The organism is Velazquezella soli, from assembly GCF_977018685.1.
Genome location: NZ_CDRNXF010000004.1, coordinates 444,403 through 500,905, shown reverse-complemented (window position 1 = coordinate 500,905; position 56,503 = coordinate 444,403). Strand labels below are relative to the sequence as shown.

The following is a 56,503-nucleotide window of genomic DNA, read 5'->3' as shown; positions in this document are numbered from 1 at the left end:
CTAAAACTGGAACATTCCGATCACTTGAAAGATAAAGCATTCAATGCCACCTTCCTTATGCGGCCGGTCATCAGACGGGATTCGCGCGAAGAGGATGTTGCTGTTACCGGACGAAAGGAACGACCCTGACAACAGTACACGCCAAGGGAAGGACGGCCTCCGTCATTCCGCAGAGCCTGGAACGTGGCGATGATGCCGCCGCCCATGCCCTCGATCAGGTCCTCACGAGCCTCGAGGACTCCAAAGCAGAAGATATCGTCACCATCAATATTGCCGGAAAATCCGCTCTCGGAGACTACATGGTCGTCGTCTCCGGACGATCGAGCCGGCATGTCATGGCGATCTGCGATCACCTCATCACCGACCTGAAAGCAGAGGGCCTCGGCGGGGCCCGTGTCGAAGGCATGGAGACGGGTGATTGGGTGCTGATTGACACTGGTGATATCATCATCCATGTGTTCCGTCCCGAAATCCGTGAGTTCTACAACATCGAAAAGATGTGGGCCGCTCCGGATGTCGAGGAAGGCACAGTGCTTCACTAACAGGCCGGGGCGTTCCTGAGCTGACAAGGGGCGACGATTGCATGCTGACGGCGGCGCGTTGACGACGTGGCGGCGCAGTGGCAGCCGAGAGCTCTGAAAACAACGGATCAGGACATGCGCATCAGCCTTTTTGCCGTGGGACGGCTCAAAGCCGGACCGGAGAAGGATCTTGCGTCCCGTTACCTCGACCGTTTCTCCAAGGCCGGGCCCGCGATCGGGCTCGAACTTGCCAGGATGATCGAAGTGCCGGAAAGCCGCGCCTCCAATGCTGAAACGCGCAAGCGCGAGGAAGCGGCCGCTCTCGAAAAGGCCCTTCCCGATGGCGCCATCCTCGTTCTGCTTGATGAACGCGGCAAGGCGCTGGACAGCGAGGCATTTGCCGGCCTGATCGACAAATACAAGGACGGCGGCAAGCGCGACATGATGCTTGCTATCGGCGGCGCCGATGGGCTCGACCCCGATCTTCGCGCACGCGCCGATGTCGTCCTCAATCTCGGCTCGATGACCTGGCCGCACCAGCTGGTCCGCATTCTCATAGCCGAACAGCTTTATCGCGCCGTGACCATCCTTTCAGGCCATCCCTACCACCGCGTTTAGACTTCGTTTACCTTCCGGGCCGATGTTGCGAAACACGATGTTGTTTATGGCTGGCCCCGGCGAATCAGCCTAGCCTTCGCAGGTCCGCTGCAGATTCGAGAACGCAATGACGATCAGGAGAGCCATAGCCCTGGGCCTTGCGCTGCCAGCGATGGCATCGGCGCTTGCCTTCGCGCCTCTCCGTCTGCCGCCCTTTCACTGGATTGCCTTAGCACAGGAAGCGGCACCGCCTGCGGCCCAGCCCTCCCCGCCCGCGACCGAAGCCTTGGCGGATCCGACCGCCGATCTCCAGAAGAGACGGAATGAGACCCGCGGCGAGCTGGAAGTGCTGGCTAAAAGCATGAGCCTTTCGTCGGAAAAGGTCGCTCAGATCGAGCACAGCATTTCCGGCATCAAGAAGACGTCTGCAGATATGCGCCAGGCCCTGATCGATTCAGCCGCGCGGCGCAAGGATCTGCAGTCGAAGATCCAGGTGAGCGAAGACAAGCTCGCTTCGCTGAAAGTGCAGGAAGACAAGATCCGCGTGGCCTTGAGGGGGCGTCGCTCCATTCTCGCCGAAGTGCTGGGTGCTCTGGAGCGCATGGGCCGCAGCCCGCCGCCGGCGCTGCTCGTCTCCCCCGATGACGCGCTCGGCTCCGTCAGAAGCGCGATCCTGCTCGGCGCCGTCGTGCCCGGCATGCGGGCGGAGGCCGAAAGGCTGGTCACAGATCTTCAAAATCTCGCGAGCCTTCAGGCAGAGGCGGCCAAGGAAAAGGAAGCCGTCTCGCAAACCATCACGGCAGGCGTCGAGGAAGAGCGGCGCATGAACCTGCTGCTCGCCGAGAACGCCAAGCTGAATGCCGAGAACGAAAGACAGCTGGCCGCAGAACGCGCGCGTTCTCAGGAACTTGTTGGCCGCGCCACCTCGCTTCAGGATCTCATTCAGGGGCTTGAGGGACAGATCGCATCCGTGCGCGAAGGCATGGATCTGGCCCGTGCCGAGGAAGAGCGTCGGCGGCAGATGTCCGAAGAGGAACGCGAGAAAGCCCGGCAATTGGCCGAAAGCGGTGTGCCCGACAAAAACCGCATTGCGCCCGCATACGCGTTTTCAAGCCTCAGGCAAAAACTGGAGCTTCCAGTTGCCGGCGAAATATTGCGTGCGTTCGGCGATGCAGACGGGACGGGACACCCGGCACGCGGTATGACCGTGGCCTCCAACCCCGGCGCAGTGGTGACGGCACCGGCCGATGGGCTGGTCGTGTTTGCCGGTGCATTCCGGAGCTATGGCCAGATGATCATCCTGAACGCCGGCGACGGCTATCATGTTGTTCTGGCAGGAATGGACATGGTCAACGCGCGGCAGGGCAAGTTTGTCTTTGCTGGCGAACCGATCGCTGCCATGGGTGAGAAAAGAGTAGCAAGTGCGACTGCGTTGGCGCTGGAAACGGATCGCCCGACGCTTTACATTGAATTCCGAAAAGACGGCACTCCGGTTGATTCTAAACCGTGGTGGGCCAGCAAAGAAACTGGAAGGGCGCGAAATGATTCGTAGGGCTTCTCTTGTCATCGTCGGAGCACTGTTGGGTGCGACCGCGATGAGCGTCATTTATTCGGCCGGTGTCCCGGCTCAGGCCGCCGGGGCTTCCACCTATAAGGAACTGTCGATCTTCGGCGACGTGTTCGAGCGGGTTCGCGCCCAGTATGTGACGCCACCGGATGAAAACAAGCTGGTCGAAAATGCCATCAATGGCATGCTGAGCTCGCTGGATCCGCATTCGAGCTTCATGAATTCCAAAGATGCCGAAGACATGCGCACCCAGACGCGCGGTGAATTCGGCGGTCTTGGCATCGAAGTGACGATGGAGAACGAGCTCGTCAAGGTCATCACTCCGATCGACGACACGCCGGCATCCAAGGCTGGCATTCTTGCCGGCGACTTCATTACTGAAATCGATGGCCAGGCTGTTCGCGGCCTGAAACTTGAGGACGCCGTCGAAAAGATGCGCGGCGCCGTCAACACACCCATCAAGCTGACCGTCATCCGTCAGGGTGCCGACAAGCCACTCGACATCACCGTCATGCGCGACATCATCGCCGTGCGCGCCGTCAAATCGCGCGTCGAAGCTGGCGACATCGGCTATGTGCGCGTCATCTCGTTTACCGAGAAGACCTATGACGATCTCGAAAAGGCGATCAAGAAGATCAAGGCTGACGTGCCTGCCGACAAGCTGAAGGGCTTCGTGCTTGACCTGCGGCTCAACCCGGGCGGTCTGCTGGACCAGGCGATCAACGTCTCCGATGCGTTCCTGGAACGCGGCGAAGTGGTTTCCACCCGTGGCCGCAACGCAGATGAGACACGCCGCTTCAATGCCGGCCCTGGCGACCTGACCGATGGCAAGCCGGTGGTCGTGCTGGTAAACGGCGGCTCGGCTTCCGCATCTGAAATCGTCGCCGGTGCCCTTCAGGACCTGAAGCGCGCGACCGTTGTCGGGACCCGCTCGTTCGGTAAGGGCTCCGTCCAGACGATCATTCCGCTTGGTGAATCCGGTGCGCTGCGTCTGACGACGGCGCTCTACTATACGCCATCGGGCAAGTCGATCCAGGGAACGGGCATCACGCCTGACATCAAGGTCGAACAGCCGCTGCCGCCGGAACTGCAGGGCAAGGTCCGCGCCGAAGGCGAATCCAGCCTCAAGGGCCATATCCAGGGCGCGGCCGAAACAGACGAAGGTTCCGGTTCGGCTGCCTATGTGCCGCCGGAAACCAAGGACGACCTGCAGCTGAACTATGCCATGGACCTGCTGCATGGGACAAAGACAGACCCGTCCTTCCCGGCAAGCCCCGACAAGGCTGCGGCCGCCGTCAAGAACTAATCAGGCAAACCGGTCAGGCGGCTGTTTCATCACAGCCGCCTGACCGCATTCATTTCGGCAGCGCAGACGCGGGCATATCCCTTGGGCAGCGATCTCCATGCACCGCTCGGTCAAAACCGGCCGCCGAAGCGACGAACGGCGCGTCGCCTGTCGGCCGTTGCCGTTTTAGGAAGCATCGGCGTGATTGCCGTCGTCGGCTTGTCGATCTATGCGATGCGAAACGACCCTCAGCTTGAGCGCATCGCCTCGAGCGAGCCCCCCTCCTCCACGGCGATCGCCCCCAAGACACCTGCCGATGATGCAGTTTCTCCCGAAAATGCCAACCCCAACGGCATGCCCCGGTCCAATCCGAATTCCGGCGCGACCATTGAGCAGAACCGGATGGCGGACGGCTCGGTCGTGACAAAATACACGCCGCGCGCAAGGGATGGAAACGGTCCCGTCCTTATCAATGCCCAGAGAATTGGCCAGGACCCGCGATTTGCGGCAGAGCCGAATACGTCTCTTCTGGAAGACACGGAATACGGCAAACTGCCGATCCTCGGCGAGGATGGCATGCGACCCATGGACCAGTATGCACGACCCTGGTCCGGCGCCCGCGGCACAAGGATCGCGATCGTGGTCGGTGGCCTCGGCCTCAGCCAGACGGGCACCCAGCGCGCAATCCAGCAACTGCCGCCAAGCGTAACGCTGGGCCTTGCTGCAAGCGGCAACAGCCTGCAGCGCTGGATGCAGGAAGCGCGCCGCGCGGGCCACGAAATCCTCATCCAGGTCCCGTTCGAGCCTTACGACTATCCGGCCAACGACCCCGGACCAGGCACGCTTCTCGTCAAGGATCCTGCCGCAAAGAACCTTGAGCGACTGCATGTGGCGATGGGCGAGATCACCAACTATACGGGGATCATGAACTACCAGGGCGGCCGCTATCTCTCCGACGTCAAGGCGCTTGAGCCTGTCCTGCGCGACATGGCCTCCCGCGGCCTGCTGTTCCTCGATGACGGCACCTCGGCCCAGTCGAAGACGGAGGTGCTGGCAAAGGCGATGCAACTGCCGCACGCCTTCGGTGACCTGACCCTGGACGGTCAGCTTCAATCCGACGCGATCCTCAAGAAACTTGACGAACTGGAGCGGATAGCCCAACGCAAGGGAACGGCAATCGGCATCGCCTCCGCCTTCGACGAGAGCATCGCGGCGATCCGCAAATGGGCCGACGAAGCCTCGCAACGCGGTGTAGAAATCGTCGGTGTATCGACGCTTGCCCGCGAGAGCGTGGCACCTTGAAGCAAGGGGAATGATATGGCCAAGGATCACAAGAAACCGGTGAAAGCGGACGATCTTCCCTATCGTCCCTGCGTCGGGGTCATGGTGCTCAACAGCGAGGGCCTCGTTTGGGCCGGACGCCGCATTGCTGCCGGCAACAGCGAATTCGACGGGTCTCCGCAACTGTGGCAGATGCCGCAGGGCGGGATCGACAAGGGCGAAGATCCCCTGCCCGCCGCCTATCGTGAACTCTACGAAGAAACGGGCATGCGTTCCGTCACGCTGCTTGCCGAAGCCGGCGAGTGGATCAATTACGATCTTCCGGAACACCTGATCGGTATCGGACTGAAGGGAAAGTATCGCGGCCAGACGCAGCGCTGGTTTGCCTTCCGCTTTGACGGCGATGAAAGCGAGATCGCCATCAACCCGCCGCCGGGCGGCCATACGGCTGAATTCGATGCCTGGGAATGGAAGCCGATGCAGGATCTGCCCGGCCTGATCGTGCCGTTCAAGCGCTCGGTCTATGACCGGGTCGTCGCGGAATTTGCCCACCTCTCGCCGGCGGGCTGATTGCACGTCCGATTAGCGCTGGTCGGATAAAGCAAAGCCCGGTGAAAGCAACTTCCACCGGGCTCGAGCGATAGAATGTCGATGATTTGAGCTTTACTCAGCGGAGTCGGCTGATTCCGCGTTGAGCTGGCCGTATCTCTCTTCGCCGATCTTCGAGAGAAGTTCGAGCTGCGTTTCCAGGAAGTCGATATGACCCTCTTCATCCATCAGCAGCTGTTCGAAAAGCTTCATGGAGACATAGTCTCCGGCGGCGTGACAGATATCACGCGACGCCTTGTAGGCGGTGCGGGCATCGTATTCACCAGCCAGATCGGCCTCTAGAACTTCCTTGACGTTCTGACCGATGCGAAGCGGTGCCAGCGTCTGAAGGTTCGGATGACCCTCGAGAAAGATGATGCGGTCGATCAGACGATCGGCATGCTGCATCTCTTCGATGGATTCGGCCCGCTCCTTCTTGGCAAGCTTGGTAAAACCCCAATCATGCAGGAGACGATAGTGCAGCCAGTATTGGTTCACAGCGCCAAGTTCGAGGAAAAGTGCCTCGTTAAGCCGCTCGATGACCTGTAAGTCGCCTTTCAATGTCCGCTCTCCTGTTTTCTTCGTGGAGTTGTTTCAAGCGCGACATATAGACGATCACGTCAGCTTCCGTCGAGTGCCGCTGGGCGTGATATTCCTCAGTGGTCTTGATGATCAGATCAACGACATTGGGAAAGCAACCGCAGCAGCGGCCGCGTTTTTCCATCGCATGGTAGACCTTGACGGGAACGATCAGCTGCCAACAGTCCTCAGTGAGGAGTTGGATGATCGTATCCTTGATCTCCCTTTCGGTGATGTAATTGCAACTGCAAACCAGCATTTTGGATCGACCTGGAGAACATTGACCTCGATACAGACTTTTTGCAAAAGAGGACAAGCGATGTCAAGAAAGAATCCAGCCCGGTAATTGACATATCATAACCCCCTTATCAACGATCCGTGATCGGAGGCAGTGATGCCTAACCGGCTGCTGTGTCGCTGCGATATCTCTGAAAACGCTCGGACGTCACTCGATCGAAACAACGCGCCGCCACAGGTTCCGTCCGCGGCAGAAGCAGAATCGCTCCACACGCCCGGAAAAGATGCGAGTGTCCCTTTGACGTCGAAACCCATCTGACGGAGTCTGTGGGAGGCATTGCCGAGCAAGCCCTGCTCTCCGCCACCGTAATCCGCACAGCCCGTGATATCCAGAGAGAGCCCGTTGCGCCCTTCTAGCGTCACCAGTGGCGTATATCGGTCGCACCAGTCGGAGAGCGCCATCAGAAGCGCCGCGTCGGCATCATCGTCTTCGTCCATCACGTCGAGCTCCGGAAAGATCGCTCGCGCTTCTGAAACGCCCTGCCCCAGCTCCAGGTTAAGGCGTTCGGCGGCCGCGTCGAGCACTGTCAGGCACATCCTGTCGGCGTGGCGCCCGGCAAAGACGATCGGTGGATGGTCGTGATGGCGGGAAGACCGCCAGTCCATACCCCAGCGGCGGCGCGCGATTCTGTCGGTTGACAGACGCGGGAACACGAGTGTCAGAATACGCCTCTGTCCATGCGCCAGAGGGGATCGAAAACAGGCGGTCATGCGGGTTCCAATCCAGACCAGACGCGAGCATCAGGAGCAAGCTCGCCAACCGCTTTCCGTCTCCGAGATCGGCTTGCGCAGGGCAAAAGTCTCTCCCGCGCCCAGGCACCTTTGGCCATGGCGTCAACTCCATCGATAATGTTCTCTTTATGTTCTTATGGATTCCAGACACGTGGCAAAGAGTCAACAGCTCCCGATCAGGAATCTTTTCCTCTAAAAGCTATCGCAATGATTCTTTTCTCGAAATAGCTGCTTCAGGTATTATATGTGCCTGAGTTGGAAGGAGATCCCATGGCCCGCATTGACCAGACCGATGATTGGCAGGATCGCCATGCGCCGACGATCAGCACGTTCGAGTCGCTGGCATTAGAAGCCTACAGCCACCTTCCGGACGAATTCCGCAAACTCACGACGAACCTCACCATTGAGGTCGAAGAATTTCCGGACGACGACGTTTTCGAAGACATGGCGCTGGAAACGCCGTTCGACCTTCTGGGCCTGTTCGAAGGACGTGGCATTTCGGAACGGTTTACGGTCGAAACCGGCGAACTGCCCAATCGCATCCGGCTCTATCGCCGGCCTATCCTCGATTACTGGGCGGAGAATGAGGAAACGCTGGGCGATATCATCACCCACGTCCTTATCCACGAGATCGGCCATCACTTCGGCCTGAGTGACGACGACATGGAGCGCATCGAGGCGAGCGCCGAGGAAGCAAGCCAGCGCTGATCCAGCGCTGGCAGACACACCTCGGCCTAGCTTTTTACTGCTCGCCGAGCTTCATGTCGGGGCTGTATTCCTTGCCTTCTACAGTCTTCATCACGGCCTGGCCGCAATGCATCTCGCCCGTCTTGCCGTTGAAGGCGTAGCTTGGCGAACCGGAGAGTTCCCAGCCCTTGTTCAGCGCCGCCGTCACCCGGTGACAAAAGGCGGCATCGTCAGGACCGGTAATGAAACGATATACTTTCATGGCTTTCTCTTTCTGTTGGCGATGACCGACGCGCTGGCGACGAGCTTTTCCGCATCTTCGAGATGCAGACGCTCGACCATGCGGCCGTCGAGGTTGATGACGTTGAGCGTTTCGGCTCCCGGCTGGCGGAAGGCCTCGATGATGGCGCGTGCCTCTTCAAGCGCATCATCATCAGGACCGAAATGACGGTTGGCCGCGTCGATCTGCGCCGGATGGATCAGCATCTTGCCCGAAAATCCCATGGCGCGGCCCTGGGCGCACTCGGCTTCGAGCGCGGCTTCGTCCTTGAAATCGTTAAACACGCTGTCGATCACATCGACACCATAGGCCCTGCCCGCCAGCACGACCTGCATCAACCAGGGTATGAGATTGGCCCGCCCCGGTTGCGGCAAAACACCCGTTGCCTTGCGAAGATCGTTGAGCCCCACGACGAGGCATTTGATCCGTCCGCCCACGCTCGAGATTTCGGCGGCGTTGAGGACGCCGAGCGGCGTTTCGATCATCGCCCAGATAGAGACCCTCTCCGGCACGCCCGCCTGAGAAAGGCGCTCGGCGATCACCCGGACGTCGTCCGCATGCTCAACCTTGGGAATGACCACCGCATCCGGCAGAAGTTCGACGATGAGCTCGAGATCCGCAGGACCGAATTCGCTTGTGAGCGGATTGATCCGGATAGCCGTCTCGAGACCATCGGAATTCAGCTCGGCAAAGCTTCTGCGGAGGTTATCCCGCGCTTCCGCCTTCTGCCCGGAGGCCACGGAATCCTCCAGATCGAAAATCACGCCGTCGCAGTCGAGCTGCGGGATTTTCGAAAGCGCACGGGTGTTGCTCGCGGGAACGCTCAGGAGCGAGCGCCGGATCAAAGCGGCCATCGCTTCGGGACCATGTAATCATTGGGAAAAGTCATAACGTGGTTGTGACAAGCTTTTTGGCCCTCGGCAAGACAGGAGGTCGTGAAACCACTTGTAAGCGGGGCCCGCCGGTCCCACATTTCAGACGTTGAAAGGTATGATCCATGCAAAACATTCGTGCATTTTTCGTCGTCGCCTCAGCTATTGCGGTGCTTGCCATGGCGGCGCTGTTTACAGCGTCTCTGACCGTCGCATTTGCCGGCATCCTCGTCCTTCTTTCGATTGGTAGGGCGATCTCGACCAGGTTGAACCCTGTACCCGTGCGAGCGAAATCGTTCGGACCAAAGCCGGCCAGCCGCGATATCCGTGTGTGGAACGACGGCCGCGGTACCATCATCGACCTCTAGCGTCATCATGTTCGCTCCGCCTGCGCGCTCTGGCGCAGCGGAGTACCGGTTGAAGGCATAATGCCCTTCAAATCGGCGGCAAATTGCTTTATTTGGCCTTCACGACAACTCCCTTGGAGGCAGATCATGGACAAGTTCACGCAACTCACAGGCGTCGCAGCGCCGCTTCCGGTCGTCAACATCGACACCGACATGATCATTCCCAAGGACTACCTGAAGACGATCAAGCGAACCGGTCTCGGCAAGGGACTGTTTGCAGAATCCCGCTACAATCAGGATGGGTCAGAAAACCCAGATTTCATCTTGAACAAGCCGGCCTATCGCAATTCCAAGATCCTGGTGGCTGGCGACAATTTCGGCTGCGGCTCGTCGCGTGAGCACGCGCCTTGGGCACTTCTCGATTTCGGCATCCGTTGCGTGATCTCGACCAGCTTTGCCGATATTTTCTACAATAACTGTTTCAAGAACGGCATCCTGCCGATCATCGTGTCTCCAGAAGATCTCGAAAAGCTGCTCGACGATGCGGATCGCGGCTCCAATGCCGTCATTTCGATCGATCTCGAAGCGCAGAAGATCACAGGTCCGGATGGCGGCTCGCTGCATTTTGACATCGATCCCGGCCGACGCCAGATCCTCTTGGAAGGTCTCGACGATATTGCTTCGACATTAAAGAGCGACGCCGTGATCTCGAGTTTCGAGGACAAGAACAGCACGGAACGCCCCTGGCTCTGAGGGTCATCAGATGGTCACGCATATCTCCTCGGGATCACCCTTCGAAGCGCGGATCGGCTATTCCCGAGCAGTTGTTGACCGTGACATGGTCTATGTCTCGGGCACGACGGGCTATGACTATGCCCTGATGGTGATGCCTGACGATGTCGCTGACCAGACCCGCAACGCGCTCGCCACTATTGCAAAAGCGCTTGGCGAAGCCGGCAGCAGCCTGAAGGACGTTGTCCGCGTGCGCTATTATCTCGTCGACATGGCCGATTACGATTCTGTGGTCGAGGTCGTCGGATCGGTATTTGCCCAGATTCGGCCGGCAGCGACCATGATCGTCTGCGGCCTCACCACCCCTGAAATGAAAATCGAGATCGAAGTGACCGCACGCATCGGTGCCGGCGCTTCCTGAAACAGCTGCCCAACCGCCGCCTGAACAATCAAGGACATCTGCACAATGGCAAAACACCTTTTCCTGCTTCCCGGTGATGGCATCGGTCCAGAGGCCATGGGCGAAGTGCGCAAGATCATCGCCCATATGAACGACGCCATGAGTGCCGATTTCGTCACCGACGAAGGTCTGGTCGGCGGCTGCGCCTATGATGCGCATGGCGCCGCCATTTCCGACGCGGATATGGAAAAAGCGATGGCGGCCGATGCCGTCCTGTTCGGCGCCGTCGGCGGTCCGAAATGGGATAGTGTGCCCTATGAGGTGCGCCCGGAAGCCGGCCTGCTGCGTCTGCGCAAGGATATGGAGCTTTTCGCAAATCTGCGCCCGGCCATCTGCTATCCGGCGCTTGCCGCCGCCTCTTCGCTGAAACCCGAACTGGTGGACGGGCTCGACATCCTGATCATCCGCGAACTGACCGGCGGCGTCTATTTCGGTGAGCCGAAGGAAATCATCGATCTCGGCAACGGCCAGAAGCGCGGCATCGACACCCAGATCTACGACACCTACGAGATCGAACGCATCGCAGGCGTTGCCTTCGAACTGGCGCGCACCCGCAAGAATGCCGTTTGCTCCATGGAAAAGCGCAACGTCATGAAGTCGGGCGTGCTGTGGAACCAGGTCGTCACCGAAATCCACAAGGCAAAATATTCCGATGTGAAGCTGGACCACATGCTGGCCGATGCCGGCGGCATGCAACTGGTTCGCGCGCCGAAACAGTTCGACGTCATCGTCACCGACAACCTGTTCGGCGACATGCTGTCCGACGTTGCAGCCATGCTGACGGGTTCGCTTGGCATGCTGCCGTCCGCGTCCCTCGGCGCCCCCGATGGCAAGACCGGCAAGCGCAAGGCGCTTTATGAGCCGGTCCATGGTTCGGCACCGGATATTGCCGGCAAGGGCATTGCCAACCCGATCGCCATGATCGCGTCGTTTGCCATGTGCCTGCGTTATTCGTTCAACATGATCACCGAAGCAGACAACCTGGAAAAGGCGATCGCCGCGGTACTCGACCAGGGCATCCGCACCGGCGACATCATGGCTGACGGCTGCCGCCAGGTCGGCACCGGCGACATGGGCGACGCCATCCTCAAGGAATTTGCCGGCCTCTCGGCCTGAGGCATCCCGCGAGGGGACCACGGCCTTAAACGAAAAAGGGCCCGGCGTTTCCGCCGGGCCCTTCTTTTTGCTGACTGATCAGTCGTTGAGATCGATATTGCGCCGGTCCTTCACGAAGACCGCGCCGATGATGATCGTGAGAACGGCAAAGCCGACCGGGTACCAGAGGCCGGCATAGAGATCCCCGGTCGAGGCAACGATCGCGAAGGAGGTGGCCGGCAGCAGCCCGCCGAACCAGCCGTTGCCGATGTGATACGGCAGCGACATGGCGGTATAGCGGATGCGTGTCGGGAAAAACTCCACCAGCGCCGCGGCGATCGGGCCGTAGACGATCGTCACATAGACGACCATGACCCAGAGAATGGCGATGACAGTCAAAGCCTGGGCATTGCCGAACACCGCGAAGAAGCCATCCACACGCACCTTGGCAGCATCGTTGGCGGCAGGGTAGCCGGCTGCCACGCTGGCCGGGCCGAGACGCTGGGCGAAGGTTTCGGTCTTGCCGTCCGGCAACGTCACATTGGCAACGGGAACGTCCGTGCCCGCTACGCTGACCGTGGTTGGCGCACCGGCGGCTGCTGGCACCAGCGTGTAGGTAAACGCCTGCTGCGACAGCGTGCGTCGCGCGACGTCGCATGGCTGCGTGAAGGTTCTGATACCAACAGGGTCGAACAGGGATCCGCATGTCGCCGGATCCGCCGAAACCTGGATCTGGACGTTTTTGATCGCTGCCGCGTAGGTCGGATTGGCGGTATTGGTCAATGCGTGGAACAGCGGGAAGTACGTGACCGCTGCGAGCGCGCAGCCTGCCAGAATGACCCATTTGCGGCCCACGCGGTCAGACAGCGCACCGAAGACGAGGAAAAATGGTGTGCCGAGAAGAAGCGACCAGGCAATCAGTACGTTCGCCGTCAGAAGGTCGACTTTCAGGATGCTCTGCAGGAAGAACAGCGCGTAGAACTGGCCGGTATACCAGACGACGGCCTGGCCGACGACAAGACCGAACAGTGCGATCAGGACGATCTTGCCGTTCTTCCAGGTGCCGAAGGCTTCCGTCAGCGGTGCCTTCGAACGGGTGCCTTCTTCCTTCATCTTCTGGAAGACGGGGGACTCGTTCATCTGCAAGCGGATGTAGATGGAGACCGCAAGCAGCAGTGCCGATCCGAGGAACGGAATGCGCCAGCCGCCCAGCAGACCGAATATGACCGGATAGCTTGTGGCAAAGGCTTCTTCACCCATGTTGACGCGCAGCGTCACGATGACGGCGAGCGACAGCAACAGGCCAAGCGTCGCCGTCGTCTGAATCCAGGCCGTGTAAAATCCGCGGCGACCGGGCGGCGCGTGCTCCGCCACATAGACAGCAGCACCACCGTATTCGCCACCAAGCGCCAGGCCCTGCAACATGCGCAGCGCGATGAGAAGGATGGGCGCCGTTGCACCAATCTGCTCGTAGCTCGGCAGAAGACCGACAAAGAATGTCGATAGGCCCATGATCACGATCGTGACGAGGAAGGTATATTTGCGTCCGACAAGATCGCCGAGCCGTCCGAAGACCAGTGCGCCGAAGGGGCGGACGAGAAAGCCTGCAGCAAAGGCCAGCAGTGCAAAGATGGCCTGCGTGGCGGGCGGAAACGCCGAAAAGAACTGCCGGCCGATGATGACGGCAAGCGTTCCGTAGAGATAGAAATCATACCATTCGAAAATGGTACCCAGCGACGAGGCGAAGATGACCTTCTTTTCCTCGCGCGTCATGGGGCTAGCCTTCGTCCGGGCTGCCGTTGCGACGTGTGCCATTGTCGTCCTCCCAACAAGATGAACTCCGTGCCTTCCTGTCCGGCCATTCTCCTCCTCGGCCAGACAGGTTAGCGCAATCGTTGCAGAGTGACAGAATTTGGCACGCCGGATGAGACATGCTTTCGGCTTATGACTTTCGTCTAATGACGTAGCTCGGAATGGTCAGGAGCGAAGCGCCTGGGCGGGCGACTGCCGATAGGCAAGAAGTGCCGGCACGGCCGAAAGGACCGCTGCAAAGCCCAGCAGAAAAAGTGCCAGACGTACGTCGTCTCTCGTGAACCCGACCGGCAGGATGACCCCGCTTTTCGCGGTAAACAGATGGGCGCCGAACTGCGCCGCCAGTAGCCCGCAGACGAAGCCGAGCCCGATGCCAAGCGCAACCAGGAGAAGAAGCTCCAGCCACACGATGAGGAACACGACGACGCGCGGTGCCCCGAACGCGCGCAGCGCGCCGATCTGCCGGCGCCTCTGCCCCACATGGATCACCGTCACCAGCACCAGTGCTGCCGCGACAAGAGCCTGAGATCCCGCAGCGACCGCACTCAACACCATTTTCGCATCGCCAAGCGTCGCATAAAGGCCGGTCAGCACCTCGCCGGGAAATACCGCCACCGTGCCATTGCCGCGATAGGCCTGACGCAGGCGATAGGCATCGGCAATCGACTTCGGTTTGACCAGAATCGCTGGAAGGCCGGGGGTATCAGCCCCGAAATCCTCAACGATCGGCGCATCCGGATCGATGCCGCCGTGATGATGGTCTTCGTCATGGGTGGTAGAGGCGACAGATGCCGCAGGCTCCGTGCTTGCGTCCTCGTGCTCATGCTCAGCGCCTAAACCATGAACGTGCCATACGGCCTGGATCGGCACGAGAATGGCGCGGTCCCATGGCGTGCCGGTCGGTTTCAGCTTGCCCACGACCTTGTATGCGATGTCCGTATGGGTTGGACCACCAGTTTCGGCTGTTCCATGCATCGGCTTGACGACGGCGCCGACCGGAAGAGTGACGGAAGCGCCGAGAACCGCTTCGCCTTCCGCGGCAAACAAGCGCCCCTCGCCAAAGCCCGGCGTCGTGCTGGTCACAAGCGTCGTCGTCGTTCCCACGATCGGATAGCCGGCAAAGGAATCGCCGAAACCGACGGGAGCTGCCCAGGCGACACGCGGATCGGCGGCAAGTTTCGAAAGTAGCTCTCCATCGACCAGCGGCAGCGGCGCGGGCTGGAGAAAGATCGAGGAGAGGATCAGCTGCGTTTCGCTGCCGGAGGCGCCGATCACCAGATCGAACTTGTCGGCGGCACGCGCACTGCCGAGCCGCAGCGACCGTTCCTGCAGGGTCACGGCAACGCCGAGCGCCGTCGCAAGGGCAACCAGAAGCACCACGACGGCGCAGCCCAGCCAGAGACGCCGCAGGTCGGCGACAATAAAACGGATCATGCCGGCACCTCCCCGACAACCTCATCGCCGACGATGCACCCGCCCCTGAGCACGATGCGCCGGTCGAGGCGTTCGATCATGCGTTGGTCGTGCGTCGCCACAACAAGCGTGCTGCCGGCACCGGCCGCGACGGACAGAAGCAGATCCCCAACCGCCTCGCCGTTTTCGAGATCGAGGCTTGCCGTCGGCTCATCGGCAATGATGATACCGGGCTCGCGCAGCAGCGCCCGGGCAATCGCCACCCGCTGCATCTCGCCGCGCGACATAGTCTCGACGGACTGACCGGTTCGCTTCAACCCCACGGTCTCGATCAGCTCATGCGCTCTTTTCACCAGATCCGGGGTCGAGACCCGCGAAAGCCGTGCCGGCAGCAGCACGTTATCCAGCGCGGAGAGGCCCGCAAACAGATGGAAATCCTGCATCACGAGGCCCACATTTTCGGCCCGCCAGCGGTCTCGCCGGCCTTCCGACAGTCTGGCGATATCCTGCCCGCCCCAGACCACATGGCCGCTACCGACACGCTCCAGCCCCGCAATGATATTGAGAAGCGTGCTCTTGCCCGATCCCGACCCGCCCGTCAGCGCAACGCGGCTGCCGGCGGCGATCTCAAGAGCATCGATGGAAAGAACCGGTGTCGCCAGACCGGGAAACGAGACGGCGAGAGATTGCACCTTCAGAGGCATCATGTCGTCAGACCGTACCGTATTCCGCCTGTCGGATCCGCAGCAGGCTGACGAAGCCGGTGTCCGGATCGGTCCACGAGCCCATCTCGAGCGTGCCGCGCACCTCGATCGTCTGGCTTGGCTGGGTGAATGTCTGCTTCTCATCGAGATAGACAACGACGATATTGTCCGGCCAGTCCGCATCGGTGGAGCAGAACGGGCAGATCGACATCGGCACTTCGGTCAGAACAAAGAACGAGGCTTCCGCCTTCAACGGTGGCGCCATGAAACCGCGCATGGCGATCTCCTGGCCGTTCAGCCGCTTAACCTTGTCGGAAAATTCCAGACCGAGAACGCTGACCTTGCCATAGAGCTCGTCGAAGGAAAGCCCGTTTTCTGCGCGGGCGGTTGCGCCTGATATCAGCAGCGGCAGGCCGGCAATGATGCCGAGCGAGGTCTTGAGCATCTGGCGACGGCCGACCATTTCGAGCGCTCCCATGATCACTTTCCCGCGTTGATCACGGTCATCATCCAGCAGGTGAGGCATATCTTCAAGTCCCGCGATATCTAAAGTAGATAGGGGCACGCCTCAGGACATGCCCCCTCTTTAACCATGGTCTTTCAGACCCAGTCGGTCTGATCAGTTGGTCTGCTTGGCGCCCAGCGCGAAAGTCTCCGCGAGAACCTTGTAGACGTCGCTCTGCTCCATGTAACCGCGGAACCCTTCCGAACCCGGGCCGGCAGCCTGGAGAACGACGTCGTCAACCGAATGGACGCCGCTGTCGGCGCTCTTCGGAATGATGCCGGTCACGAGAACGGCGCCCGGGACATCCTTGTAGGCTTCGTTGGCGACATATTCCTTCTTTTCGTTCTGGATGGCCGGAACGAAGGGATTGTCGAGCTTCGGACGGAATGTCTCGTAATGATCAGGGCCGTTATTGGCGTTCAGGAACAGGCGCTTGGTAACATCGACCTTGTCAGGATAACCGTCCTTGTTCTCGTCCATATAGTTCGGGAAGCCTGCCTCGGCATAGGTCCCGACCTTTTCGCGCATGTCGTCGCCCGGCTTTTCATCGTTGACCGTACCGATGATCGAAACACCGTGGGTATGATCGCCGGTGACGACGATCAGCGTGTCGGGGTTCTTGCCGGCAAATTCGCGGGCGGCGACGATTGCCTTGTCGAATTCGATCGTATCGACGACGGCGCGGTCCCAGTCCAGCGGATGGGACATCTTGTCGATGTTGGCAGCTTCGACCATCAGGAAGAAGCCGTCCGGGTTCTTCGACAGCGTGTCGAGCGCGACCTTGGTCATATCGACGAGGCCCGGCTGATCCGGGAACTTCGCCGTCGTGCCCTTTTTCAGGAATTCGCGGTCAAGCGTCGTGTCCATGTTGCCGGTGTGGAACAGGCCGAGGATCTTGCCGGTATTGGTGCCGGATGCCGTTGCCAGTTCAGCCTTGCTGGTCGCAAGCATGTAGCCGGCATCCTTGAACAGGGCGATATAGTCCTTGTCGTCCTTGCGCTTGGATCCAGGCGTCGCCTGGGGCAGGAAGTAGGCGGAACCGCCGCCGAGCAGGACGTCCGGCTTGACGTCGAACAGCATGCCGTTGATTTCCGCCTTGTCGCCGCGCTTGCGGGTATGGGCGACGACGGCTGCGGGTGTTGCGTCCTGAACTTCTGCGGTCGTGACGATGCCGATCGACTTCTTCGTCTGGCGGCGGACCGCTTCCGCGTATGTTTCAACCTTCGGATCGTCCATCGAGTCAGGCGTGCGGTCGGCATAGACGCCGATTGCGTTCACGGCTGTCTTGTGGCCGGTCATATAGGCCGACATCGTGTTGGCGCTGTCGGTGGCGACAGCGTCCGTCGCAGACGTCCCGATAAAGGCTGCCGGCGGGATGTCGTCCATCGCGAGACGACCGTTCGCCTTGCCTTCGGTCATGCCCTTGGCCATGATGCGGGCAGCGGTGCGATGCGCCACGGAAAGACCGTCACCGATCAGGAAGATCACGTTCTTGGCCTTTGGCTGCGCCGCGGTGCCGTAGACGTTCCAGGTCACGCTTTTGGTTTCCGAACCAGCAGACACCTCAACCTTGTAGTCGCCGGCATTCGCGATCGTCAGTGCGCGCAGCACGACGGCGGAACCGAGGACCTTGTCCTTGTTCTTCTCTTCTGCAACGAACTCGACATCCTTGCCGAACACAGACTTGTAGTCCTGGCCGTTGACGGTGATCTTGACGTCTTCAGGCTTCACGACCGAGCTGAACTCGACCTTGAAATCGAATGGAGAGCCGGTCAGGATCGTCGCCCGATCAAGCGGAAAGACGTTCGCGGCGTGGGCGGCTTGCATGCCGCCGGAAAGAATTGTTGTGGCTGCAAAGGCAGCAAGAAGCATACGCATGGAAAACCCCCGTCGTTGCGTCGCATAGAGGTTCGGGGATAGCCCCATGCGATGACAGTGCAATGACAGAAACGTGATAACGCGCCGATGTCCAATCGCATCAACCTTGACTCTGCGGCAAAATCTTTTATGAGCAGCTTTGGAAAAGGAGTGTCCATGCTTCGCCGCGACTTTCGCTTTGCTGCGTGCTATGACCTGGCAGTATCTGCCGGGCGGCTGGATGTTGCCCTTTCGGTTTCCGACAAAACCACGGCCAAAACGACGACGAAAATTATCGTCTGACGTCTCTGGCCACCGCTCTCTCCCCGGTACGGCCGGGGACAAGGAACACCGCGTCGCGCACGACACGGGCTTCCCCCTCAGAAAACCGAGGAGAGACAGAAAGAGAGCAAAGAAATGGGTTTCAAGATCGCAGTCGCCGGAGCAACCGGCAATGTCGGCAGGGAAATGCTGAACATTCTCGCGGAACGTGGTTTTCCGGCTGATGAAGTCGTCGCACTCGCCTCCGCCCGCAGCCAGGGCACGGAAGTCTCCTTCGGTGACAAGACGCTCAAGGTGTCCAACCTCGAGAACTACGATTTCTCCGATACCGACATCTGCCTGATGTCCGCCGGCGGCGATGCCTCCAAGAAGTGGTCGCCGAAGATCGGTGCGCAGGGCTGCGTCGTCATCGACAACTCGTCCGCCTGGCGCTACGATTCGGAAGTGCCGCTGATCGTTCCGGAAGTGAACCCCGACGCCATCGTCGGTTTCTCCAAGAAGAACATCATTGCCAATCCGAACTGCTCGACGGCCCAGCTCGTCGTCGCGCTGAAGCCGCTTCACGACTTTGCCAAGATCAAGCGCGTCGTCGTTTCCACCTACCAGTCGGTGTCCGGTGCCGGCAAGGAAGGCATGGACGAACTCTTCACCCAGACCCGCGCCGTGTTCGTCGCCGATCCGGTCGAATCGAAGAAGTTCACCAAGCGTATTGCCTTCAACGTCATCCCGCATATCGATAGCTTCATGGAAGACGGCTACACGAAGGAAGAGTGGAAGGTTCTGGCCGAGACCAAGAAGATGCTCGACCCGAAGATCCGTGTCACCTGCACGGCCGTTCGCGTTCCGGTCTTTATCGGCCACTCCGAATCCGTCAACATCGAGTTCGAAAACGAGATCACCGCCGATCAGGCCCGCGATATCCTGCGCGAAGCGCCGGGTTGCCTCGTCATCGACAAGCACGAAGACGGCGGTTACATCACGCCTCTCGAATGCGCCGGTGAAGATGCGACCTACATTTCGCGTATCCGCGAGGACGCAACCGTCGAAAACGGACTCAACATCTGGGTCGTCTCCGACAACCTGCGCAAGGGTGCCGCGCTGAACGCGATCCAGATCGCCGAACTTCTGGTCAATCGCGGTCTGATCAAGCCACGCAAGGTTGCTGCTTAATAAGTAACGTACTTTATTAAGCAAATCCGCTTAGAAAGCCCCGTCAGAAATGACGGGGTTTTTTCGATTCGTCTCTCTTCACGAACTATTCATGGGAAGATGAATTGCGATTATCCGCCACTGGGGTCATAAGGCCGAATATAGCGCAATTCTTCCGGAAGCTTTCGGCCAAGCAATCCGGACTTTCGACGGGTTTGACCGCATGATGAAGACTATTCTGGCAGGATTGATCGCAGCAGCAACGCTTGCAACCGCAGCCCCGGCCTTTGCCGCCGCCTGCGGCAATGATGGAGCCGGTTTCGACCGCTGGGTCGCCGATTTCAAGCAGCAGGCACCGTCCAAGGGTATCAGCCCTGCAGTTCTCGACCGCGCCTTTGCTAACGTCGTCTACAACCGCCCGACCATTCGCGCCGACCGCGGCCAGAAAAGCTTCAAGCTTTCCTTCGACGAGTTCATGAAGAAGCGCGGTGGCGCAACGATCATCTCGCGCGGCAAGTCCATGAAGAAATCCAACGCAGCGCTGTTTGCGTCGATTGAGCGCCGCTACGGCGTTCCGGCCGGCCCGATCCTGGCAATCTGGGGCATGGAAACCGGTTTCGGCAATTACATGGGCGACCAGCATACGCTGTCGGCCGTCGCGACGCTTTCCTATGACTGCCGCCGCTCGGCCTACTTTACCGAACAGCTTTACGCTGCCCTGCAGCTCGTTGCCCGCGGTGATCTCAGCACCACTGCAAAGGGTGCAGCGCATGGCGAAATCGGCCAGACGCAGTTCCTGCCGCTCAACGTCATCCGCTACGGCGCCGATGGCGACGGTGACGGCCATATCGACATGGTTCGTTCGCGCGCCGATGCGCTGGCATCGACCGCCAACTTCCTCAAGGGTCATGGCTGGCGTACAGGCGCCGGTTACCAGCAGGGCGAGCCGAATTTCGTCGCCATCCAAGGCTGGAACGCGGCAACCGTCTACCAGCAGGCGATCGCATACATGGGCGCCCAGATCGACGGCGGCTGAGCCGTTACACCGTTGAAATGATCAGGCCGGGCTCTGCTCGGCCTCGATCGCCGGTACACTGATGTCTGGCCGGGTGAAATCGCCCTTCTCGTTCATCACCCACAACTCGCCGGTCGAGATATCGAACCAGGCGCCGTGAATGTCGAGTTCTCCCTTTTCCGTGAGATTGCGGACGAAGGGGAAGGTCTGCAGATTGGCGATCGAATTGCGGATCGACACCCGTTCGAGCGCTGTCTGACGCTCGCTCTGGGTCATCAGGTCGTTGCTCTGGATCTGCGTGGCCGCAGGCCTGACCAAACCCATCCACTTGCCGATGAAATCCCCCTCCGACAGCGGCTTCATGGAAGCGTCGAGCGCTGCCTGGATACCGCCGCAGCGGCCGTGGCCCATGACTACGATATTGCGGATCTCGAGCACCTGCACCGCGTATTCAACCGCAGCCGATGTCCCGTGAAACTGGCTGTCGGGCTCGTAGCGCGGTACCATGTTGGCGACGTTGCGGACCACGAAGAGTTCTCCCGGACCGCAGTCGAAGATCGTCTCGGGCGCCGCGCGGCTGTCGCAACAGGCAACCAGGAGCGTATGCGGCTTCTGGCCGGTATCGGCGAGCGCGCGGTAGCGCTCCCGCTCGTCGCTGTAGCGACCACTCATGAAGTTACGGTAGCCCGAAAGCAGTTTTTCTGGAAATTCGCTCATGGCTCACGATTATCGTGCAGCCAGACGAGAATCAACGGCCATTGTGTGGATGGGCATGCTCTTTGAGCTTACGGCTTGCGCCTCTTAAGTGGATGCACGAGCCGGCGCATCTGGACCATCGCCATCGGCGTCGAGAGGCTGGCGGCATCCATTTCCAGCGTCAGCTCGTTGGCCCCGCGCTTTACCGAACGCGCCAGCACTTCGAACACGCTGGCAGTCGTTGTCTGCAGGGCTTTCTCTTCATCCATGCCGGACATGACGCGGGCGAGAAAAACCGCTGAGAGTAGGTCTCCGAGCCCGTTCGGGGCGTGGTCGATCAGCCGGTGTTCAGCCAGCAGCGCATGATTGCCGGTGAGATAGAGATTGCCTGTACTGCCTGTCATCATCGGCACCGCCGAGGTCACCAGCATCCGCGGCGGCCCGAGCGCGACTGCTGCCTCCATGATCGCATTGTTATCATCGAGCGGTGCACCCGAGAGCCAGGCAAGCTCGTATCGGTTCGGCGTGGCGATGGTGGCAAGCGGCAGAAGCTCGTCGCGGATTGCTTCGGCTGTCGGCTGCGGGATATAGAGCCCGCCGAGATCGCCCATCACGGGATCGCAGACATAGATAAGGTCCGGGTTGTTTCTCCGCAGCGCCTCGATCAGTCGTGCCACGGCGCGCGGCTGCGCGGCATTTCCGAAATACCCGGTCAGCACCGCCTTCACTTCGCCGAGCCATGGCGCCCGGATGAGATCGTCTATAGCCTTGTCGAAATCCGATTCGGGAAACGTCAGGCGCGTCGAAGGACCGTGCCCGGGATGCCAGGGCAGCACGACGGTCGGCATGGCCCAGACGGGATATCCCAGGGTCTCGAGCGCGAAGACGGCGGCCCGGTTACCGACCGAGCCACGGATCACATGGCTGGAAATGACGATGACCGCGCCTGAATTACCCTGCATGATGCTTGCTTTCGACGTTATCGAACCGTTGATCGGATCTCTGTGTCGGCATGTCAACAAGACGTGACACGCCTATGACAAATTCCAGCCGCAAGCACCGGTGAGACACCGCGGCAAAGCATAATGACATTGGCTGCGTTTTATCGCACGTTGAGAAAAAATTTAGGGAGAGACAGATGGCAGGCCGGCAAAACCCGAAGCGGGACAAGCAGATCGAGAAGGCGGGCAAGATTGCGGCCGCTTCCGGCATGGAGGACAATCTCGATCCCTTCCTGATCTTCAGCCGCGCCAGCAGTGACGATCTCGAAAACTACACCCCAGAAATGCTCGCCCTGTGCGCGGGACATGCCGCAAGACGGCTGAAAGCCTGGACGCGAATCAAGGCCGACATCACAATCGAAACCCTTGATGGTGTCGAGCCCGATGGAATGCCGGTTTCGATCATTACGGTGATTGATCGCAACATGCCGTTTCTGTTCGATTCGGTCATGGGTGAAGTTACGACGGCCTATCGCGACCTCACGATGGCCGTCCATCCGATCCTGGTCATCGAACCGGGCAAGCAGCCGACGCTTCACTCGAGCGAGCGACCCGGCGACCCGGCCCATCACGTCAGCCTGATCCAGATCCATGTGCCTCAGCTCAACGACGAGCAAGCCGACGGGCTGGTCGAGCGAATCCGCTTTGTTCTTAACCAGGTGCACCAGGCCATTACCGGCTGGTCCGCGATGCTCGGCGTTCTCAAAGACGCCCAGGCCCAACTCGTCAACGCTAAAAAAGGCAAGAAGGCCGATGCCGACGAGGCGTATGCTTTTCTCGACTGGCTCAGGAACGACAATTTCACCTTCCTCGGCATGCGCGAATACACCTATTCGGGCAAGGGCGCCGATGCCAAGGTGGAGCGCGGCAAGGGCAGGGGCCTCGGCATTCTGTCCGATCCGGATGTGCTCGTCCTGCGTCAGGGCAAGGATCAGGTCACGACGACGCCAGAAATCCTCGAATTTCTCGACGGCCCGGATTTCCTCATCGTCGCCAAGGCCAACGTCAAATCCGTCGTGCACCGTCGCGCCTATATGGATTACGTCGGGGTGAAGCGCTTCGACGAAAAGGGCAATGTGGTCGGCGAACTGCGCATCGTCGGCCTGTTCACGTCCACGGCCTATACCCAGTCCGTCCGCGACGTGCCGCTCTTGCGCGCAAAGATTGCCCGCATCGAGAAGAATTTCGGGTTCGACCCGGAAAGCCATTCGGGCCGCATGCTCGAAAACACGCTGGAATCCTACCCGCGCGACGATCTCTTCCAGATCGATCTCGACGTGCTCTCGAGCTTCTGCGAACAGATCATGGAGCTGAGCGAGAGGCCGCGCGTGCGCGTGCTGCCGCGTATCGACCATTTCGACCGTTTCGTTTCGGTCATCGTCTACGTGCCGCGCGAGGATTATAATTCGATCGTCCGCGAAAAGGTCGGCGCGTATCTCTGCGAAATCTTCGACGGCCACGTCTCGGCCTATTACCCGGCGTTTCCGGAAGCCCGCGTGGCCCGCGTCCACATGATCATCGGCCGCAGCGGCGGCAAGACGCCGCGTGTCGCGCAGGCAAAGCTTGAGGAGGCCGTGCGCCTCATCGCCACGCCTTGGGAGGACAGGTTCGCGTTGCTTGCGGAAGACGGACCCCGCCTGTCCGTCACCCACGCTTTCCAGGAAGCGTTCTCTCCGGAAGAAACCTTTGCCGACCTGCCCGATATTGCCGCCTGCGCAGCGGGTGAAACAATCCGCATCGACTTCTACCGGCGCCCCGGTGACGATGCGAACACCGTTTCGCTAAAGATCTTCCACCGCGACCAGCATCTTTCCCTGTCGCGCCGCGTGCCGCTTCTCGAAAATCTCGGCTTTCACGTGGTCAGCGAGCAGACATTCGAAATCCACGCCGGCCCGCAGGCGGACCTCATCGTCCTGCACGACATGGAACTGCAGCTCGACGGTGCCCGCGAGATCGATCTTGCGCGTGAGGGACAGCGGCTCGAAGACGCGTTCCTCAAAGCCTTCGAGGGATTGACCGACAATGACGGCTTCAACCGCCTCGTTCTGCTCGCCGGACTTTCCGCCCGCGAAGTGGCCGTGCTGCGCGCCTATGCCCGCTATCTGCGCCAGGCCGGCATCGTCTACTCGCAGACCTACATCGCCGATACGCTCAACAAGTATCCGGAAATTTCCGCCTCCGTCTTCCGCCTGTTCCGCGACGGGTTCGATCCGAAGATTGCCGAAAAAGCCCGCATCAGGAAGCTGACCGAGCTGCACGAGACGATCGAGCAAGCACTCGGCAACGTGCCGAACCTCGACGAGGACCGCACACTTCGCCGCTTCGTCAACGCGATCGACGCAACGCTTCGCACCAATTACTTCCAGGTTGACGAGAACGGCGGCGCAAAGCCGATGCTGGCGTTCAAGCTTGATCCTGATTTGCTCGATGGCCTGCCGGAACCGCGCCCGTACCGCGAGATCTTCGTCTACGGCACCGAAGTCGAAGGTGTTCACCTGCGCTTCGGCAAGGTCGCTAGAGGCGGCATCCGCTGGTCGGATCGCGGCGAGGATTATCGCACCGAAGTGCTGGGCCTTGTGAAGGCACAGCAGGTCAAGAACGCCGTCATCGTTCCCGTCGGCGCCAAGGGCGGCTTCTTCCCGAAGATGCTTCCCGCCGCCGCCTCGCGCGACGCCTTCTTCAACGCCGGCAAGGAAGCCTACAAGACCTATATCCGCACGCTTCTGTCCGTCACCGACAACATCATCGACGGAGAGGTGGTCCCGCCGGAAAACACGCTGCGCATCGATGAGGACGATCCTTACTTTGTCGTCGCTGCCGATAAGGGAACGGCAACCTTCTCCGACACCGCCAACGGACTGGCGCAGGAAGCCGGCTTCTGGCTGGATGATGCCTTCGCATCGGGCGGCTCTGCCGGCTACGACCACAAGAAGATGGGCATCACCGCCCGCGGCGCCTGGGAAGCGGTCAAGCGGCATTTCCGCGAAAAGGACATCGACATCCAGACGACGCCGTTCTCCGTCGCCGGTGTCGGCGACATGTCGGGCGACGTCTTCGGCAACGGCATGCTTCTGTCGGAAAAGATCCGCCTGATCGCCGCCTTCGACCACCGCGACATCTTTATCGATCCGGATCCGGATATCGAGAAATCCTTTGCCGAGCGCAGTCGCATGTTCGCGCTTGCCCGCTCCAGCTGGCAGGATTACGACCGCTCGACGCTGTCTGAAGGCGCGATGATCATTTCGCGCACGGAAAAATCCGTGAAGCTGACCAAGCAGGCGGCAGCGGCGATCGGCCTGGACAAGATGACGGCCTCGCCCTTCGAGATCCTGACGGCGATCCTGAAAAGCAAGGTCGACCTTCTCTGGTTCGGCGGCATCGGCACCTATATCAAGGCCGCATCCGAAACCGACACCGAAGTGGGCGACCGCGCCAATGATCCGATCCGCATCACGGCCGGCGAAGTCGGTGCCAGCGTCATCGGCGAGGGCGCCAATCTCGGCGTTACCCAGAAGGGCCGCATCGCCTATTCGCTGGCCGGCGGGCGCTGCAATTCCGACGCGATCGACAATTCCGCAGGCGTCAATTCGTCCGACGTCGAGGTCAATATCAAGATCGCGCTCAATCCGGCCATGCAGGACGGCAGGCTGACCCGCGCCAAGCGCAATACGCTGCTCGCCTCTATGACGGAAGACGTGGGGCATCTCGTCTTGCGCAACAACTACCTTCAGCCACTGGCGATTTCACTCGTCGAGCGCAAGGGTGCCGCCAATCGCGAGCAGCTCGCCCGCCTGATGTCGGTCCTCGAAAGCGAAGGGCGGCTGAACCGCAAGGTCGAGACTCTGCCCGACGATGTCGAACTTGCCGAGCGCTACGCCAGCGGCCGACCGCTGACACGACCCGAGATCGGCGTGCTCGTCTCCTACTCGAAGATCGTTCTGTTCGACGCCCTGATCGACAGCACCATCCCAGACGACCCGTATTTCGCATCCGTGCTGAAAGCCTATTTCCCGCCGAAGATGCAGAAGGCCTACGCCGCCGATATTGCCGGCCATCGCCTGCACCGTGAAATCGTTGCGACGGCGCTTGCAAACGAAGCCATCAACCGCGGCGGCCCGGGCTTTATCCACATGATGAGCGACATGACGGGCGCCACCGCGGCAAATGTCGTCAAGGCAATCTTCCTTGTTCGCGACGGCTTCGACCTGGAGAATATCTGGGCCGAAATCGACCAGCTGGATGGCAAGATCTCGGGCAGGGTTCAGAATGATCTCTATGCCCAGGTTACCCGCATCATCGGCATCGGTACCTATCTCGCGCTCCAGACGCAGATCGGCACGACGGAACTGACTGATGCCATCGCCAGGCTCAGGGCCGCCATCAAGGGGCTGCGCGCCACCGTGACCGACGATATCATCGCCGAAACGGGCCCGCTTGCCGCAGAACTTGAGGCCGAAGGTGCGCCGTCCGGTCTCGTGAAAGAAATACGCCTGCTATCGGCCCTCGTCATCGTGCCGGAGATCATGCGGATTGCCGACCGGACCGGCGAAAGCATGGCGCGCGCCATCGAGAGCTATTTCGCCGTCACCGAAACGTTCCGCGTCAACCGGCTGATCGTGGCCGGCGAGCGGATTGGCACAAGCGATCATTACGAAAGCCTGGCGCTTTCGCGCAGCCTTCAACAGCTCGCCTCGGCCCGCCGGGACATCGTCATTGCCGTCTTGACCGAGCACCGCAAGGACAAGAAGCCGGTGGAGGCCTGGATCGCTGGCGATCGACTGCGCGTCAATCGCATCGGCGCTGAACTGATGAGCCTGAGCGAAAGCGGCGATCTGACCCTCTCGAAGATTTCCGTCGCCGCCGGCCTGCTAGGAGATCTGGCACACGCACGGTCGACTTGAGGGCAAGGGCTCCGGGGGGAAGAAGATGGCCGAGACAGGAATTGACGAGGCGCCGGCCAAACCAGGCCGGCGCGGCATCTGGGGCTGGATGCTGTTCGACTGGGCGGCACAGCCGTTCTTCACGGTTGTCATCACCTTCATTTTCGGCCCGTATTTCGTCGCGCGCCTGACCGACGACCCGATCTCCGCTCAGACCACCTGGAGCAACATGGCGACGGCATCCTCCGTCGTCATCGCCATCCTGTCTCCGATCCTGGGATCGATCGCCGATCAGTCGGGTGCCCGAAAGCCATGGATCGCAAGCTTTGCACTGATCAAGATCGCAAGCCTCGCCCTGCTCTGGCAGGCCGCTCCCGGCTCGCCGCTCACCCTGCCGGTTACCTGCATCATCCTTGCCTCGATCGCGGCGGAGTTTTCCATCGTCTTCAACGATTCCATGATGCCGCGCCTCGTATCCAAGGCCGATATCGGCCGGGTTTCGAATATCGCCTGGGGTCTGGGTTATCTCGGCGGCATGACCGTGCTGATCGCGGTCGTAGCCCTGCTCGCCGCCAATCCGGAAACGGGTCTGACGCTGATCGGCATTCCGCCGCTGTTCGGTCTTGATCCGGCGCTCGGCGAGGACGCCCGCATCACCGGCCCGATCGCGGCGATCTGGTATCTTCTATTCATCTTGCCGATGTTCCTCTTCACGCCGGACGCCCCGAAAGGCCTGCCTCTCGCAAAGGCCGTCGGCTCCGGCTTCCGTGAACTTGCAGGCACCTTGCGTGAGCTCAAGCAACGCCCGGGCATCATCCGTTTCCTGATTGCACGCATGCTTTACCAGGATGGCGTCAACGGCCTGATCATTCTGGGCGGCACGTTTGCGGCGGCCATGTTCGGCTGGGCGACGATCGAGATCGGCATCTACGGCATCATCCTGAATGTCGTGGCGATCTTCGGCTGTATCGCCGCCGGGGTCCTCGATCGGGTGCTCGGATCAAAGACGGTGGTGGTTACAAGTCTCGTCCTGCTGCTGATCGCAACGCTCGGCATTGTTTCCACAAGCCCGGGCGAAGTCTTCTTCGGCCTGATGCCCCTGTCCATCGAGGACACAGGCGGAATGTTCGGCACCTCGGCGGAAAAGGCCTATATTCTATTCGGGCTATTGATCGGCGCCGCCTTCGGCCCGGTCCAGGCCTCGTCGCGGTCATACCTTGCCCGCAGCATCGATGTGTCGGAGGCCGGCCGCTATTTCGGCATCTACGCGCTGTCTGGACGCGCCACGAGCTTTCTCGCAACGCTGTCATTTTCCATCGTCACCTATGCAACGGGCTCGGCCCATCTTGGTATGGCGACGCTGACAGTCTTTCTCGGCACCGGCCTTATCCTGCTTCTGACCGTGCCCTATCCGGCCGACAGATCGGCCGGATAGAAAGTTTTCGGCTCGGATTAGTGCCGGAAGTGCCGCATGCCGGTAAACACCATCGCCACACCATGCTCATCGGCGGCCGCAATCACTTCCGCATCGCGCATCGACCCGCCGGGCTGGATGACAGCGGTTGCGCCGGCAGCAATCGCCGAAAGCAGACCATCGGCAAACGGGAAGAAGGCTTCCGAAGCGACCGCTGACCCCTTGGTCATCGGCTCGGCCCAGCCCATCGCCTTCGCCGCATCTTCGGCCTTGAGGCCGGCAATACGGGCGGAATCGATGCGGCTCATCTGGCCAGCGCCGATGCCTGCCGTCTGGCCGTCCTTCGCATAGACGATGGCGTTGGACTTGACGTGCTTTGCCACCTTGTAGGCAAACTTCATGTCTTCAAGCTCGGTCGGCGTCGGTGCGCGCTTGGTCACGACCTTCAGATCGACATCCTCGATGACACCGCTGTCGCGGCTTTGCACCAGAAGGCCGCCGGCGACGGTCTTTGCCGTAATGCCGCGCGAACGGGGATCAGGCAGGCCACCGGTCACCAGAAGACGAAGGTTCTTCTTGGAAGCGATGATCGCCTTCGCCTCGTCGGACACCTCAGGTGCGATGATCACTTCGGTAAACAGCTTGACGATCTCTTCCGCTGTCTCGGCGTCGAGCAGCTGGTTGAGCGCGATGATGCCGCCGAAGGCAGACGTGCTGTCGCAGGCCAGCGCCCGCAGATAGGCGTCCTTCAGCGTCGAGCCGGTGGCGACGCCGCAGGGGTTGGCATGCTTGATGATGGCACAAGCCGGTCCCTGATTGGCCGCAAATTCGCCGATCAACTCGAAGGCGCCATCGGTATCGTTGATGTTATTGTAGGACAGTTGCTTGCCCTGCAGCAGCACCGCCGTGGCAACGCCGGGGCGGTTCTCGCCGGTCACGTAGAAGCCGGCGCTCTGGTGCGGGTTCTCGCCGTAGCGCATGGCTTCCTTCAGCACGCCGCCGATCGTCCGATAGCTCGGCGTCTCGATTTCGAGCGCTTCGGCGAACCAGTTGGAGATCGCCGTGTCATAGGCTGCGGTGCGGGCATAGGCCTTGGCGGCAAGCTTCTGGCGAAACGCATAGTCCGTCTCGCCGCCGTTTGCCTGCAGTGCTTCTATCAAGGCAGGGTAGTCGGAGGGATCGGTGACGATCGTGACATAGGCATGGTTCTTGGCGGACGCACGGATCATCGCCGGGCCGCCGATATCGATATTCTCGACCGTCGTCGGATAGTCGCCGCCTGCTGCGCGCACTTCCTCGAACGGATAGAGATTGATGACCGAAAGATCGATGCTCTCGATGCCGTGTTTCTGCATCGCCGCGACATGCTCCTCGTCGTCGCGGATGGCGAGAAGGCCGCCATGCACCGTCGGATGCAGCGTCTTGACGCGACCGTCCATGATCTCAGGAAAGCCCGTGACTTCTGAGACGTCGGTGACGGCAAGACCCGCGGCGGCGATCGCCTTGTGCGTGCCACCGGTGGACAAGAGCTTCACACCCTGCTCGGTCAGCGCTTTGGCGAGCTCGATGATGCCGGCCTTGTCGGACACGGAAAGAAGCGCTGTGCGGATCTTGACGCGGTCGGGCGCTGGGATTTTCTTGGATGCGACGGCCATCGGTCTCTCCTGAAAGAGGGTGCCACGAAAGGGCTAAAAGGGATTGGCCGCCGGTTAGCACAGCTACCCCTTCAGGGAAACCCTATTCCAAGAATGGCTAGTCGGCGCGCCGCAGCATCCAGCGGATTTCGGTGACCTCGGGCAGGGTGAATTCGATCGCCAGCTGCTGGCTCGGGCGAGGGCCGGAAACATCCGCAAAGAAGATGTCCTCGTCGATCATGACCTCGAGACCCGGCGCCGAAAAAAGCCATTTCTCGCCGTCACTCGCCTGCATCACGACGCTTTCGGGGTCGCGCCGCACCAGCCGGATGGCCGGATGGATGTGGAAGCGAACCACGGCCACCAGTCTTTCGTCGCCCGGCGCCTCGCCATCAGGCACGAACAGCCGGTCATGGCCCTTGATCTTGTTGCCGGTCGTGTTGAGGCCGATCTCGCGGTGGTAGAGATAGCCGAACTCCTTGAGATACCCGTCATGGGTCGCCCGCAGCCAGTCGTTGCCATGCGCATCGTCGCGTCGGTCGATCGTGACATCTGAGACGCCGGGAAGCAGGATGGGGCCAGCAAGCTTCGACTTGGCGATCCGGCTCGATGACGTCTCCGATAGGGTGAGCGTCGAATGCGCCGCCGTCGAGCGCGCCATCTTGCGGTGGCCGCGCCCGGAAAATTTCGGTGAGCCTGAGTTGACGATGAACCTGTTGCGGCCCGACGAGAGCTCGAAGGCAAGGCAACCGGCATGCGCCGTACGCGAGAATTCCGGCTCCGACCAGCCGGTATCGACGATCAGCGTCGTGTCCTCGGCCGTCAGCCGGTGATAGTTCATATGCGGCAGCGCCTTGAACGGCTTGCCACCGCTTTCGTCATACCGCAGGACCGACATCAGTTCGCTTGCCGGTGTAGCCGTCGCACCGTTGAACAGCGCCAGATCACCATCCTGGTGCCGGAAGAAGCGCAGCGCCGGATAGATCCGGTCGATCGTCGGGATCAGCTTTTGCGGCAGATCGTGGCCGAGATTGATATAGGTCTGCCGCAGCGGCAGAAGGTCGAGCAGCGCATCGAGCATCGAGCGCGGATTGCGCGAGAGATGGCCGCCATCGGCCAGGATCTGGAATTCCAGTTCACGGTCGAGCCGCGCACCTTCGCGGCGGATGAAGGCCGCGCGTGTAGGCATGGAAACCGATGCCATGGCGAGTGCGATACGAATGCGAAGCCGGGTCTCGTCGGCGGGAATGCAGCCGGCGATCTTGCGCAGGTAGCGAACCTGAAACGCCAGGCTCTTCATGAAGCGACGATAGAAGCCGGCCTCCGCGCCCTGCAAGAGGACGGTCGAGTGGGACAGCCACGCGACCACCCGCTCGGCCACCACGCTCGGTTCCCAGCCGATGCCCCTCTGGCGACGGCCATGCAGCGTGATCCAGTCCGCCACCACGTCACGGGCGTGGTCGCAGGCTTCTTCCGTCTTGTTGGCGCGAACATGCCGCAACCAGGCAAACGAATGCAGCCGCTCGGCTAACGCCTTGGACGGAAGCTCGACCTGGAACGGCGAATGACCGAAGGTTTCGAGAACGCGGCCGGCCAGCGGATAGCGTCCTTCGAGAATTTCCTCGGCAATGAAGGGATCGATCGATCGCAGGTCGGTTGGCGCAACGATCAGCCTGTCCGGCACCGGCAGCGGTGTCAGAGCAAGGCGCATGCCGGCGGACCGGCGACACATGCGTCGCCAGATCTCCCGCATGCCGAAGGCAAGAATCCTTCGGCGATCGGCAAGCCGCATCGTCACTTGAGATATTCTCCGCAGGGCCGGGTGCTCTCCCCGAGCGCCCGGAATCGATTATGGATCAACCGAAACTATGTAAGGTTATAGTGAATAAAGACTTACCTGACGCGAAGCACGCTCGCGAAGAAGCCATCCATGCCACCGGCAAAGGTCTCATCGCCCGGCAGCATGGCGGGCGTGGTGCGGAATTCACCGAGATCTGAAACCGCAGATTCCAGACCCGGCCAATCGCTCGGGCTGACCGGCTGGCGTTCCAGTGTCGGCGTATCCGCCAGAACCTTGGCCACCAGCTTTTCGCCCTCCAGCGGATCGAGCGAGCAGTTCGAAAACACGATGAGCCCGCCCGGTTTTACCAGCGTCACCGCATGCCGCAGCATGCGTTCCTGCAGCACGGCAAGCTTGCCGATATCCTCGGGTCCCTTGGTCCAGAGCACATCGGGATGGCGGCGGGTGGTGCCGGTGGACGAGCAGGGTGCATCGAGCAGCACGCCATCGAGCAACTCGTCCGGCTTGAATTCGAACAGATCGCCGCTCGAAAGCTCCGCTTCGAGACCGAGCCGTGCCAGGTTTTCCTTCAGCCGCGCCAGCCGGTTGGCGGATTGCTCGACGGCAATCACGTGCGCGCCGGCCACAACCAGCTGCGCCGTCTTGCCGCCGGGCGCCGCACAGAGATCCGCGATACGCTTGCCCGTGAGGTCACCGAACAACTGTGCCGGAATGGATGCGGCAACGTCCTGCACCCACCATTCACCGTCCTCGAAACCCTCGAGACCGGTCACGGATCCCTGGAAAGCCTGCAGGCGGATGCTGCCTGTTGGCAACAGCTTGCCGCCGAGCTTTTCGGCCCAGCCCTTGGCATCGCTCTTTACTGTCAGATCGATGGCGGCCGGCGTCAGCTGCGCTTCGGCAATCTTGTCGGCCTCGGTCTCGCCGTAGGCGGCAACCAGACGCTTGCGGAACCAATCCGGTACCGGCGACACCGAAGCGGTGGCCGCGAGGATCTCTTCCTTTTCGCGCACCATGCGGCGCAGAACGGCATTCACCAGCTTGGCAAAGCGACGGTTGCGCGGATCGCGATTGGCCTGCTCGACGGCCAAGTCGACCGCCGCATGCGAGGGGACGTCGAGATGGAGGATCTGCGCGGCCGCAACCACCAGAACATGATGCAGGGATTTTGCCCCGTGCGGCAGCGGCGTATCGATCATGGACGAAATCGCCGCTTCGAGCCGGGTCAGATGGCGAAGGGCGGTGGTCAGGATGGCGCGCGTCAGGGCCCGGTCAGCATCGCCCAATGCCTTGTAGGCCGGGTTGCCGTGGGACAGGTCGAGCATGCCATCGAGCGAAATCTTCTTGTCGATGGCCGCCGACAAAAGCTTGGCCGCTGTCACGCGGACTTCGAGCCCCGGCTTTGCCGGTCCGGCGTCTGGGCGAGAGCCTGGCGCATGGGATGTCGGGTTTTCCCGCGCGCCAGTTGATCTGGAAGGCTTATTGTTTTTCTTGTCGTTCAAGACCATGGACCCTTGGGCGGTTCGTTCGAACTGCGGCCCCACCGGCTGTCGGAGCCGGAATTCGGAACGGAGCGCGCGCTTCGCTGCGGTCTAGCAGCCGAAGACTGCCCCGTCGAGCCACCGCCGCCGATGTCCCCCCGGAACTCACCGGCCATCTGCTGAAGTGCTGCGATCCGGTTGTCCGTATTCGGATGGGTCGAGAACAGGTTATCCATCCGCTCGCCCGAAAGCGGGTTGATGATGAACATATGCGCCGTCGCCGGGTTGCGCTCTGCTTCGTAATTCGGAACCTGACGCGCTGTGCCGGCTATCTTGGAGAGTGCGGAAGCCAGCGCCAGCGGCTTGCCGCAGATCTCGGCGCCGCGACGGTCGGCCGAATATTCGCGTGTCCGGCTGATCGCCATCTGCACCAGCATCGCCGCAAACGGCGCAACAACCATGGCGACGATCACACCGATAAAACCGAACGGATTGCTGTTGTTTCCGCGATTGCCGCCGAACAGAAACGCAAAATTGCCCAGCATGGAAATCGCGCCGGCGAGCGTCGCTGTGATCGTCATGATCAGCGTGTCGCGGTTTTGCACATGCGCGAGCTCATGCGCCATGACGCCGGCGACTTCGTCATGCGTCAGGCTTTGCAACAGACCCGTCGAGGCGGCCACGGCAGCATTTTCCGGATTCCGGCCGGTCGCAAACGCATTCGGCTGCGGGTTATCGTAGATATAGACCTTCGGCATCGGCAGGCCCGCGTTGGCCGCGAGAGACTGCACCATCAGGTAAAACTCCGGCGCCGAACGGGCATCGACCTCCTGCGCATGATAGGCAGACAGCACCATCTTGTCGGAGTTCCAGTAGGAAAACAGGTTCATGCCGGCGGCAATCACCAGCGCGATCATCATCCCGCCCTTGCCGCCGATCAGGAAACCGATGCCCATGAACAAGGCCGTCATGAAGGCCAGAAGCATGGCGGTGCGCATCACATTCATCGTCATATCTCCCGTTGCCAATTCGACCGTCTAGGCTTTTCGAAATCCTGAGAACGCCCTATAATGTGGTGAATTCGCTCAGACTTTCAATAAACCATCCGGTGAATGAAATGCAGACGCCCGACAACGACAATAGCGAAACTCAGATTGAGACCGCAGCCCCGAGCAAACCGCTCTCGCCGGCCGCCCAGCGCGCGCTGAAGGAAGCCGAGGAGCGCCGGCAGGCAGCCTCGCAGACGGCCACGCCGGAAGAATTCGGCGGCCGCGGCGGCGCCGATCCCGCCCGCTTCGGCGACTGGGAAATCAACGGCCGCGCCATCGATTTCTGAGCGGTAAAGCGGTAAGCAAATATTCCTATTGACTTCGCTCAATGATCGGAATTTATTCCTTTCATGGTCAGATATCTCGTGCTCATTGCTGTTCTCCTCGGAGCCCCTGCGGCTGAGGCGACAGCGCGCGAAGAAATCTCGGGACCTGTTGCTGCCAAGATCCTACGCGTCATCGATGGCGATACGATCCTGGTCGAGGCACGGCCTTGGCCGCAGCAGAGGGTGGAAGTCTATGTCCGCATCCGCGGCATCGATGCACCTGAGCTCAAGTCGAAGTGCGGATCTGTCCGTCAAGCCGGTGGCAATGCACGCCAGGCCCTGGAGGCACTGACGCAGGCGTCCGCCACGATCCAGCTCGTCAACATTACCGGAGACAAATATTTCGGCCGCATCGTCGCCGACGTCGTGCTGCCGGATGGCCGCAGCGCCGGCTCGGACCTGCTTCTGGCAGGACTGGTTCAACCCTATGACGGCGGCCGCAAAATGGCGCAGGTCTGTGGTGACTGAGCCTGTATTGGCCGCTTGGACTAATACGCAGAAATTCGTTTGATGGCGGAGAAATGCGTGGGATGCCATCGCTGACACCCCACGCAAGTTGTCGGATCACTCCGCCCTGTTCTGCCGGTTGGCGATCAAATCGTCCACAACGCCTGGATCCGCGAGTGTCGACGTATCCCCAAGCGCGCCAAAGTCGTCCTCGGCAATCTTGCGCAGAATACGCCGCATGATCTTGCCGGATCGGGTCTTGGGCAGGCCGGGCGAGAACTGGATCTTGTCCGGTGCCGCGATCGGGCCGATCTCCTGGCGCACATGCTTGACCAGTTGCTGGCGAAGCTCTTCCGTGCCCTCGTTGCCGGCCATCAGCGTCACGTAGCAGTAGATGCCCTGGCCCTTGATGTTGTGCGGATAGCCGACCACGGCCGCCTCCGACACGAGATTGTGCGACACCAGCGCCGATTCCACTTCCGCCGTGCCGAGACGATGGCCGGAGACGTTGAGCACGTCGTCGACGCGGCCCGTGATCCAGTAATAGCCGTCCTCGTCACGCCGGCAGCCGTCGCCGGTAAAGTACTTGCCCTTGTAGGTGGTGAAGTAGGCCTCGACGAAGCGGTCGTGATCGCCGTAGAGCGTGCGCATCTGGCCCGGCCAGCTGTCGATGATGCAGAGATTGCCGTCGGCAGCCCCTTCGAGAACATTGCCTTCATTGTCCACCAGCTGCGGCTGCACGCCGAAGAAGGGTTTCGTCGCCGAACCCGGCTTGAGCGCTGTGGCACCCGGCAGCGGCGTGATCATGTGGCCGCCGGTTTCCGTCTGCCACCAGGTATCGACGATCGGGCAGCGCTTGTTGCCGACCACTTCGTGATACCAGTTCCAGGCCTCCGGATTGATCGGCTCGCCGACCGTTCCGAGTAACCGCAGGCTGGCCCGCGACGACCGCGTCACGAACTCGTCGCCGGCGCCCATCAGCGAACGGATCGCTGTCGGCGCCGTGTAAAAGATGTTGACCTTGTGCTTGTCGACGATTTCCCAGAACCGGCCCTGATCGGGGAAGTTCGGCACGCCTTCGAACATCAGCGTTGTCGCGCAGTTCGCCAGCGGCCCGTAGACGAGATACGAATGCCCGGTCACCCAGCCCACATCGGCCGTGCACCAGTAGATATCCCCGTCATGGTAATCGAACGTGTATTCATGCGTCATCGCCGCATAGACCAGATAGCCGCCGGTCGTGTGCAGAACGCCCTTCGGCTTTCCGGTGGAACCGGACGTGTAGAGGATGAACAGCGGGTCTTCCGCCTTCATCTTCACCGGTTCGCAATGCTCCTTCACGGTGGCGATTTCCTGGTGATACCAAAGGTCACGGCCGGGCGCCCAGTTCGTCTTGCCGCCGGTGCGACGCACCACTAGAACCTTGTTGACCGTGACATACTGCTTGGCCGCGATGCGGATAGCGGTATCGGTATTTTCCTTGAGCGGCACCGGTTTGCCGCCGCGCACGCCCTCGTCACAGGTGATCACGAATGTCGACTGGCAGTCGATGATGCGGCCGGCCAGCGCTTCCGGCGAAAATCCGCCGAACACGACGGAATGCACCGCACCGATACGGGCGCAGGCCAGCATCGCATAGGCTGCCTCCGGGATCATCGGCATGTAGATCGTGACACGGTCGCCCTTCTTGACGCCGTGCTTCTTCAGCACGTTCGCCATGCGGCAGACCTGATCGTAGAGCTGGTTGTAGGTGATCTTCTTGTCGATATACGGGTTGTCACCTTCCCAGATGATCGCAGTTCGCTCGCCATGCGTCTTCAGGTGCCGATCGATGCAATTATAGGAAACGTTGGTCTGGCCATCCTCGAACCATTTGATCGAGACCTTTCCCTTGAACGACGTGTTTTTCACCTTGGCGAAAGGCTTGAACCAGTCGATCCGCTTGCCATGCTTGCCCCAGAACTTGTCCGGGTTTTCAATGCTTTCCTCATACCACTTGTCATACTTGTCCTTGTCGATGAGCGCCTTTGCCTTGGTGGCTTTTTCGACCGGATAGATTTTTTCGGACATGTGCTCCTCCCTGCTTTGACCCATATCTAACACTTGGAACATGGGCCGCAATTAGACAAAGGGTAAGGTGCTGGACGATTTGCAATTCCGACGCAAATCGAATATAGGGCAATAAATTCCCGGAAATTGTGGTTGATACCCACGCCCGCGACACCGGCGCGGACGGACAGAGGAACTATATCTATGGCTCAAACACTGCTCATGCCGAAAGCGACAGCCGTCTGGCTCGTCGACAACACCGCGCTTTCGTTCGACCAGATCGCCCAGTTCTGCAAACTTCACCCGCTTGAGGTGAAGGCGATTGCAGACGGCGAAGCAGCGCAGGGTATCAAGGGCCTCGACCCGATCGCCACCGGCCAGCTGTCGCGGGACGAGATCGAGCGCGCTGAAAAAGACATCAACTACAAGCTCAAGCTTTCCGAGCCGAAGGTTCGCGTTCCCGAATCCAAGCGCCGCGGCCCGCGTTACACGCCGGTCTCCAAACGCCAGGATCGCCCCAACGCCATTCTCTGGCTGGTGCGCAATCACGCAGAACTGAAGGACGCGCAGATTTCGCGCCTCGTCGGCACCACCAAGTCGACCATCGAACAGATCCGCGAGCGCACCCACTGGAACGCCGCAAACCTGGCGCCGATGGACCCGGTCACGCTCGGCCTTTGCAGCCAGATCGATCTCGACCTTGAAGTCGAGAAGGCCTCGAAGGGTCGCCCGCTGCCCACCGCTGCCGAACTCGGTGCATCCCTGCAGCCGGCTGCAGAAGCCGAAAACATCGGCTTCGGCGGTTTCCGCAGCGAACGCGAAGAAGAGAAGGAAAAGGAAATCGATGCGAACGCCGTGTTCGCCAAGCTTTCCTCCCTCAAGTCGACCCGCAAGGACGACGACGAAGAAGACGACGGCCGCTTCTAAGCCGCGATCTTCGAGATACGATTTTACGAAAGCCCTGGGCCACAGCCCGGGGCTTTTTATTTGGGCGCTCAGTCGCCAGCCTAGGTGTCGCCTGTGCGCGATACAGCCCACATGCCCCCTCCATAGCCTTTCGCGGTGAGCGCGGCTGTCACCGCATCCAGTGCGCCCGGATCCTCGATCGTTGCCGGCATGGTCCAGGGCATCCCGTCCGCGATTTTCTGCATCGTGCCCCGCAGGATTTTGCCCGAGCGTGTTTTGGGCAGTTTCGGCACAATCATGACCGTCTTGAACGCCGCAACCGGGCCGATCTCCGAGCGCACCATTTCTGCGACTTCCGACGAGATCTTATCCGTTTCCCGTGAAACATTGTGCTTTAGGACAAGGAAGCCGCAGGGGATCTGCCCCTTCACCGTATCGCTGATGCCGATCACGGCGCATTCCGCCACATCAGGATGTTTCGCACAGACCTCTTCCATCGAGCCGGTCGAAAGGCGATGCCCGGCGCAGTTGATGATGTCATCCGTGCGCGCCATCACGAAGACGTAGCCGTCCTCGTCGATCACGCCTGCATCTGCGGTCGTATAGTACCCAGGGAAGGTGCTGAGACAGGTCTCGCGGAAACGCTCATCTGCGCTCCAGAAGGTCGGCAGGCATCCGGGCGGCAGCGGCAGCCGGATGGCGAGGTTACCGAGCGTCCCCGCCGGCACCGGCAGTCCGGAATCATCAAGAACATCGATGGCGTAGCCGGGCATCGGTCGTGTGGGAGATCCGTGCTTGAACGGCATCAGCCCCAGGCCCAGCGGATTGGCGGCGATCGGCCAGCCGGTCTCCGTCTGCCACCAGTGGTCGATCACCGGCACTTTCAGTTTCTGCTCCGCCCATTTCAGCGTTTCCGGATCCGCCCTTTCGCCCGCCAGAAAAAGAGCACGCAGACCCTTGAGATCGTAATGCGCCATGAGTTCGCCGTCCGGGTCTTCGCGGCGGATAGCGCGGAACGCCGTTGGCGCCGTAAAGAACACCTTGACGTCATGGTCGGCGATGACGCGCCAGAAGGTCCCTGCATCCGGCGTTCCCACCGGCTTTCCCTCGAAGATGACGCTGGTATTGCCGGCAAGCAGCGGCGCGTAAACGATATAGGAGTGACCGACCACCCAGCCGATATCGGACGCGGTCCAGAACACCTCGCCCGGCTTGATCCCGAAAATATTCGGCATACTCCAGGCGAGCGCCACCATGTAACCGCCGTTGTCGCGCACCACGCCCTTTGGCTTTCCCGTCGTACCGGATGTGTAGAGAATGTAGAGCGGATCGGTTGATTTGACCGCCACGCATTCGATATCCCGCCCAAGCGCCTTGCCGACCAGATCGGCAAAGTCTAGCTCGCCCTTTTCCGGCCTGAGCTGGGCTTGCAATTCCGGCCTCTGCACGATGAGGCAGTGCTCCGGCTTCACGGTTGCGAGCTCGATTGCCTTGTCGAGCAGCGGCTTGTAGGCGACGACCCGACCGGGCTCCAGTCCGCAGCTCGCGGAGATAACGAGTTTCGCCTGTGAATCGTTGAGACGTGCTGCCAGTTCCTGTGCCGCGAAACCGCCGAACACCACGGAATGCACAGCACCGATCCGCGCGCAGGCGAGCATCGAGAAGATCGCTTCCGGCACCATCGGCATGTAGATGACGACCCGGTCGCCGTAACCGACGCCGAGATCGCGCATGACAGTTGCAATCGCCTTCACCTCCGCCAGAACCTCGGCATAGGTGAAGGACCGTTGCGCACCGGTCATCGCGCTGTCGTGGATAAAGGCGAGCCGATCGCCGTTGCCTGCCGCGACGTGGCGGTCGAGGCAATTGTAGCAGGTGTTGGTTTCACCCCCGACGAACCACCGACCATAGACACCGGCATTGGCATCAAAGACCGCGTCCGGTTCTTTGAACCAGTCGATCGCCTCTGACGCGGACTTCCAGAAGGCCTCTGGGTTGTTTTCCCAGCTGCTGTAAACGTCGAAATATTGGCTTTGCATCTGTACCTCCCAACACAACCGCATAGCCTGATCGGGCGAGTGTAGGGGAGGGACGATCGGGCGGGAAGCCCGACCAACGGGTTAGACTTCAGCGCGCGCCGAAGATTGCCGAACCGACTCGCACGCTGGTGGCGCCAAATTCCACCGCCGTCTCGAAATCGCCGGACATGCCCATGGAAAGCTTGTCCACGCCGCATTCTTTGGCAAGCTTGGCCAGAAGCGCGAAATGCGGTCCCGGATTTTCATCCGCCGGCGGAATGCACATCAGCCCTTCGACGGCGAGCCCCAGTTCGTTTCGGCAAAGCGCGACGAACGCCACCGTCTCTTTCGGCTCGATGCCTGCCTTTTGCGGTTCGAGTCCGGTATTCACCTGCACATAGAGCTTCGGCGACTTGCCCTGCTTAGCCATTTCGTCTGCCAGGGCTCGTGCAATCTTCTCGCGGTCCACCGTCTCGATCACGTCGAACAGAGCCACCGCATCGGCCGCCTTGTTGGATTGCAGCGGACCGATCAGATGCAGCGTGATGCCCGGCGTCTCCGCCTTGAGCTCCGGCCACTTGCCCTGACTCTCCTGCACCCGGTTTTCGCCGAACACACGCTGGCCCGACGCGATGACCGGCCTAATGTCACCGGCATCGAATGTCTTGGAGACAGCGACGAGCGAGACAGAGCCCGCGGAGCGATTGGCCGTCTCTTCCGCCTTGCCGATCCTTGTCCTGACTTCCTGGAGCCGTTCTTCGACGCTCATTGTCCGTCACCTTTCGCTATTCTTGTGATGCAAGCGATTAAAGCCCATATGAGGCTCTGCCAAGGGCATGTCCCATCAAAGTTTGGCACGTGTCAGGCCTCAAAAACTTGACGCTTGCGGCCATTCATGGTGAAGGTCTGCCCGACTCCTATATCCTGATTTCCCGGAATATCATCCAGATGGCGACTGAACGTTACAACCCGCGCGATGCCGAGCCCCGTTGGCAGCAGACCTGGAACGAGGCGAAGGTTTTCGAAACCGACAATGCCGATCCGCGGGAAAAGTATTACGTCCTCGAGATGTTCCCCTATCCGTCCGGCCGCATTCACATGGGTCACGTGCGCAATTATGCGATGGGTGACGTGGTTGCCCGCTACAAGCGCGCCCGCGGCTTCAACGTTCTGCATCCCATGGGCTGGGACGCGTTCGGCATGCCGGCCGAAAACGCCGCGCGTGACAACAAGACCCATCCCAAGGCCTGGACCTACCAGAACATCGAATCCATGAAGAAGCAGCTGAAGGCGATGGGCCTTTCGCTGGACTGGTCGCGCGAGTTCGCCACCTGCGACGTGGAATATTACCAGCAACAGCAGCACCTCTTCCTCGACATGATGGAAAAGGGCCTGGTCTATCGCAAGCAATCCAAGGTCAACTGGGATCCGGTCGACCAGACGGTTCTGGCCAACGAGCAGGTGATCGACGGTCGCGGCTGGCGTTCGGGCGCGCTGGTCGAGCAGCGCGAGCTCGTGCAGTGGTTCTTCAAGATCACCGATTTCAGCCAGGATCTGCTCGACGAGCTGGATAACCTGGACCAGTGGCCTGAAAAGGTCCGCCTGATGCAGAAGAACTGGATCGGCCGCTCGGAAGGCATGAGCCTGCGCTGGGAAATCGTGGCGGACACCGCACCCGCCGGCGTCGACAAGGACGTGACGGTCTATACGACCCGTCCCGACACGCTGTTCGGCGCATCGTTCCTGGCCATCGCTGCCGACCATCCGCTGGCGAAGGCCGCGGCTGCGAACAACCCTGAGATCGAATCCTTCGCCGAGGAATGCCGGCGGCAGGGCACGTCTCTCGCTGCGCTGGAAACGGCCGAGAAAAAGGGCATCGACACAGGCGTCCGCGTCAAGCATCCGCTCGATCCCTCGTGGGAACTGCCGGTCTATGTCGCGAACTTCGTCCTGATGGAATACGGCACAGGCGCCATCTTCGGCTGCCCGGCCGGCGACCAGCGCGACCTGGATTTCGCGCGCAAATACAATCTGCCGGTCGTTGCCGTCGTGATGCCTGAAGGTGGTGATGCCGCAACGTTCGAGATCGGCGACACCGCCTTTGTCGACGACGGCGTGATGATCAATTCCCGCTTCCTGGACGGCAAGAGCACCGACGAAGCGTTTCAGATCATTGCCGATAGGCTGTCCGAACAGACGCTCGGCAATGCACCGCAGGGCGAGCGCAAGGTGAACTTCCGCCTGCGCGATTGGGGCATTTCCCGCCAGCGCTACTGGGGTTGCCCGATCCCTGTCATCCATTGCGAAGTCTGCGGCGTCGTGCCGGTGCCGAAGAAGGACCTGCCGGTGCAGTTGCCCGACGACGTCACCTTCGACCTGCCGGGCAACCCGCTCGACCGCCACCCGACCTGGCGCCATGTCAGCTGCCCGAAATGCGGCCACGATGCCCGTCGCGAGACGGACACGATGGATACGTTTGTCGATTCCAGCTGGTATTTCACGCGCTTCACAGCCCCTTGGCTGAACGAGCCGACCAACCCGGCCGTTGCCGATCACTGGCTGCCGGTCGATCAGTATATCGGCGGCATCGAGCACGCCATCCTGCATCTGCTCTATTCGCGCTTCTTCACCCGCGCCATGCGCGAGACCGGCCACGTGGCGGTGAAGGAACCGTTCAAGGGCCTGTTCACGCAGGGCATGGTCGTGCACGAAACCTACCGTCTCGGCGAGTCCGGCCAAAACGGTGAATGGGTTGCTCCTGCCGATATCCGTATCGAGGAAGTCGACGGCAAGCGTACCGCGACGCTGCTGACAAGCGGCGCCGACGTCACCATCGGCTCGATCGAAAAAATGTCGAAGTCGAAAAAGAATGTCGTCGATCCCGATGACATCATCGCATCCTACGGCGCCGATACGGCCCGCTTCTTCGTTCTGTCCGACAGCCCGCCGGATCGCGACGTGATCTGGTCGGAAGCCGGTGTCGAAGGCGCCTACCGCTTCACCCAGCGCCTGTGGCGCCTGATTTCTGAAGCTGCCGAAAACCTCAAAACGGTCGATCCGACTCCGGCTAAGGATGGCGATGGACTGGCAATCTCGCAGCTTGCCCATAAGACGCTGCAGGCCGTGCAGGGCGATCTCGACAAGCTGTCCTTCAACAAGGCCGTGGCCCGGATCTACGAACTGGTCAACGCGCTTGCAGCGCCGCTGACCGATGTTGCAGCCGGCAATGGCGACGCCGCCTACCGTGCCGCTGTTCGCAACGCCTCGGAAATCCTGATCCAGATCGTCGCGCCAATGACGCCGCATCTGGCCGAGGAATGCTGGGCCGTGCTCGGCAATGGCGAGATGGTATCGAGAACCGCATGGCCACAGTTCGACCAGGCACTCGTCGTCGAAAACGACGTCACGATGCCGGTCCAGATCAACGGCAAGAAGCGCGCCGAATTGACAATCGCGCGCGACGCGGATCAAACTGCCGTCGAGGCTGCAGCCCTCGCACTCGACGTGGTAAAAGCCGCTCTCGGTGGCAAGCCACCGAAGAAGATCATCGTCGTCCCACAGAGGATCGTGAACATTGTTGCCTGATCGTTCATTCCGCCGCTTTGGCATCGCACTTGGCATCGCCGGCCTTGCCCTTCTGGCGGGATGCCAGGCACGGCCTCTCTATTCCGAACAGGAAGGCACCGGTCAGAAGCTCGCATCCGTGGAGTTTGCGGATCCGAAGACCCGTATCGAGCAGGTGATCCGCAACAATCTCGTCTTCCTCACCGGTCATGGTGCAGGCGAGACGGCGCATCCGCTCTACGAAGTGAAAATGACGGCCACGAGCTCCGCCTCGAGCATTCTCGACCTTACCAGCGACGATGACACCGTGTCTGTCAGCAACATCCCTGTTGCCGGCCGCGTTCAGGTGGATGTCACCTATACGCTGACCCGTATCAGCGACAGCAAGATCCTGAAATCGGCCAAGCGCGAAGTCGTCGCCTTGATCGATGTCCCGGGACAGAGCTTTGCAAAACTGCGGGCAATCCGCGACGCTGAAAACCGTGCTGCCCGCGAGACGGCCGAGTTCCTGCGTGGTGAGATCGCCATTGCCCTTGCCCGCGAGCCCCAGTCGCCTCCCGTATGGCAGAAATAAAATCCCACGAGTTCGACCGGTTTCTTGACAAGTCGGTCGGCCTCTACAAGATCTTCGTCATCTATGGACCCGATCGCGGGCTCGTTTCCGAGCGGGCTGCGCAGATCGCAGCCAAGACCGGTGTCGCGCAGGACGACCCATTCGCGATGCTCAAACTTGATGTGTCCGATCTGCAGGGAGATCCCGGCCGTCTTCTCGATGAGGTCAACTCACTTGGCCTTTTCGGCGGCGCCAAGCTGGTTTGGCTCCGTGGCGCAATGAACGAGAAGCCGCTGCTGGATGCCATGCAGGCGCTCGCCAAGGATGAGCCTCCCGCCAATATCTTAATCATCGAGGCTGGTGACCTGAAGAAGGGCAGCGGCCTTCGCAAGGTGGTGGAGCCGGTCCGCTCCATCGCCGTCATTCCCTGCTATGCGGACGATGCACGCGCGCTTGCTGGCCTGATCGATACGGAACTGTCGGCCGAAGGCCTCACCATCAGCGGCGCTGCCCGCCAGCGCCTGATGGAGCTTCTCGGCGGCGATCGAATCGCATCCCGCAATGAGGTGAAGAAGCTGGCGCTCTATTGTCGCGGTGCGGGGACTGTTACCGAAGATCACGTCGATGAAATCATCGGCGATGCGAGCAGCGTCTCCGCGGACGAGGCCGTCGACGCCATTCTCTCCGGAGACGTGGCGTCTCTTCAGCGCGCTTTCCAGAAGGTGCTTGTATCCAAGACGCCGATCTTCCTGATCCTGCAATCCTGCCTCAGACAGTTCCAGTTGCTGGATGTGATGCGGGCGGAAATGGACGACAAGAAGCTGCAGGCCGCACAGGTCATGATGACGCTCGGTCGGCATATCCATTTCAAGCGCAAGCCGATTATCGAAAAGGCGCTGCGATCCTGGACCGCGCCGGCACTTGCCCGGGAAACCGAGCGCCTGCAGGCGGCCGTCCTCCAGTCCCGGCAAAGACAAAGTCTCGAGCCCAGCATCGCCTTCCACAGCCTGATGGCAATCGCGATACAGTCGTCGCGATATCGCTGATGACGATCTGGGAAGGCGCTAACCGCGGCGCTCCAGCAACCGGCAAACCTCTTCAAGCTGCTCGAGATTGCGGTAGTTGATCCGAACCTGGCCGCTGCCCCCGCGGTGATTGATCTTCACATCCAATCCGAGAGCATCGGTCAACGTGCGCTCCAAGGCCAGCGTATCGGAATCTTTTTCGACCGACTTGGTTTCAAGCTGGGGCATCCCCTGGGACTTGATATCGTTTTGCGCAAGCCGCTCTGCATCGCGCACCGACATGCCTTTGGACACGATCGTGCGCGCGAGGGACGAGGGATCAGACGTGGTGATCAAGGCACGCGCGTGACCAGCCGAAAGGCTTCCGGCAGACAGCATGTCGCGAACCGGGTCCGGCAATTTCAGAAGGCGAAGGCTGTTTGCGACGTGACTGCGGCTCTTGCCGATGATTTCACCCAGATCGTTTTGGGTATAGCCATGTTCGGCAATCAACTGCTCGTAACCGAGCGCCTCTTCGAGCGGATTGAGGTCGGACCGCTGAACGTTTTCAACGATTGCGATTTCAAGTGCGGTCCGATCGTCTACGTCGCGGACGATGACTGGGATCTCAGTCAGTCCCGCCAGTTGCGCTGCACGCCACCGCCGCTCACCGGCAATGATCTCAAGGCGACCGTCGACTGTCCGAACAACGACCGGCTGGACAATGCCATGCTGCCTGATCGAGCTGGCGAGATCCTGCAGCTCCGCCTCATCGAAATGGCGCCTGGGGTTTTTCGGACTGCGCGAAACATGCTCGATCGGCACCATACGGTCTGGATTGACGTTTTTCGCAGGTGCATTGACCTGCACAGGCTGATCCATCTCACCGATAAGCGCAGCAAGCCCGCGGCCCAGCCGCCTTTTCGAGGGATCTTCGTTCATCCTGTCACCTGTTATTTCGTGTAATCAAAGAAGGGTTTCAAGCCGCCTTGCGCCGACGTTCCCGCTGGATCACCTCGGAGGCGAGCTGAAGGTAGGCCTGGCTCCCGGCGCATTTCAGATCGTAAAGAATAGCCGGCTTACCATATGAAGGCGCTTCGGATACCCGAACGTTGCGCGGAATCAGCGTGTGGTACACCTTATCACCGAGATATGTCCTGACGTCGCTGACGACCTGTTGGGCCAGATTGTTACGCGCATCGAACATCGTCAGAACGATGCCCTGGATATCAAGCAGCGGATTGACCGTCCGGCGAACCTGGTCAACCGTTTCGAGGAGCTGGCTCAAACCCTCGAGCGCAAAGAACTCGCACTGCAGAGGTACGAGCACCGAATGCGCTGCGGCCATCGCATTCATCGTCAGCAGATTGAAAGAGGGTGGGCAGTCGACGAGGATATAAGAGTATGCACGCGCTACATCAGTATCCAGCGCCCGCTTTAACCGGAAAGCGCGGTCCGTGGCCTGCGAAATCTCCATCTCGAAACCAAGAAGATCCATGGTGGAGGGAACGATGGACAGGTTCGGAACAGCAGTCGGAACGGCAGTTTCGCTAATATCGCTTTCGCCCATCAGCACGTCATAAGACGAATGAACGCGATCCTTGCGGTTAATACCGAGGCCAGTGCTGGCGTTTCCCTGCGGATCAAGGTCGATGATGAGGACATTTTCGCCGATTGCGGCGAGCGCCGTTGCCAGGTTGATTGCTGTCGTCGTCTTACCGACGCCGCCTTTTTGATTAGCGATGGTAATAATACGGTTCTTCTCGAACATATCGCACCTGACTTTACGGGTCCTTGCGTCGGAGGTTGCTGATCTCAAGAATAACCGAGTCCTGCTCGACAACGCTTTGGTGTTCTAGCAGATCGAAATCCCAGCGACTACGGGCTTCGCTGACTTCACGGCGATAATCCCGGCCTTTGTGGAAGAAGCCTCTGGCTTCCGTCTCGACCATCCAATCGGAGGAATAGGATAGAAGTTGGTCAAGATCAGCCAGAGCGCGAGCGGAAACGCGCTGGCATTCAGGCAACTCATGTGCCGCCTGCTCGATCCGGAGAGGGTGAACCGAACCCCGAGCTCCGGTTTCGTTTAGAGCGACACGGAGGAAAGCAGCCTTTTTATGGTTGCTTTCGACCAAGTGAACCCAACCATCTTCAAGCTCGGCAAGGAAAATCGAGGTCACGATTCCTGGAAAGCCACCGCCCGAGCCAAGATCGATCCATTTTGATGGCCCCGGGGATAGTTGAAAGATTTGCGCACTATCAGCGATATGGCGCTGCCAAATCTCGTTCAGGGTCGAGGGAGCGACAAGGTTGATTGTTTTCGCCCACTTGGAGAAGAGCGTAGCAAAATGCTCAAGCCTCTCCTGCGTTTCACGTGAAACACTTCTGCCGTTTAACATCATGCCGAGACTCGTTTTACGCGATCCGCGACCGCGGCTTCTTTTTTTACAAGCGCAAGAATAAGTGCCAACGCTGCCGGCGTCATACCGTCAACTTTTGCGGCCTGCGCCATATTGCTGGGCTGATGCTTCGCGAGCTTTATTCGTAGCTCGTTTGAGAGACCGGGCACTGTAGAATAATCGAAGGACAGGGGGATGGTTTTTGACTCATCGCGGATCGTTGAGCCAATATCTGCAGCCTGTCTGTTCATGTAGACAGAGTAGGTGGATTCGATCTCGAGAGCTTCCGCTACCTTTGGATTGACCCCGTGGAGTTCCTCCCAGACATCGGCCAGACCAGCCATCGATTGGTTGGGGTAGGCGAGCAGTTCGTACGCCGTACGCCGCTGGCCGTCCTGATTGAGGGACAATCCGTGCGCTGCACCCTGTTTAGGCGTCAGCGAGAGCGATTTCAGCATTGCACGGGTTTCGTCGACTGCTTTGGAGTAGGCCGCGAACTTCGCTGCACGATCAGTGCCCACGCAGCCCAGTTCAATGCCCTTTTGAGTCAGCCTGATATCGGCATTGTCGGCTCGTAGCGAAAGGCGGTATTCTGCACGTGATGTAAACATCCGATAAGGTTCCGTCACGCCCTTCGACGTGAGGTCATCGACCATGACACCGATATAGGATTCGGCACGACTGATCGGCTCCGGCTGGCCGCCCGAAGCCGTGATCGCTGCTGAAAGGCCGGCGACCATCCCTTGCGCCGCAGCTTCCTCGTAACCCGTCGTGCCGTTGATCTGGCCAGCCAGGAACAGCCCTGGCAATTTCTTGACTTCCAGCGTGGGTGTCAATTCCCGCGGGTCAACATAGTCGTATTCGATTGCATAGCCGGGCTGAATTATCTCGACCTGCTCAAGGCCCGGGATAGTGCGAATGAAAGCTTCCTGGACTGATGCGGGCAGGGACGTGGATATTCCGTTTGGATAAACAGTTTTATCATCAAGCCCTTCGGGCTCTAGGAAGATCTGGTGCCCGTCACGCTCACCGAACCGCACGATCTTGTCTTCGATCGACGGACAATAACGCGGGCCCACGCCCTCGATCTGGCCGGAATACATTGCGGACAGGTGGATGTTGTCGGAGATGATCCGATGGGTCGCCTCGTTCGTGCGGGTCACTCCACAGCTGATTTGCGGCGTTACGATTTTATCGGTCATGAACGAGAATGGAACTGGCTGCTCATCGGCTTCCTGCTTGTCAAGCTGGTCCCAGGCGATGGTCCGCCCATCAAGCCGTGCCGGTGTGCCGGTTTTCAGGCGCCCCAGGGCAACGCCAAGTCCAAGAAGCGTCGCTGATAGCCCGAGCGATGGTTCCTCACCCACCCGACCGGCCGGTATCTTTTCCTGCCCGATATGAATAAGCCCGCGAAGGAACGTACCGGTCGTGAGTACAGCCGTTCCGCATCCGAATCGACGGCCATCCTTCAGGATGACAGCTGACACTCGACCAGTGTCCGTGATGAGGTCGAATGCGTCACCCTCAATAACAGTGAGGTTCAGGTGATTGAACATTTCCTTCTGCATCGCTTCACGGTAAAGGCGCCGGTCGGCCTGCGTACGGGGACCACGAACGGCGGGACCCTTTTTCCGGTTGAGCAAACGGAACTGGATTCCAGAAACGTCTGCGACGCGGCCCATCAGACCATCAAGCGCATCGACCTCGCGCACGAGGTGACCTTTGCCCAGCCCGCCAATCGCGGGATTGCAGGACATGACACCAATCGTTTCGCGTTTGTGGGTGATCAGGGCTGTCCTCGCGCCCATCCGCGCTGCAGCACTCGCGGCCTCGCAACCCGCATGACCGCCACCAATGACGATGACATCGAAATTTTTGTCCATATTCATTGTCCCACGTCAGCCGAGTGTTTCACGTGAATCATTTTCCGATACAGAACTGCGAGAAGATAACATCCAGCAACTGCTCGACATCGACGCGGCCCGTAATGCGCCCTAAGGCGGATGCGGCTGCTCGAAGGCTTTCGGCTCTCAAGTCAAGTTCCGTGCCGTTTAACGCCTCTGCAATAAAATTGGAAGCATCTTTCAGTGCGTCGACTTGCCGAGCTCTGTTCGGAACCAGCGAACCGGTCCACAGCGCCGTGATCTTTCGGAGGATGGTCTCCCTTAGGAGCTCGAGCCCGTCGCCAGTTTTTGTTGAGATGCAAAGGTCGAAGTCGTCCGAAGGTGCGTGCGCATCCAGCTTCGTTCCGACAGTCAAGACGTTAGTCTGACTGAACTCATGGTTTTGTAACGCCGGCGAATCGATCTCATTGAGAGCGAGAATCATGTCGGCTTGCTCGATCGCAACACGGGCCCGACGGATCCCTTCGACTTCAACAATGTCGTCGCTTTCCCGCAGGCCAGCCGTATCGAAGAACCGGACGAGATAACCCGACATGTCGAGATCGACATGCAGGATATCCCGGGTCGTGCCTGCACGTTCCGTCACAATCGCCACATCCCGGTTCGCAAGCGCGTTCAAAAGGCTGCTTTTGCCCGCGTTCGGAGGCCCGGCGATGACGATCTTGTAGCCATCCCGGATGATCTCGCCAGACTTTGCGGTTTCCAGATGCTGGAGAAGTTCCAGATAAATCTGGCCCACCTCGCTCCAGACCCGCTCAGATACGGAACCCGGCACGTCGTCCTCATCAGCGAAATCCAGCTCGGCCTCGATCAGAGCACGCGACCGCGTCAGGCGCTCAGCCCAGTCGATATAGAGCGCTGACTGGCCGCCAAAGCTTTGCTCCACCGCAAGACGGCGTTGCATTTCCGTTTCGGCAGAGATGAGATCTGCAAGACCTTCAATCTCGACCAGATCCAGCTTGCCGTTCTCAAACGCTCGCCTTGAAAACTCTCCCGCCTCAGCCAACCTCAGTCCGTCAATTTGCTCGAGCTCTAGGATGAGAGCTGAAACAACGGCGCGGCTGCCATGCACATGCAGTTCAACGCAGTCTTCTCCCGTAAACGAGTTTGGCCCCGGGAAGCCGACCACCAGTCCCTGATCTATGATCGCGCCGTTTCGGTCGCGAATCGTTCTAAGCGATGCTTTACGGTCTGTCGCTAAACGACCAGCAAGAGTCTCAGCCGCGGTGAAGGCTTGGTTGCCGCTTAGCCTGATAACGGCGAGACCTGCGGGCAGTGCTCCACTCGAAAGGGCAAAGATCGTATCAGGGTTCATGGTGCGGCTTTCGGACTGTGTCCCAGAAACTCGAAAGCGCCCGTCTTTACGACGGGCGCCTCTCGGTAGCAGTGAATCCGGCTAAGGATCAGGTGTTCATCGAGTCGAAGAAGTCGCTGTTGCTCTTGGTCTGCTTCAGCTTGTCGATCAGGAACTCGATTGCATCCGTCGTTCCCATCGGCGCGAGAATTCGACGGAGAACAAAGATCTTCTGCAGGTCTTGGCGCTGGACGAGAAGGTCTTCCTTGCGCGTGCCGGATTTCAGAATATCCATGGCTGGGAAGATGCGCTTGTCGGCAACCTTTCGGTCGAGCACGATTTCCGAGTTGCCGGTCCCCTTGAACTCTTCGAAGATGACTTCGTCCATACGGCTGCCCGTATCGATCAGCGCCGTAGCGATGATGGTCAGCGAGCCGCCTTCTTCGATGTTACGAGCGGCACCGAAGAACCGCTTCGGGCGCTGCAGGGCGTTGGCGTCCACACCACCGGTCAGAACCTTGCCGGATGACGGAACGACCGTGTTGTAGGCGCGGCCAAGACGGGTGATGGAGTCGAGCAGAATGACGACATCGCGCCCGTGTTCGACCAGACGTTTCGCCTTTTCGATGACCATTTCAGCCACCTGAACGTGGCGGATGGCGGGTTCGTCGAAGGTCGAGGAAACAACTTCGCCCTTCACCGAGCGCTGCATGTCCGTCACTTCTTCCGGCCGCTCGTCGATCAGGAGAACGATGAGATAGCACTCGGGGTGATTTGCCGTGATCGAATGCGCGATGTTCTGCAAGAGAACGGTCTTACCCGTGCGCGGCGGTGCGACGATCAGGCCGCGCTGGCCCTTGCCGAGCGGTGCGACGAGATCGATCACGCGCGCCGAATTGTCCTTCGACGTCGGGACGTCGAGTTCCATCTTGAAGCGCTCATTCGGGTAGAGCGGCGTCAGATTGTCGAAATGCACCTTGTGGCGAATTTTTTCCGGGTCGTCGAAGTTGATCGTGTTGACCTTCAGCAGCGCGAAATAGCGCTCGCCTTCCTTCGGCCCGCGGATCGGTCCCTCGACGGTGTCGCCGGTCTTCAGCGAGAAGCGGCGGATCTGCGAGGGAGAGATGTAGATATCATCGGGGCCAGGCAGGTAATTGGCGTTGGCCGAACGGAGAAATCCGAAGCCATCCTGCAGAACTTCAACGACACCTTCGCCGATGATCTCGACATCCTGGCTGGCCAGGATCTTGAGAATCGCAAACATCAATTCCTGCTTGCGCATGGTGCTGGCGTTTTCCACCTCCAGCGATTCGGCGAATGTCAGCAAATCGGTCGGCGATTTGCTCTTGAGTTCTTGAAGCTTCATTTCAGCCATGAAGAGGGGACCATATTCAGAATTTTTTGGGGAAACAGGCGTGTCGGTGAAATTCGCTACCGCGGAAGAAACCGGGTAGGACAGACGATTACACACATGCCACGAGATGAGATGGCTGGGAAAATAGCTGTTCACGAGCACGCCTGCAAGGGGGAGGGGCAGGCGGAGTTAAGAAAAAGCTCAAGACACCATCAAAATGGCTTAACGATGACCATGATTACGATGGCGATCATCAAAACCGTCGGGATCTCGTTCATCAACCGCCAGTAACGAGCGGTTTTTCGCGGCCCATCTATGGCAAAAGCCCGAACTGCAGCACTGAACCGCATATGCGCCATGGTGAGCAGCAGGACAAACAGGATCTTGGCATGAAGCCAGCCACCCTGGAAACCGTAGACCGCCCAGGCGAGATAAAGCCCAAGCGCCCAGCTGATCATCATCGCCGGGTTCATGATGATTTTGAGGAGCCGCCCCTCCATCACTTTGAAGGTTTCCGACTGGGCAGAACCCGGCTCGGCTTCCGTGTGATAGATGAAAAGCCTGGGCAGGTAGAGCAGCCCGGCCATCCAGGAAATCACGGCGATGACGTGAAACGCCTTGATGTAGAGCAGGAAATCATCCGGCCGCAGCCAGTAGATAAAAAACAGCACGACGACGAAAACCGAAAGCGCCGTCGCCGCCCGGAACGCGACACGCCGCCCATTTCCGGCACCGGTGCGGTCGTCCGGCGTCATACGCCCGATCCTCTGACCCGTTTCACAAGATGCGCAACGGTCTGCGGATCCGCTTGTGGCGTGATGCCGTGGCCGAGGTTGAAGATAAGCGGACCTTGTCCAAGCCCCTGCAGGATCGCGTCGATCCCGTCGTCGAGGGACTTTCCGCCCGCCACCACGCGCATTGGATCGAGATTGCCCTGAACAGGTCCGTCCTTCTGCAGCTCCTGCGCAAACGACATCGGTACCGACCAATCGAGCCCGATTGCATCTGCGCCCGTCCGGGCCCGGTAGTGTTTGAGGTTCATGCCTGCACCCTTGGCGAAAGCAATCACCTTCGCGTTAGGTCGCGCTGCCTTGATGATATCGATGATCCGCCGCACGGGCTTGATCGAGAATTCCTCGAATTCCTTCTCCCCGAGCACGCCGGCCCAGGAATCGAAGATCTGCACGACATCTGCGCCCGCATCGATCTGACCGATCAGATATTCGGCAGACATTTCCGCCAGCAGAGCCAGCAGTTTTTCGAAGGCCTCGGGGTAGCGGTAGGCGAACAGACGTGCCGGCGCTTGGTCCGGTGTTCCCTGACCCGCGATCATATAGGTCGCAACGGTCCAGGGAGCCCCGCAGAAGCCGATCAGGGCAGTTTCAGGGGGTAGCTCCAGCCGAAGCCTCCGAACCGTCTCCAGCACCGGTGCAAGGTGGGAAAGCATCGTGCTGCCATCGAGCGCTGCAATCCCTGCTTCGTCGATCGGATCCATCCTTGGACCCTCTCCCTGCACGAAGCGAACATTGCGCTTCAAGGCATCGGGAATGACGAGGATATCGGAAAACAGGATGGCTGCGTCGAACTGGTAGCGCCGGATAGGCTGAAGCGTCACTTCGACAGCCAGATCCGGTGTATAACAGAGATCGAGAAACGAACCGGCTGCCGCACGGACTTCGCGGTACTCGGGCAGATATCGACCTGCCTGCCTCATAAGCCATATCGGCGGTGGGGTGATCGTCTTGCCGTTCAGCACCTCAACGATCTTCCTGGTCGGACCGGCCAATGGGTTCTCCAAATAAAGAAAATAAGATTCTTAAGATCTTCTATTTCTTAGAGTCGGTGAGTAGCAAGGATTAAAACTCCTGCACAGAAAACGCGACGATCTGCCGCTCCGTATCGTTGAAAAGGAAAACTTCCGGGCATTCTTGGCAGAGCTTCTGGATAACCATATTTCGATCAGGGATATCAATTGCTTGTGCCGGGCGTTTGGTGAAGCTCTCTTGTGGATATCTTGTGAATCAAGCGATAGGTTCATCCGGTTATCCCCGCTTTGAACAGGTGCCCTGAAACGGCTTCCTCGAAATACGCGATTGTGGACAACTCGGAGGTTATCCCAGGGGTCTGGCTCGGCCCTCGAAAGGCGGTCAGTCTCTCCCCGGTTATCAACAGAGGACGAAGAACAACGTGGAGAACAGAAAAAACTTCTTCCATCTCCACCTCATATCTGACTCCACGGGCGAGACCCTGATCTCGACAGGACGCGCGGCGGCAGCCCAGTTTCAGACTTCGCTTGCCGTCGAGCACGTCTATCCGCTGGTGCGAAACCGCAAGCAGGTTCTCGCCGTGCTGGAGGCGATCGATCGTGAACCGGGGATCGTCCTTTATACGATCGTTGATCGCGAGCTTGCGAAACTGCTGGACGAGCGCTGCCGTCAGATAGGAACACCCTGCGTCAACGTGCTGGAACCGGTTATGGCGACATTCCAGACCTATCTCGGAGCACCGTCTAAATACCGCGTCGGCGCGCAGCATGCGCTCAACGCGGAATATTTCGCCCGCATCGAAGCGCTGAACTTCACCATGGATCATGACGATGGCCAGATGCCCGAAGGGTACGATGAGGCCGATGTCGTACTGGTCGGGATCAGCCGCACCTCGAAGACGCCGACCAGCATCTATCTCGCCAACCGCGGAATCAAGACGGCCAATATCCCGATCGTGCCGGGCGTCGACCTTCCGCACGCACTTCTGTCTGCAACCCGCCCCCTGATCGTCGGGCTGGTCGCGACGACGGACCGCATTTCACAGGTGCGCGAACACCGCGAACTCGGAACCACGCAAAATTTCGATCGCGGTCATTATACGGATCGGGCAACGATCAACGAGGAACTGAAATATGCACGAGCGCTCTGCTCGCGCCACGGCTGGCCGGTCATCGACGTCACCCGACGGTCGATCGAGGAGACGGCGGCGGCCATCGTTGCGCTCCGCCCGAAGCTACGGTAATTCGGCACTAATTCCATCCGGAGATCTGCCGTGACAATGTCTCACTCCAGGCCACTCATACTGGCCTCATCCAGCAAGTTCAGACGCATGTTGATGGAAAATGCGGGGCTGAGTTTCGAAAGCCGGGCCGCCGATATCGATGAACGTCAGATCGAGGCGGGACTGGTGGGCGCCAGCCCAGATATCGTCGCGCTGACCTTGGCAAAGGCCAAGGCGCTCGATGTCAGCAGACACTATCCTTCCGCCATCGTCATCGGGTCGGATCAGACCATGTCGCTTGATCATCGCGTTTATCACAAGCCGAAATCACGGGAAGAGGCGCGCGAAAGCCTGCTCTCTCTGTCGGATAGGACGCATAGGCTGAACAGCGCCGTCGCTCTTGTACGCGATGGCGAAACCCTTTGGGAGCATGTTGCACACGCCGATCTTACCGTCAGACCGCTCAGCGAGATATTCGTGGATCGCTATCTGGATAGGGTGGGCGAAACCGTGTTCGGAAGCGTCGGCGCCTACCAGTTGGAAGGTGAGGGCATTCAGCTCTTCTCGCGGATCGAGGGAGATTACTTTACCATTCTCGGCCTACCCATGCTGCCGCTTCTCGACACCTTGCGCGCGATCGGAGCGATCGATGGCTGATTCACGTGAAACACTTTTGGTTAACGCTTTCGTAACGGGCTGGCCGATCAAGCACTCGCGTTCGCCGATCATCCACGGTCATTGGCTGGCTAAGTTCGGTATTGCTGGCCGCTACACACGTGAAGCGGTGGCACCTGAGGATTTTCCAGCTTTCATCAGCAAGCTCAAAGACGGATCATCGGGCTATCGCGGCGGCAATGTCACCATTCCCCACAAGGAAATGGCTTTTGCGCTCGCTGATCGTCCAGATGCGATCGCCGAAGAACTCGGTGCCGCCAACACGCTGTGGATGGAGGACGGTGTTCTTCACGCCTCGAACTCCGATGTCTACGGCTTTACCGCCAACCTCGACGAACAGTCGCCCGGTTGGGGAAATGTCGATCGCGCCGTCATTCTCGGTGCCGGCGGTGCCAGCCGTGCTATCATT

Annotated in this window: 53 protein-coding genes (2 of these 53 running past the window's edge); 26 read left to right on the top strand and 27 right to left on the bottom strand. The window is 60.1% G+C overall.

All coding sequences use genetic code 11. The features are described 5' to 3' along the window. The 7 genes from AC0JZ8_RS06055 to AC0JZ8_RS06025 form a co-directional block, all read left to right on the top strand. On the top strand, positions 1-4 hold the final stretch of the coding sequence (locus AC0JZ8_RS06055; RefSeq protein WP_113110014.1) for a nicotinate-nucleotide adenylyltransferase. 593 nt of this gene lie to the left of the window's left edge; 4 of the gene's 597 nt are visible here — the last part of the coding sequence; its start codon lies off the left edge, out of view; it ends in the stop codon at positions 2-4. A gap of 121 nt (positions 5-125) precedes the next feature. Continuing rightward, positions 126-542: a ribosome silencing factor gene (gene rsfS, locus AC0JZ8_RS06050; protein ID WP_062577032.1), complete on the top strand. Its 417-nt coding sequence runs from the start codon at positions 126-128 to the stop codon at positions 540-542. A 114-nt stretch (positions 543-656) separates the two neighbouring features. Further along, a complete protein-coding gene (gene rlmH, locus AC0JZ8_RS06045; protein WP_062463039.1) occupies positions 657-1,139 on the top strand; it encodes a 23S rRNA (pseudouridine(1915)-N(3))-methyltransferase RlmH in 483 nt (160 codons plus the stop codon). Between the two features lie 106 nt (positions 1,140-1,245). Beyond that, positions 1,246-2,670 carry a murein hydrolase activator EnvC family protein gene (locus AC0JZ8_RS06040; protein WP_471892042.1) on the top strand — a complete coding sequence of 475 codons (1,425 nt, stop codon included), beginning with the start codon at positions 1,246-1,248 and terminating at the stop codon, positions 2,668-2,670. Further along, positions 2,660-3,991, top strand: coding sequence for a S41 family peptidase (locus tag AC0JZ8_RS06035; protein WP_192078880.1), 1,332 nt, complete (start codon positions 2,660-2,662; stop codon positions 3,989-3,991). The genes AC0JZ8_RS06040 and AC0JZ8_RS06035 overlap by 11 nt, the downstream gene beginning before the upstream one ends. 81 nt (positions 3,992-4,072) lie before the next feature. Beyond that, positions 4,073-5,272: a divergent polysaccharide deacetylase family protein gene (locus AC0JZ8_RS06030; protein ID WP_245341580.1), complete on the top strand. Its 1,200-nt coding sequence runs from the start codon at positions 4,073-4,075 to the stop codon at positions 5,270-5,272. 15 nt (positions 5,273-5,287) lie between these two features. Beyond that, on the top strand, positions 5,288-5,821 hold the full coding sequence (locus AC0JZ8_RS06025) for an RNA pyrophosphohydrolase (protein ID WP_092665103.1): 534 nt from the start codon (positions 5,288-5,290) through the stop codon (positions 5,819-5,821). A gap of 93 nt (positions 5,822-5,914) precedes the next feature. Here the strand turns inward: AC0JZ8_RS06025 and bfr are convergent, their stop codons facing one another. From bfr to AC0JZ8_RS06010, 3 genes are all read right to left on the bottom strand, one after another. Then, entirely contained in the window at positions 5,915-6,400 is a 486-nt protein-coding gene (gene bfr, locus AC0JZ8_RS06020; protein WP_062462773.1) for a bacterioferritin, read from the bottom strand. Next, complete coding sequence (locus AC0JZ8_RS06015; RefSeq protein ID WP_062462776.1) at positions 6,366-6,677, bottom strand: (2Fe-2S)-binding protein; 312 nt, start codon at positions 6,675-6,677, stop codon at positions 6,366-6,368. Before AC0JZ8_RS06015 ends, bfr begins: the two co-directional genes overlap by 35 nt. Before the next feature lie 95 nt (positions 6,678-6,772). Next, positions 6,773-7,426 carry a DNA polymerase Y subunit UmuC family protein gene (locus AC0JZ8_RS06010; protein ID WP_471892041.1) on the bottom strand — a complete coding sequence of 218 codons (654 nt, stop codon included), beginning with the start codon at positions 7,424-7,426 and terminating at the stop codon, positions 6,773-6,775. Between the two features lie 291 nt (positions 7,427-7,717). Between AC0JZ8_RS06010 and AC0JZ8_RS06005 the strand changes: the two genes are divergently transcribed. Continuing rightward, the gene (locus tag AC0JZ8_RS06005) at positions 7,718-8,155 is read left to right on the top strand and encodes a metallopeptidase family protein (RefSeq protein WP_062462782.1); all 438 of its coding nucleotides are present in this window, start codon (positions 7,718-7,720) and stop codon (positions 8,153-8,155) included. Positions 8,156-8,189: 34 nt separating this feature from the next. On the opposite strand, the gene AC0JZ8_RS06000 is transcribed toward AC0JZ8_RS06005, so the two are convergent. Together AC0JZ8_RS06000 and AC0JZ8_RS05995 are read right to left on the bottom strand one after the other, a co-directional pair. After that, entirely contained in the window at positions 8,190-8,396 is a 207-nt protein-coding gene (locus tag AC0JZ8_RS06000) for a DUF1737 domain-containing protein (RefSeq protein ID WP_062462785.1), read from the bottom strand. Then, positions 8,393-9,268, bottom strand: coding sequence for an HpcH/HpaI aldolase/citrate lyase family protein (locus tag AC0JZ8_RS05995; RefSeq protein ID WP_471892040.1), 876 nt, complete (start codon positions 9,266-9,268; stop codon positions 8,393-8,395). Before AC0JZ8_RS05995 ends, AC0JZ8_RS06000 begins: the two co-directional genes overlap by 4 nt. Positions 9,269-9,411: 143 nt before the next feature. On the opposite strand from AC0JZ8_RS05995, the gene AC0JZ8_RS05990 reads away from it, so the two are divergent. The 4 genes from AC0JZ8_RS05990 to leuB all read left to right on the top strand — a co-directional run bounded on the left by AC0JZ8_RS05990 (position 9,412) and on the right by leuB (position 11,941). Further along, the gene (locus AC0JZ8_RS05990; protein WP_062462792.1) at positions 9,412-9,654 is read left to right on the top strand and encodes a hypothetical protein; all 243 of its coding nucleotides are present in this window, start codon (positions 9,412-9,414) and stop codon (positions 9,652-9,654) included. Between the two features lie 126 nt (positions 9,655-9,780). Then, positions 9,781-10,386 carry a 3-isopropylmalate dehydratase small subunit gene (gene leuD / locus AC0JZ8_RS05985; protein WP_062462796.1) on the top strand — a complete coding sequence of 202 codons (606 nt, stop codon included), beginning with the start codon at positions 9,781-9,783 and terminating at the stop codon, positions 10,384-10,386. A 10-nt stretch (positions 10,387-10,396) separates the two neighbouring features. After that, positions 10,397-10,786 (top strand): RidA family protein, encoded by a 390-nt coding sequence (locus tag AC0JZ8_RS05980; protein WP_471892039.1) that lies wholly within the window; start codon positions 10,397-10,399, stop codon positions 10,784-10,786. Between the two features lie 45 nt (positions 10,787-10,831). After that, positions 10,832-11,941, top strand: coding sequence for a 3-isopropylmalate dehydrogenase (gene leuB, locus AC0JZ8_RS05975; protein ID WP_471892038.1), 1,110 nt, complete (start codon positions 10,832-10,834; stop codon positions 11,939-11,941). 78 nt (positions 11,942-12,019) lie between these two features. Here leuB and AC0JZ8_RS05970 read toward each other — a convergent pair whose 3' ends face one another. The 5 genes from AC0JZ8_RS05970 to AC0JZ8_RS05950 all read right to left on the bottom strand — a co-directional run bounded on the left by AC0JZ8_RS05970 (position 12,020) and on the right by AC0JZ8_RS05950 (position 18,232). Then, positions 12,020-13,735, bottom strand: coding sequence for an MFS transporter (locus tag AC0JZ8_RS05970; protein WP_471892037.1), 1,716 nt, complete (start codon positions 13,733-13,735; stop codon positions 12,020-12,022). A gap of 162 nt (positions 13,736-13,897) precedes the next feature. Next, positions 13,898-15,166: an FtsX-like permease family protein gene (locus tag AC0JZ8_RS05965; RefSeq protein ID WP_471892036.1), complete on the bottom strand. Its 1,269-nt coding sequence runs from the start codon at positions 15,164-15,166 to the stop codon at positions 13,898-13,900. Continuing rightward, positions 15,163-15,852, bottom strand: coding sequence for an ABC transporter ATP-binding protein (locus tag AC0JZ8_RS05960; protein WP_471892035.1), 690 nt, complete (start codon positions 15,850-15,852; stop codon positions 15,163-15,165). The genes AC0JZ8_RS05965 and AC0JZ8_RS05960 overlap by 4 nt, the downstream gene beginning before the upstream one ends. A gap of 4 nt (positions 15,853-15,856) precedes the next feature. Continuing rightward, a complete protein-coding gene (locus AC0JZ8_RS05955) occupies positions 15,857-16,327 on the bottom strand; it encodes a hypothetical protein (protein WP_471892034.1) in 471 nt (156 codons plus the stop codon). A gap of 141 nt (positions 16,328-16,468) precedes the next feature. Next, positions 16,469-18,232 carry an alkaline phosphatase gene (locus tag AC0JZ8_RS05950; protein WP_471892033.1) on the bottom strand — a complete coding sequence of 588 codons (1,764 nt, stop codon included), beginning with the start codon at positions 18,230-18,232 and terminating at the stop codon, positions 16,469-16,471. Positions 18,233-18,319: 87 nt separating this feature from the next. Here AC0JZ8_RS05950 and AC0JZ8_RS05945 point away from each other — a divergent pair, with 87 nt between their 5' ends. The 3 genes from AC0JZ8_RS05945 to AC0JZ8_RS05935 all read left to right on the top strand — a co-directional run bounded on the left by AC0JZ8_RS05945 (position 18,320) and on the right by AC0JZ8_RS05935 (position 20,678). Then, complete coding sequence (locus tag AC0JZ8_RS05945) at positions 18,320-18,514, top strand: hypothetical protein (protein WP_430257931.1); 195 nt, start codon at positions 18,320-18,322, stop codon at positions 18,512-18,514. A gap of 114 nt (positions 18,515-18,628) precedes the next feature. Further along, entirely contained in the window at positions 18,629-19,663 is a 1,035-nt protein-coding gene (locus AC0JZ8_RS05940; RefSeq protein WP_062577062.1) for an aspartate-semialdehyde dehydrogenase, read from the top strand. Between the two features lie 202 nt (positions 19,664-19,865). Then, complete coding sequence (locus AC0JZ8_RS05935; protein WP_062462825.1) at positions 19,866-20,678, top strand: lytic murein transglycosylase; 813 nt, start codon at positions 19,866-19,868, stop codon at positions 20,676-20,678. Between the two features lie 21 nt (positions 20,679-20,699). Here the strand turns inward: AC0JZ8_RS05935 and AC0JZ8_RS05930 are convergent, their stop codons facing one another. Next, the gene (locus AC0JZ8_RS05930) at positions 20,700-21,374 is read right to left on the bottom strand and encodes a carbonic anhydrase (RefSeq protein ID WP_062462828.1); all 675 of its coding nucleotides are present in this window, start codon (positions 21,372-21,374) and stop codon (positions 20,700-20,702) included. A gap of 68 nt (positions 21,375-21,442) precedes the next feature. Then, the gene (pdxY, locus tag AC0JZ8_RS05925; RefSeq protein ID WP_430255509.1) at positions 21,443-22,315 is read right to left on the bottom strand and encodes a pyridoxal kinase PdxY; all 873 of its coding nucleotides are present in this window, start codon (positions 22,313-22,315) and stop codon (positions 21,443-21,445) included. Positions 22,316-22,491: 176 nt separating this feature from the next. On the opposite strand from pdxY, the gene AC0JZ8_RS05920 reads away from it, so the two are divergent. Then, on the top strand, positions 22,492-27,255 hold the full coding sequence (locus tag AC0JZ8_RS05920) for an NAD-glutamate dehydrogenase (protein WP_471892032.1): 4,764 nt from the start codon (positions 22,492-22,494) through the stop codon (positions 27,253-27,255). A gap of 25 nt (positions 27,256-27,280) precedes the next feature. Then, complete coding sequence (locus AC0JZ8_RS05915) at positions 27,281-28,669, top strand: MFS transporter (RefSeq protein WP_471892031.1); 1,389 nt, start codon at positions 27,281-27,283, stop codon at positions 28,667-28,669. 17 nt (positions 28,670-28,686) lie between these two features. On the opposite strand, the gene purH is transcribed toward AC0JZ8_RS05915, so the two are convergent. The 4 genes from purH to htpX form a co-directional block, all read right to left on the bottom strand. Beyond that, the gene (gene purH, locus AC0JZ8_RS05910; RefSeq protein WP_471892030.1) at positions 28,687-30,303 is read right to left on the bottom strand and encodes a bifunctional phosphoribosylaminoimidazolecarboxamide formyltransferase/IMP cyclohydrolase; all 1,617 of its coding nucleotides are present in this window, start codon (positions 30,301-30,303) and stop codon (positions 28,687-28,689) included. Positions 30,304-30,400: 97 nt separating this feature from the next. Beyond that, positions 30,401-32,074 (bottom strand): heparinase II/III family protein, encoded by a 1,674-nt coding sequence (locus AC0JZ8_RS05905; protein WP_471893331.1) that lies wholly within the window; start codon positions 32,072-32,074, stop codon positions 30,401-30,403. A 101-nt stretch (positions 32,075-32,175) separates the two neighbouring features. Then, entirely contained in the window at positions 32,176-33,591 is a 1,416-nt protein-coding gene (locus AC0JZ8_RS05900) for an RsmB/NOP family class I SAM-dependent RNA methyltransferase (RefSeq protein WP_471892029.1), read from the bottom strand. Next, positions 33,582-34,571 (bottom strand): zinc metalloprotease HtpX, encoded by a 990-nt coding sequence (gene htpX, locus AC0JZ8_RS05895; RefSeq protein ID WP_113110011.1) that lies wholly within the window; start codon positions 34,569-34,571, stop codon positions 33,582-33,584. The genes AC0JZ8_RS05900 and htpX overlap by 10 nt, the downstream gene beginning before the upstream one ends. A 110-nt stretch (positions 34,572-34,681) precedes the next feature. Here htpX and AC0JZ8_RS05890 point away from each other — a divergent pair, with 110 nt between their 5' ends. Next, positions 34,682-34,900, top strand: a complete 219-nt coding sequence (locus tag AC0JZ8_RS05890) for a DUF1674 domain-containing protein (protein WP_471892028.1) — start codon at positions 34,682-34,684, stop codon at positions 34,898-34,900. Positions 34,901-34,963: 63 nt separating this feature from the next. Beyond that, positions 34,964-35,407, top strand: coding sequence for a thermonuclease family protein (locus AC0JZ8_RS05885; RefSeq protein WP_174197305.1), 444 nt, complete (start codon positions 34,964-34,966; stop codon positions 35,405-35,407). Between the two features lie 96 nt (positions 35,408-35,503). Here AC0JZ8_RS05885 and acs read toward each other — a convergent pair whose 3' ends face one another. After that, a complete protein-coding gene (gene acs / locus AC0JZ8_RS05880) occupies positions 35,504-37,456 on the bottom strand; it encodes an acetate--CoA ligase (protein ID WP_471892027.1) in 1,953 nt (650 codons plus the stop codon). Positions 37,457-37,639: 183 nt separating this feature from the next. On the opposite strand from acs, the gene AC0JZ8_RS05875 reads away from it, so the two are divergent. Then, a complete protein-coding gene (locus tag AC0JZ8_RS05875) occupies positions 37,640-38,362 on the top strand; it encodes a DUF1013 domain-containing protein (protein ID WP_062462856.1) in 723 nt (240 codons plus the stop codon). 80 nt (positions 38,363-38,442) lie between these two features. Here AC0JZ8_RS05875 and AC0JZ8_RS05870 read toward each other — a convergent pair whose 3' ends face one another. Together AC0JZ8_RS05870 and AC0JZ8_RS05865 are read right to left on the bottom strand one after the other, a co-directional pair. Next, the gene (locus AC0JZ8_RS05870; protein ID WP_471892026.1) at positions 38,443-40,380 is read right to left on the bottom strand and encodes a propionyl-CoA synthetase; all 1,938 of its coding nucleotides are present in this window, start codon (positions 40,378-40,380) and stop codon (positions 38,443-38,445) included. Positions 40,381-40,468: 88 nt separating this feature from the next. After that, complete coding sequence (locus AC0JZ8_RS05865) at positions 40,469-41,128, bottom strand: YggS family pyridoxal phosphate-dependent enzyme (protein ID WP_062462862.1); 660 nt, start codon at positions 41,126-41,128, stop codon at positions 40,469-40,471. Positions 41,129-41,307: 179 nt separating this feature from the next. Here AC0JZ8_RS05865 and leuS point away from each other — a divergent pair, with 179 nt between their 5' ends. From leuS to holA, 3 genes are read left to right on the top strand one after another with little or no spacing between them, the layout of a single operon-like run. Then, positions 41,308-43,944: a leucine--tRNA ligase gene (gene leuS / locus AC0JZ8_RS05860; RefSeq protein ID WP_471892025.1), complete on the top strand. Its 2,637-nt coding sequence runs from the start codon at positions 41,308-41,310 to the stop codon at positions 43,942-43,944. Beyond that, entirely contained in the window at positions 43,937-44,497 is a 561-nt protein-coding gene (locus tag AC0JZ8_RS05855) for a hypothetical protein (protein WP_371816224.1), read from the top strand. Before leuS ends, AC0JZ8_RS05855 begins: the two co-directional genes overlap by 8 nt. Further along, complete coding sequence (gene holA, locus AC0JZ8_RS05850) at positions 44,485-45,522, top strand: DNA polymerase III subunit delta (RefSeq protein ID WP_113167256.1); 1,038 nt, start codon at positions 44,485-44,487, stop codon at positions 45,520-45,522. Before AC0JZ8_RS05855 ends, holA begins: the two co-directional genes overlap by 13 nt. A gap of 18 nt (positions 45,523-45,540) precedes the next feature. On the opposite strand, the gene AC0JZ8_RS05845 is transcribed toward holA, so the two are convergent. The 8 genes from AC0JZ8_RS05845 to hemE form a co-directional block, all read right to left on the bottom strand. Further along, positions 45,541-46,422, bottom strand: coding sequence for a ParB/RepB/Spo0J family partition protein (locus tag AC0JZ8_RS05845; RefSeq protein ID WP_174197310.1), 882 nt, complete (start codon positions 46,420-46,422; stop codon positions 45,541-45,543). 37 nt (positions 46,423-46,459) lie between these two features. Then, entirely contained in the window at positions 46,460-47,251 is a 792-nt protein-coding gene (locus AC0JZ8_RS05840; protein ID WP_062577083.1) for a ParA family protein, read from the bottom strand. Between the two features lie 13 nt (positions 47,252-47,264). After that, entirely contained in the window at positions 47,265-47,882 is a 618-nt protein-coding gene (gene rsmG, locus AC0JZ8_RS05835) for a 16S rRNA (guanine(527)-N(7))-methyltransferase RsmG (RefSeq protein WP_184655569.1), read from the bottom strand. Beyond that, a complete protein-coding gene (mnmG, locus tag AC0JZ8_RS05830; protein WP_471892024.1) occupies positions 47,879-49,762 on the bottom strand; it encodes a tRNA uridine-5-carboxymethylaminomethyl(34) synthesis enzyme MnmG in 1,884 nt (627 codons plus the stop codon). Before mnmG ends, rsmG begins: the two co-directional genes overlap by 4 nt. 37 nt (positions 49,763-49,799) lie before the next feature. Further along, the gene (gene mnmE, locus AC0JZ8_RS05825) at positions 49,800-51,098 is read right to left on the bottom strand and encodes a tRNA uridine-5-carboxymethylaminomethyl(34) synthesis GTPase MnmE (RefSeq protein ID WP_471892023.1); all 1,299 of its coding nucleotides are present in this window, start codon (positions 51,096-51,098) and stop codon (positions 49,800-49,802) included. Positions 51,099-51,186: 88 nt separating this feature from the next. Then, positions 51,187-52,452: a transcription termination factor Rho gene (gene rho / locus AC0JZ8_RS05820; RefSeq protein ID WP_092665173.1), complete on the bottom strand. Its 1,266-nt coding sequence runs from the start codon at positions 52,450-52,452 to the stop codon at positions 51,187-51,189. A gap of 191 nt (positions 52,453-52,643) precedes the next feature. After that, complete coding sequence (hemJ, locus tag AC0JZ8_RS05815; protein ID WP_471892022.1) at positions 52,644-53,186, bottom strand: protoporphyrinogen oxidase HemJ; 543 nt, start codon at positions 53,184-53,186, stop codon at positions 52,644-52,646. After that, a complete protein-coding gene (hemE, locus tag AC0JZ8_RS05810; protein WP_092665179.1) occupies positions 53,183-54,217 on the bottom strand; it encodes a uroporphyrinogen decarboxylase in 1,035 nt (344 codons plus the stop codon). Before hemE ends, hemJ begins: the two co-directional genes overlap by 4 nt. Before the next feature lie 401 nt (positions 54,218-54,618). Here hemE and AC0JZ8_RS05805 point away from each other — a divergent pair, with 401 nt between their 5' ends. The 3 genes in view from AC0JZ8_RS05805 to AC0JZ8_RS05795 are tightly spaced (at most 36 nt apart) and all read left to right on the top strand, a layout consistent with a single transcriptional unit that may run on beyond the window. Continuing rightward, positions 54,619-55,440 carry a pyruvate, water dikinase regulatory protein gene (locus AC0JZ8_RS05805; RefSeq protein WP_113167251.1) on the top strand — a complete coding sequence of 274 codons (822 nt, stop codon included), beginning with the start codon at positions 54,619-54,621 and terminating at the stop codon, positions 55,438-55,440. A 36-nt stretch (positions 55,441-55,476) separates the two neighbouring features. Then, positions 55,477-56,076, top strand: a complete 600-nt coding sequence (locus tag AC0JZ8_RS05800) for a Maf-like protein (protein ID WP_184655647.1) — start codon at positions 55,477-55,479, stop codon at positions 56,074-56,076. Then, on the top strand, positions 56,069-56,503 hold the 5' portion of the coding sequence (locus tag AC0JZ8_RS05795; protein WP_471892021.1) for a shikimate dehydrogenase. 426 nt of this gene lie beyond the right edge of the window; the window shows 435 of its 861 coding nt (coding positions 1-435); its start codon is at positions 56,069-56,071; its stop codon lies off the right edge, out of view. Before AC0JZ8_RS05800 ends, AC0JZ8_RS05795 begins: the two co-directional genes overlap by 8 nt.

Excerpts from the sequence above, each read along its gene's own strand:
- htpX (WP_113110011.1), bottom strand. The coding sequence starts at position 34,571 with ATGAATGTGATGCGCACCGCCATGCTTCTGGCCTTCATGACGGCCTTG.
- rho (WP_092665173.1), bottom strand. The coding sequence starts at position 52,452 with ATGGCTGAAATGAAGCTTCAAGAACTCAAGAGCAAATCGCCGACCGAT.
- AC0JZ8_RS05845 (WP_174197310.1), bottom strand. The coding sequence starts at position 46,422 with ATGAACGAAGATCCCTCGAAAAGGCGGCTGGGCCGCGGGCTTGCTGCG.
- AC0JZ8_RS06025 (WP_092665103.1), top strand. The coding sequence starts at position 5,288 with ATGGCCAAGGATCACAAGAAACCGGTGAAAGCGGACGATCTTCCCTAT.
- AC0JZ8_RS06010 (WP_471892041.1), bottom strand. The coding sequence starts at position 7,426 with ATGACCGCCTGTTTTCGATCCCCTCTGGCGCATGGACAGAGGCGTATT.
- hemJ (WP_471892022.1), bottom strand. The coding sequence starts at position 53,186 with ATGACGCCGGACGACCGCACCGGTGCCGGAAATGGGCGGCGTGTCGCG.
- AC0JZ8_RS05905 (WP_471893331.1), bottom strand. The coding sequence starts at position 32,074 with ATGCGGCTTGCCGATCGCCGAAGGATTCTTGCCTTCGGCATGCGGGAG.
- AC0JZ8_RS05965 (WP_471892036.1), bottom strand. The coding sequence starts at position 15,166 with ATGATCCGTTTTATTGTCGCCGACCTGCGGCGTCTCTGGCTGGGCTGC.
- AC0JZ8_RS05915 (WP_471892031.1), top strand. The coding sequence starts at position 27,281 with ATGGCCGAGACAGGAATTGACGAGGCGCCGGCCAAACCAGGCCGGCGC.
- AC0JZ8_RS05900 (WP_471892029.1), bottom strand. The coding sequence starts at position 33,591 with ATGGTCTTGAACGACAAGAAAAACAATAAGCCTTCCAGATCAACTGGC.
- AC0JZ8_RS05970 (WP_471892037.1), bottom strand. The coding sequence starts at position 13,735 with ATGGCACACGTCGCAACGGCAGCCCGGACGAAGGCTAGCCCCATGACG.
- AC0JZ8_RS05930 (WP_062462828.1), bottom strand. The coding sequence starts at position 21,374 with ATGAGCGAATTTCCAGAAAAACTGCTTTCGGGCTACCGTAACTTCATG.
- rlmH (WP_062463039.1), top strand. The coding sequence starts at position 657 with ATGCGCATCAGCCTTTTTGCCGTGGGACGGCTCAAAGCCGGACCGGAG.
- AC0JZ8_RS06035 (WP_192078880.1), top strand. The coding sequence starts at position 2,660 with ATGATTCGTAGGGCTTCTCTTGTCATCGTCGGAGCACTGTTGGGTGCG.
- AC0JZ8_RS05995 (WP_471892040.1), bottom strand. The coding sequence starts at position 9,268 with ATGGCCGCTTTGATCCGGCGCTCGCTCCTGAGCGTTCCCGCGAGCAAC.
- AC0JZ8_RS05960 (WP_471892035.1), bottom strand. The coding sequence starts at position 15,852 with ATGATGCCTCTGAAGGTGCAATCTCTCGCCGTCTCGTTTCCCGGTCTG.
- purH (WP_471892030.1), bottom strand. The coding sequence starts at position 30,303 with ATGGCCGTCGCATCCAAGAAAATCCCAGCGCCCGACCGCGTCAAGATC.
- AC0JZ8_RS05955 (WP_471892034.1), bottom strand. The coding sequence starts at position 16,327 with ATGGGAGCGCTCGAAATGGTCGGCCGTCGCCAGATGCTCAAGACCTCG.
- AC0JZ8_RS05840 (WP_062577083.1), bottom strand. The coding sequence starts at position 47,251 with ATGTTCGAGAAGAACCGTATTATTACCATCGCTAATCAAAAAGGCGGC.
- AC0JZ8_RS05940 (WP_062577062.1), top strand. The coding sequence starts at position 18,629 with ATGGGTTTCAAGATCGCAGTCGCCGGAGCAACCGGCAATGTCGGCAGG.
- acs (WP_471892027.1), bottom strand. The coding sequence starts at position 37,456 with ATGTCCGAAAAAATCTATCCGGTCGAAAAAGCCACCAAGGCAAAGGCG.
- holA (WP_113167256.1), top strand. The coding sequence starts at position 44,485 with ATGGCAGAAATAAAATCCCACGAGTTCGACCGGTTTCTTGACAAGTCG.
- AC0JZ8_RS05935 (WP_062462825.1), top strand. The coding sequence starts at position 19,866 with ATGATGAAGACTATTCTGGCAGGATTGATCGCAGCAGCAACGCTTGCA.
- AC0JZ8_RS05885 (WP_174197305.1), top strand. The coding sequence starts at position 34,964 with ATGGTCAGATATCTCGTGCTCATTGCTGTTCTCCTCGGAGCCCCTGCG.
- AC0JZ8_RS05890 (WP_471892028.1), top strand. The coding sequence starts at position 34,682 with ATGCAGACGCCCGACAACGACAATAGCGAAACTCAGATTGAGACCGCA.
- AC0JZ8_RS05800 (WP_184655647.1), top strand. The coding sequence starts at position 55,477 with ATGTCTCACTCCAGGCCACTCATACTGGCCTCATCCAGCAAGTTCAGA.
- AC0JZ8_RS05950 (WP_471892033.1), bottom strand. The coding sequence starts at position 18,232 with ATGCGTATGCTTCTTGCTGCCTTTGCAGCCACAACAATTCTTTCCGGC.
- AC0JZ8_RS05990 (WP_062462792.1), top strand. The coding sequence starts at position 9,412 with ATGCAAAACATTCGTGCATTTTTCGTCGTCGCCTCAGCTATTGCGGTG.
- AC0JZ8_RS06015 (WP_062462776.1), bottom strand. The coding sequence starts at position 6,677 with ATGCTGGTTTGCAGTTGCAATTACATCACCGAAAGGGAGATCAAGGAT.
- AC0JZ8_RS06040 (WP_471892042.1), top strand. The coding sequence starts at position 1,246 with ATGACGATCAGGAGAGCCATAGCCCTGGGCCTTGCGCTGCCAGCGATG.
- AC0JZ8_RS05945 (WP_430257931.1), top strand. The coding sequence starts at position 18,320 with ATGTCCAATCGCATCAACCTTGACTCTGCGGCAAAATCTTTTATGAGC.
- rsmG (WP_184655569.1), bottom strand. The coding sequence starts at position 47,882 with ATGATGTTAAACGGCAGAAGTGTTTCACGTGAAACGCAGGAGAGGCTT.
- AC0JZ8_RS05865 (WP_062462862.1), bottom strand. The coding sequence starts at position 41,128 with ATGAGCGTCGAAGAACGGCTCCAGGAAGTCAGGACAAGGATCGGCAAG.
- leuB (WP_471892038.1), top strand. The coding sequence starts at position 10,832 with ATGGCAAAACACCTTTTCCTGCTTCCCGGTGATGGCATCGGTCCAGAG.
- AC0JZ8_RS05870 (WP_471892026.1), bottom strand. The coding sequence starts at position 40,380 with ATGCAAAGCCAATATTTCGACGTTTACAGCAGCTGGGAAAACAACCCA.
- leuD (WP_062462796.1), top strand. The coding sequence starts at position 9,781 with ATGGACAAGTTCACGCAACTCACAGGCGTCGCAGCGCCGCTTCCGGTC.
- AC0JZ8_RS05980 (WP_471892039.1), top strand. The coding sequence starts at position 10,397 with ATGGTCACGCATATCTCCTCGGGATCACCCTTCGAAGCGCGGATCGGC.
- mnmG (WP_471892024.1), bottom strand. The coding sequence starts at position 49,762 with ATGGACAAAAATTTCGATGTCATCGTCATTGGTGGCGGTCATGCGGGT.
- AC0JZ8_RS05875 (WP_062462856.1), top strand. The coding sequence starts at position 37,640 with ATGGCTCAAACACTGCTCATGCCGAAAGCGACAGCCGTCTGGCTCGTC.
- leuS (WP_471892025.1), top strand. The coding sequence starts at position 41,308 with ATGGCGACTGAACGTTACAACCCGCGCGATGCCGAGCCCCGTTGGCAG.
- pdxY (WP_430255509.1), bottom strand. The coding sequence starts at position 22,315 with ATGCAGGGTAATTCAGGCGCGGTCATCGTCATTTCCAGCCATGTGATC.
- AC0JZ8_RS06005 (WP_062462782.1), top strand. The coding sequence starts at position 7,718 with ATGGCCCGCATTGACCAGACCGATGATTGGCAGGATCGCCATGCGCCG.
- mnmE (WP_471892023.1), bottom strand. The coding sequence starts at position 51,098 with ATGAACCCTGATACGATCTTTGCCCTTTCGAGTGGAGCACTGCCCGCA.
- AC0JZ8_RS06000 (WP_062462785.1), bottom strand. The coding sequence starts at position 8,396 with ATGAAAGTATATCGTTTCATTACCGGTCCTGACGATGCCGCCTTTTGT.
- AC0JZ8_RS05920 (WP_471892032.1), top strand. The coding sequence starts at position 22,492 with ATGGCAGGCCGGCAAAACCCGAAGCGGGACAAGCAGATCGAGAAGGCG.